General features: G+C 59.9%; 48 protein-coding genes and 2 pseudogenes (1 of these 50 only partly in view). 19 read left to right on the top strand and 31 right to left on the bottom strand.

What is annotated here, in order from left to right:
• Both nikB and nikA read right to left on the bottom strand, forming a co-directional pair.
• Positions 1-860: the 5' portion of a nickel ABC transporter permease subunit NikB gene (gene nikB, locus EHO01S_RS00715; protein ID WP_024522154.1), read on the bottom strand. Its footprint begins 85 nt before the window's first position; only the first 860 of its 945 coding nucleotides appear in the window; its start codon is at positions 858-860; its stop codon lies off the left edge, out of view.
• Positions 860-2,443, bottom strand: coding sequence for a nickel ABC transporter substrate-binding protein (gene nikA / locus EHO01S_RS00710; RefSeq protein WP_115314484.1), 1,584 nt, complete (start codon positions 2,441-2,443; stop codon positions 860-862). Before nikA ends, nikB begins: the two co-directional genes overlap by 1 nt.
• A gap of 70 nt (positions 2,444-2,513) precedes the next feature.
• On the opposite strand from nikA, the gene EHO01S_RS18780 reads away from it, so the two are divergent.
• The 6 genes from EHO01S_RS18780 (at position 2,514) to nanQ (ending at position 7,834) form a co-directional block, all read left to right on the top strand.
• A complete protein-coding gene (locus EHO01S_RS18780) occupies positions 2,514-2,762 on the top strand; it encodes a hypothetical protein (protein WP_148707550.1) in 249 nt (82 codons plus the stop codon).
• 36 nt (positions 2,763-2,798) lie between these two features.
• Positions 2,799-3,593, top strand: coding sequence for a transcriptional regulator NanR (nanR, locus tag EHO01S_RS00705; RefSeq protein WP_024522152.1), 795 nt, complete (start codon positions 2,799-2,801; stop codon positions 3,591-3,593).
• Positions 3,594-3,725: 132 nt separating this feature from the next.
• Positions 3,726-4,622: an N-acetylneuraminate lyase gene (gene nanA, locus EHO01S_RS00700; protein ID WP_024522151.1), complete on the top strand. Its 897-nt coding sequence runs from the start codon at positions 3,726-3,728 to the stop codon at positions 4,620-4,622.
• A 122-nt stretch (positions 4,623-4,744) separates the two neighbouring features.
• Positions 4,745-6,235 (top strand): MFS transporter, encoded by a 1,491-nt coding sequence (locus tag EHO01S_RS00695; RefSeq protein WP_024522150.1) that lies wholly within the window; start codon positions 4,745-4,747, stop codon positions 6,233-6,235.
• 259 nt (positions 6,236-6,494) lie between these two features.
• A complete protein-coding gene (gene nanK, locus EHO01S_RS00690; RefSeq protein WP_024522149.1) occupies positions 6,495-7,367 on the top strand; it encodes an N-acetylmannosamine kinase in 873 nt (290 codons plus the stop codon).
• Complete coding sequence (gene nanQ / locus EHO01S_RS00685; protein ID WP_024522148.1) at positions 7,367-7,834, top strand: N-acetylneuraminate anomerase; 468 nt, start codon at positions 7,367-7,369, stop codon at positions 7,832-7,834. Before nanK ends, nanQ begins: the two co-directional genes overlap by 1 nt.
• Positions 7,835-8,173: 339 nt before the next feature.
• Here nanQ and phnX read toward each other — a convergent pair whose 3' ends face one another.
• Both phnX and phnW read right to left on the bottom strand, forming a co-directional pair.
• Entirely contained in the window at positions 8,174-8,983 is an 810-nt protein-coding gene (gene phnX, locus EHO01S_RS00680) for a phosphonoacetaldehyde hydrolase (RefSeq protein WP_024522147.1), read from the bottom strand.
• Positions 8,984-8,992: 9 nt separating this feature from the next.
• On the bottom strand, positions 8,993-10,096 hold the full coding sequence (gene phnW, locus EHO01S_RS00675) for a 2-aminoethylphosphonate--pyruvate transaminase (protein ID WP_024522146.1): 1,104 nt from the start codon (positions 10,094-10,096) through the stop codon (positions 8,993-8,995).
• A 141-nt stretch (positions 10,097-10,237) separates the two neighbouring features.
• Between phnW and phnR the strand changes: the two genes are divergently transcribed.
• The 5 genes from phnR to phnV all read left to right on the top strand — a co-directional run bounded on the left by phnR (position 10,238) and on the right by phnV (position 14,875).
• Entirely contained in the window at positions 10,238-10,957 is a 720-nt protein-coding gene (gene phnR / locus EHO01S_RS00670) for a phosphonate utilization transcriptional regulator PhnR (protein ID WP_024522145.1), read from the top strand.
• A gap of 128 nt (positions 10,958-11,085) precedes the next feature.
• Positions 11,086-12,096 carry a 2-aminoethylphosphonate ABC transporter substrate-binding protein gene (gene phnS / locus EHO01S_RS00665; protein WP_024522144.1) on the top strand — a complete coding sequence of 337 codons (1,011 nt, stop codon included), beginning with the start codon at positions 11,086-11,088 and terminating at the stop codon, positions 12,094-12,096.
• A gap of 6 nt (positions 12,097-12,102) precedes the next feature.
• On the top strand, positions 12,103-13,215 hold the full coding sequence (phnT, locus tag EHO01S_RS00660) for a 2-aminoethylphosphonate ABC transport system ATP-binding subunit PhnT (RefSeq protein ID WP_024522143.1): 1,113 nt from the start codon (positions 12,103-12,105) through the stop codon (positions 13,213-13,215).
• A complete protein-coding gene (gene phnU / locus EHO01S_RS00655; protein ID WP_024522142.1) occupies positions 13,215-14,078 on the top strand; it encodes a 2-aminoethylphosphonate ABC transporter permease subunit in 864 nt (287 codons plus the stop codon). The genes phnT and phnU overlap by 1 nt, the downstream gene beginning before the upstream one ends.
• Positions 14,078-14,875 (top strand): 2-aminoethylphosphonate ABC transport system, membrane component PhnV, encoded by a 798-nt coding sequence (gene phnV / locus EHO01S_RS00650; RefSeq protein WP_024522141.1) that lies wholly within the window; start codon positions 14,078-14,080, stop codon positions 14,873-14,875. The genes phnU and phnV overlap by 1 nt, the downstream gene beginning before the upstream one ends.
• Before the next feature lie 65 nt (positions 14,876-14,940).
• Here the strand turns inward: phnV and EHO01S_RS00645 are convergent, their stop codons facing one another.
• The 4 genes from EHO01S_RS00645 to EHO01S_RS00630 form a co-directional block, all read right to left on the bottom strand.
• Positions 14,941-15,396 (bottom strand): GNAT family N-acetyltransferase, encoded by a 456-nt coding sequence (locus tag EHO01S_RS00645; RefSeq protein WP_024522140.1) that lies wholly within the window; start codon positions 15,394-15,396, stop codon positions 14,941-14,943.
• A 441-nt stretch (positions 15,397-15,837) separates the two neighbouring features.
• The gene (locus EHO01S_RS00640) at positions 15,838-17,349 is read right to left on the bottom strand and encodes a glucosyltransferase domain-containing protein (RefSeq protein WP_024522139.1); all 1,512 of its coding nucleotides are present in this window, start codon (positions 17,347-17,349) and stop codon (positions 15,838-15,840) included.
• Positions 17,346-18,272 (bottom strand): glycosyltransferase family 2 protein, encoded by a 927-nt coding sequence (locus EHO01S_RS00635; protein ID WP_024522138.1) that lies wholly within the window; start codon positions 18,270-18,272, stop codon positions 17,346-17,348. Before EHO01S_RS00635 ends, EHO01S_RS00640 begins: the two co-directional genes overlap by 4 nt.
• Positions 18,269-18,625: a GtrA family protein gene (locus tag EHO01S_RS00630; protein ID WP_035370142.1), complete on the bottom strand. Its 357-nt coding sequence runs from the start codon at positions 18,623-18,625 to the stop codon at positions 18,269-18,271. The genes EHO01S_RS00635 and EHO01S_RS00630 overlap by 4 nt, the downstream gene beginning before the upstream one ends.
• 255 nt (positions 18,626-18,880) lie before the next feature.
• Between EHO01S_RS00630 and EHO01S_RS00625 the strand changes: the two genes are divergently transcribed.
• The gene (locus EHO01S_RS00625; protein ID WP_024522136.1) at positions 18,881-19,771 is read left to right on the top strand and encodes a hypothetical protein; all 891 of its coding nucleotides are present in this window, start codon (positions 18,881-18,883) and stop codon (positions 19,769-19,771) included.
• Positions 19,772-19,926: 155 nt separating this feature from the next.
• Here the strand turns inward: EHO01S_RS00625 and EHO01S_RS00620 are convergent, their stop codons facing one another.
• The 5 genes from EHO01S_RS00620 to EHO01S_RS00600 are packed head-to-tail and all read right to left on the bottom strand — an operon-like array spanning position 19,927 to position 28,294.
• Entirely contained in the window at positions 19,927-22,116 is a 2,190-nt protein-coding gene (locus EHO01S_RS00620) for a glycoside hydrolase family 2 protein (protein WP_024522135.1), read from the bottom strand.
• A 20-nt stretch (positions 22,117-22,136) separates the two neighbouring features.
• On the bottom strand, positions 22,137-23,519 hold the full coding sequence (locus tag EHO01S_RS17305; RefSeq protein WP_035370150.1) for a DUF3131 domain-containing protein: 1,383 nt from the start codon (positions 23,517-23,519) through the stop codon (positions 22,137-22,139).
• Positions 23,504-25,081 carry a DUF3131 domain-containing protein gene (locus EHO01S_RS00610; RefSeq protein ID WP_024522134.1) on the bottom strand — a complete coding sequence of 526 codons (1,578 nt, stop codon included), beginning with the start codon at positions 25,079-25,081 and terminating at the stop codon, positions 23,504-23,506. Before EHO01S_RS00610 ends, EHO01S_RS17305 begins: the two co-directional genes overlap by 16 nt.
• A gap of 17 nt (positions 25,082-25,098) precedes the next feature.
• Positions 25,099-26,454, bottom strand: a complete 1,356-nt coding sequence (locus tag EHO01S_RS00605) for a DUF3131 domain-containing protein (protein ID WP_024522133.1) — start codon at positions 26,452-26,454, stop codon at positions 25,099-25,101.
• A 1-nt stretch (position 26,455) separates the two neighbouring features.
• The gene (locus EHO01S_RS00600) at positions 26,456-28,294 is read right to left on the bottom strand and encodes a glycosyltransferase (RefSeq protein ID WP_024522132.1); all 1,839 of its coding nucleotides are present in this window, start codon (positions 28,292-28,294) and stop codon (positions 26,456-26,458) included.
• 228 nt (positions 28,295-28,522) lie between these two features.
• Here EHO01S_RS00600 and opgC point away from each other — a divergent pair, with 228 nt between their 5' ends.
• Both opgC and EHO01S_RS00590 read left to right on the top strand, forming a co-directional pair.
• Positions 28,523-29,737, top strand: coding sequence for an OpgC domain-containing protein (opgC, locus tag EHO01S_RS00595; RefSeq protein WP_051355182.1), 1,215 nt, complete (start codon positions 28,523-28,525; stop codon positions 29,735-29,737).
• 138 nt (positions 29,738-29,875) lie between these two features.
• Positions 29,876-30,601, top strand: a pseudogene (locus EHO01S_RS00590) (substrate-binding domain-containing protein); the annotation flags it as partial.
• Here EHO01S_RS00590 and EHO01S_RS18030 read toward each other — a convergent pair.
• The 5 genes and pseudogenes from EHO01S_RS18030 to EHO01S_RS00565 form a co-directional block, all read right to left on the bottom strand.
• Positions 30,549-31,352 (bottom strand): ABC transporter ATP-binding protein, encoded by an 804-nt coding sequence (locus EHO01S_RS18030; protein WP_024522129.1) that lies wholly within the window; start codon positions 31,350-31,352, stop codon positions 30,549-30,551. The pseudogene EHO01S_RS00590 and the gene EHO01S_RS18030 sit on opposite strands and share 53 nt — an antisense overlap.
• Positions 31,337-32,356 carry a FecCD family ABC transporter permease gene (locus EHO01S_RS00580; protein WP_024522128.1) on the bottom strand — a complete coding sequence of 340 codons (1,020 nt, stop codon included), beginning with the start codon at positions 32,354-32,356 and terminating at the stop codon, positions 31,337-31,339. The genes EHO01S_RS18030 and EHO01S_RS00580 overlap by 16 nt, the downstream gene beginning before the upstream one ends.
• Positions 32,346-33,398 (bottom strand): ABC transporter substrate-binding protein, encoded by a 1,053-nt coding sequence (locus EHO01S_RS00575; RefSeq protein WP_024522127.1) that lies wholly within the window; start codon positions 33,396-33,398, stop codon positions 32,346-32,348. The genes EHO01S_RS00580 and EHO01S_RS00575 overlap by 11 nt, the downstream gene beginning before the upstream one ends.
• 172 nt (positions 33,399-33,570) lie before the next feature.
• The gene (locus EHO01S_RS00570; protein WP_024522126.1) at positions 33,571-34,713 is read right to left on the bottom strand and encodes a trans-sulfuration enzyme family protein; all 1,143 of its coding nucleotides are present in this window, start codon (positions 34,711-34,713) and stop codon (positions 33,571-33,573) included.
• A gap of 23 nt (positions 34,714-34,736) precedes the next feature.
• A pseudogene (locus tag EHO01S_RS00565) lies at positions 34,737-35,696 on the bottom strand (PLP-dependent cysteine synthase family protein); the annotation flags it as partial.
• 211 nt (positions 35,697-35,907) lie between these two features.
• On the opposite strand from EHO01S_RS00565, the gene copM reads away from it, so the two are divergent.
• Entirely contained in the window at positions 35,908-36,291 is a 384-nt protein-coding gene (gene copM / locus EHO01S_RS00560) for a CopM family metallochaperone (protein ID WP_024522124.1), read from the top strand.
• Positions 36,292-36,402: 111 nt separating this feature from the next.
• Here the strand turns inward: copM and rcnR are convergent, their stop codons facing one another.
• On the bottom strand, positions 36,403-36,675 hold the full coding sequence (rcnR, locus tag EHO01S_RS00555) for a Ni(II)/Co(II)-binding transcriptional repressor RcnR (protein WP_024522123.1): 273 nt from the start codon (positions 36,673-36,675) through the stop codon (positions 36,403-36,405).
• A gap of 120 nt (positions 36,676-36,795) precedes the next feature.
• Between rcnR and EHO01S_RS00550 the strand changes: the two genes are divergently transcribed.
• Positions 36,796-37,893 (top strand): nickel/cobalt efflux transporter, encoded by a 1,098-nt coding sequence (locus EHO01S_RS00550; protein ID WP_024522122.1) that lies wholly within the window; start codon positions 36,796-36,798, stop codon positions 37,891-37,893.
• Between the two features lie 53 nt (positions 37,894-37,946).
• On the opposite strand, the gene EHO01S_RS00545 is transcribed toward EHO01S_RS00550, so the two are convergent.
• The 5 genes from EHO01S_RS00545 to ltnD form a co-directional block, all read right to left on the bottom strand.
• Entirely contained in the window at positions 37,947-39,317 is a 1,371-nt protein-coding gene (locus EHO01S_RS00545; protein ID WP_024522121.1) for a GntP family transporter, read from the bottom strand.
• Positions 39,318-39,390: 73 nt separating this feature from the next.
• Positions 39,391-40,167 (bottom strand): HPr family phosphocarrier protein, encoded by a 777-nt coding sequence (locus EHO01S_RS00540; RefSeq protein ID WP_024522120.1) that lies wholly within the window; start codon positions 40,165-40,167, stop codon positions 39,391-39,393.
• A gap of 2 nt (positions 40,168-40,169) precedes the next feature.
• Positions 40,170-40,808, bottom strand: coding sequence for a 3-oxo-tetronate 4-phosphate decarboxylase (otnC, locus tag EHO01S_RS00535; protein ID WP_024522119.1), 639 nt, complete (start codon positions 40,806-40,808; stop codon positions 40,170-40,172).
• A complete protein-coding gene (otnK, locus tag EHO01S_RS00530; protein ID WP_024522118.1) occupies positions 40,805-42,064 on the bottom strand; it encodes a 3-oxo-tetronate kinase in 1,260 nt (419 codons plus the stop codon). The genes otnC and otnK overlap by 4 nt, the downstream gene beginning before the upstream one ends.
• Positions 42,061-42,981: an L-threonate dehydrogenase gene (gene ltnD / locus EHO01S_RS00525; RefSeq protein WP_024522117.1), complete on the bottom strand. Its 921-nt coding sequence runs from the start codon at positions 42,979-42,981 to the stop codon at positions 42,061-42,063. Before ltnD ends, otnK begins: the two co-directional genes overlap by 4 nt.
• 203 nt (positions 42,982-43,184) lie before the next feature.
• Between ltnD and ygbI the strand changes: the two genes are divergently transcribed.
• Positions 43,185-43,964 (top strand): DNA-binding transcriptional repressor YgbI, encoded by a 780-nt coding sequence (ygbI, locus tag EHO01S_RS00520; protein WP_024522116.1) that lies wholly within the window; start codon positions 43,185-43,187, stop codon positions 43,962-43,964.
• Between the two features lie 31 nt (positions 43,965-43,995).
• On the opposite strand, the gene EHO01S_RS00515 is transcribed toward ygbI, so the two are convergent.
• The 3 genes from EHO01S_RS00515 to melR form a co-directional block, all read right to left on the bottom strand.
• The gene (locus tag EHO01S_RS00515) at positions 43,996-44,940 is read right to left on the bottom strand and encodes a transferrin-binding protein-like solute binding protein (protein ID WP_024522115.1); all 945 of its coding nucleotides are present in this window, start codon (positions 44,938-44,940) and stop codon (positions 43,996-43,998) included.
• Positions 44,941-44,954: 14 nt separating this feature from the next.
• The gene (locus tag EHO01S_RS00510) at positions 44,955-46,325 is read right to left on the bottom strand and encodes a surface lipoprotein assembly modifier (RefSeq protein WP_024522114.1); all 1,371 of its coding nucleotides are present in this window, start codon (positions 46,323-46,325) and stop codon (positions 44,955-44,957) included.
• A gap of 256 nt (positions 46,326-46,581) precedes the next feature.
• Complete coding sequence (gene melR, locus EHO01S_RS00505) at positions 46,582-47,511, bottom strand: transcriptional regulator MelR (RefSeq protein WP_035370141.1); 930 nt, start codon at positions 47,509-47,511, stop codon at positions 46,582-46,584.
• A 246-nt stretch (positions 47,512-47,757) separates the two neighbouring features.
• Between melR and EHO01S_RS00500 the strand changes: the two genes are divergently transcribed.
• Together EHO01S_RS00500 and EHO01S_RS00495 are read left to right on the top strand one after the other, a co-directional pair.
• Positions 47,758-49,113, top strand: a complete 1,356-nt coding sequence (locus tag EHO01S_RS00500; RefSeq protein ID WP_024522112.1) for an alpha-glucosidase/alpha-galactosidase — start codon at positions 47,758-47,760, stop codon at positions 49,111-49,113.
• 145 nt (positions 49,114-49,258) lie between these two features.
• Positions 49,259-49,828, top strand: a complete 570-nt coding sequence (locus EHO01S_RS00495; RefSeq protein WP_024522111.1) for a beta/gamma crystallin-related protein — start codon at positions 49,259-49,261, stop codon at positions 49,826-49,828.
• Between the two features lie 42 nt (positions 49,829-49,870).
• Here EHO01S_RS00495 and EHO01S_RS00490 read toward each other — a convergent pair whose 3' ends face one another.
• The 4 genes from EHO01S_RS00490 to EHO01S_RS18775 form a co-directional block, all read right to left on the bottom strand.
• Positions 49,871-51,160 carry an MFS transporter gene (locus tag EHO01S_RS00490; RefSeq protein WP_024522110.1) on the bottom strand — a complete coding sequence of 430 codons (1,290 nt, stop codon included), beginning with the start codon at positions 51,158-51,160 and terminating at the stop codon, positions 49,871-49,873.
• Between the two features lie 325 nt (positions 51,161-51,485).
• Positions 51,486-52,445, bottom strand: a complete 960-nt coding sequence (locus EHO01S_RS00485; RefSeq protein WP_024522109.1) for a diguanylate cyclase domain-containing protein — start codon at positions 52,443-52,445, stop codon at positions 51,486-51,488.
• On the bottom strand, positions 52,438-56,985 hold the full coding sequence (locus tag EHO01S_RS00480; RefSeq protein ID WP_024522108.1) for a CHASE domain-containing protein: 4,548 nt from the start codon (positions 56,983-56,985) through the stop codon (positions 52,438-52,440). Before EHO01S_RS00480 ends, EHO01S_RS00485 begins: the two co-directional genes overlap by 8 nt.
• 260 nt (positions 56,986-57,245) lie before the next feature.
• A partial coding sequence (locus EHO01S_RS18775; protein ID WP_035370139.1) for a hypothetical protein occupies positions 57,246-57,525 on the bottom strand: 280 nt, incomplete at its 5' end.

Raw genomic sequence — 57,525 nt, 5'->3', positions numbered from 1 at the left:
ACCACCACCATGATCAGGGTGAAGCACTGGATCACCGGATAGTCGCGGTTGAAGATGGCCGACACGGCATAGCGACCGACACCGGGCCAGGCAAAGATGTTTTCGATGATCATCGTACCGCCGATCAGTTCGCCGATGTGCATGCCGACGGCGGTGACGATGGGCAGCGCGGCATTGCGTAGGATGTGACGCCGCTCGGTCTGGCGGCGATCCAGTCCGCGTAGCCGCGCCCACGTGACGTGGCGCTGGCCGGCGGCCTCTAGCATGCTGGCGCGCAGTAGACGGGCATTAATCGCCAGCGACATGAAGGCGATCGACACGGCAGGGAGGATCAGATGACGCCAGCCGCCGTAGCCCATCGCCGGTAGCCATTGTAGATAGACCGCGAAGAGCATCACCAGCAGGAAGGCCAGCCAGAAGTTCGGCATTGAGACACCGAGGAAGGCGATCAACCGGACGATGAGGTCTGGTAGGCGGTCGCGATGGCGCGCCGCCCAGATCCCCAGCGGAATCGAGATGAGTAGGATCAGCAACAGCGCCGCCCCCGCCAGCAGCAGCGTGGCAGGTAAGAAACTCAGTACGTCATCCAGCACCGGACGTTGGGTGGCATAGGAGAGGCCGAAGTCGAGCTGTAGCGCCCGTCCTAGCCAGTGGGCGTACTGCATCCATAGCGGCTGATCCAACCCGAGCATGGTGCGGGTGGTGGCGACCATCTCAGGCGTTGGTGGCAGATTGGAGAGGCGCAGGTAGTCGAGCGCCGGATCGCCGGTCCCCAGGCGCAGCATCAGGAAGATGAGTAGCGAGGCGGCGAAGATCATCGGGATTAACAGCAGCAGGCGCCGCGCAACGTAACGCCACATTAGGGAGCCTCCGGGGTGATCTGTTCAAAAGGGATCTCCGAGGCGACGGCCGCATACGGGATAGGGCCGAGCGCTGGCTTGGCGACCACCATCGTCGAGACGTAGCTGATGGGCAGATAGACCGCCTGGCGATGCAGGCGAGTTAGGATGTCTCGGTACAGGGTTCGACGCTGTTGCTCATCACTGGTAGTGAGAACCTCGCCGATCAGCCGATCGATCTGCGCCTTATCGGGTAGGCCGCGTTGCGCCTGGAAATCGGCGTGCGACGGTACGCGCATTGAGCTCATGAAGGCGTGCGGGTCGTAGGGAGCGCCCCAGGTGCGGTTGAAAATCATGCCGAAGCGACCGTCACGCTGGCGGGCGAAGATACTGCTCTCTTCCTCCGCGACGAGCGTGATGTCAACGCCGATCTGGCGCATATCCCCTTGAATGATTTCGGCCATCGACTTACTCAGGGCATCGGTGCCGACGAAGGCCAGTTCGATGCGTAACGGCTTGCCCTGTTTTTCACGGATCGTCTTGCCGGCGGGTAGCTGCCAACCTGCTTGTTCTAGCCGCGTACGGGCTTGCTGAGGGTCATAGCGCCGCGGCGTGAGTCCAATGTCGGCATAGGGAACACTGGGGGCGAACAGGGTATCGGCCACCTGTTGGGTGCCGTATAAGGTGTGCGCGATCAGCGCGGGTTTATTGACGGCGTGATTCAGCGCCTCACGTACCGCTAGCTCGTCGGTCGGCGCCTGGGCAGAGTTGAGCGCCAGCACGACCGTCTCGACGGGGGCGGAGAGTTGTGTGCGGTAGCCAGGGGTCTGGCTAAAGCGAGCGAAGGTGTCGAGGGGCAGCAGTCCCTCATTGCCATACAGCAGATCGATTTCACCGGTCTCAACAGCCACGGCGCGCGTGGTGGCGTCGGGGATCACCTTGACGGTGATCTGACGCAAGGCCGGTTTGCGCCCCCAGTAGTGTTCGTTACGCACCAATACATCGTATTGATTGAGCTTGGTGCTTTTCAGAACCCAAGGGCCGGTGCCGATCGGTTGCTGGATGCCGAGATGGCTGCCCTGGGCCTTGAACTGTGAGGGGGCGATGAAACGGAAAGGGCGCGGTAGAGCCAACTCTTGTAAGAAGGGGTAATAGGCGCTTTTGAGGGTGATCTGCAATGTCTGCGGAGCGATCGCCTGAACGTCGACGATCTGATTAGCCAGCTCCAGCCAGGCGTGACGCTGGCGATTCGCCAGCACCGCGTGGAAGTTGGCGGCGGCGGCCTCGGCATTGAATGGCTCGCCGTTGGAGAAGGTCACCCCCGGTCGCAGGACAAAGGTCCAGACTTTGCCATCAGCGGAGTGGTGCCAACGCTCGGCCAGCCAGGGGATTACTGACCCATCCGCCTGATACTTGACCAGCGGCTCATACACCATGCTCTGGGCGAACATCTGATTAGGGGCATACAGGTGTGGGTTCAGCGGCCCGACATTAGTCGGCCAGGCGGTGGTGATTTGCTCTACGGCGGCGTGGGCGAACAGGGTGGCGCAGCTGAGTAGCGCGCAGAGAGTACGGCGTAGTCGAGACAAAACAGTGACCTCCAGTTAGGCGTGAATAATAGGTATGAAGATTTTATGAAATCTTCATACAATTAATGTGTGATGGATCAATGAAATGACAATGTGTAAAAATATGTTGCAGCGTGACTGGCGTGACTGGCGTGACTGGCGTGACTGGCGTGACTGGCGTGACTGGCGTGACTGGGCGCGTTGGCTTTCTTCGCCCTCTCTGGTGGTAAACCGGTGTGGAAGCGGTGATAACGAGGGGAGTGGGTGGGCAGGGAGCGTTGTGCGCTGGCTGTGTCATGGCCGACCTTGGGGAGCGGCATGGCGAGGTTTCCCCCTGTTTTCGATCCTGTGTTAGGATGAACGGGTTTACCGTGACTGACTGCTGACTTGAATGGACGCTATGAACGACTTCGATCCCACCACGAACGCCTCGCCCACCACCATCGGCCATAATTTGCGGCGCCGCCCGCTGGTACGCAAGAAGCTTTCGGAGATGGTTGAGGAGGAGCTGGAGCAAATGATCCGCCGCCGCGAGTTTGGCGAGGGGGAGCAACTGCCTTCGGAGCGTGAACTGATGGCGTTCTTCAACGTGGGCCGGCCATCGGTGCGTGAGGCGCTGGCGGCCTTGAAGCGCAAGGGGTTGGTGCAGATCAACAACGGCGAGCGCGCTCGCGTCTCGCGTCCCTCCGCTGACACCATCATCGGCGAGCTGTCCGGGATGGCGAAAGATTTTCTCTCGCATCCGGGGGGCATCGCCCACTTCGAACAGCTGCGTCTGTTCTTCGAGTCTAGCTTGGTGCGTTATGCCGCCGAGCACGCCACGGATGCGCAGATTGCGTTGCTGGAGCAGGCGTTGATCATCAATAGCCAATCGCTGGATGATAACGCGTTATTTATCCGCTCCGATGTCGATTTTCACCGCGTGCTGGCAGGGATCCCCGGCAACCCGATCTTCATGGCGATCCATGTCGCCCTGCTGGATTGGTTGCTGGCGGCGCGACCTACCGTCGCCGACGCCGACTTGCATGAACACAATAACGTTAGTTATCAACAACATATAGAAATTCTCACCGCAATCCGCCGTCATGATCCCGACCAGGCCGATCGCGCCTTACAGACGCATCTCAACAGTGTGTTCGCCAGTTGGCAAAGCCTAAGCGCAACATCGTCCTCTGACGAGTCGTAACGACCTCAACGATTATTTAGTGAACTCGATCGCACAATAGATGTGCGCCAGTGGGCTGTCGATTATTTGGTCTGGTATAACAGGTATACAGGCATGTAGTTAGACAATATTAAATCATCGACAGAGGTCATCATGGCAAGAGAGTTAAGAGGCGTAATGCCCGCATTGTTAACACCGTTCGACCAACAACAACGACTGGACGGCGAGAGTTTGCGCCGCCTGGTGCGGTTTAACATTGCGCAGGGCATCGATGGGCTGTATGTCGGTGGCTCCACCGGAGAAGCCTTCATGCAAAGTCGAGAAGAGCGTGAACAAGTGCTGGAGATCGTCGCCGAAGAGGCGCAAGGAAAAGTAACGCTGATCGCGCATGTCGGCGCGATCAGTACGGCAGAGAGCCAACAGCTAGCCCAAGCGGCGCAGCGTTACGGTTTTGACGCTGTCTCGGCAGTCACCCCGTTCTACTACCCCTTTAGTTTCGCCGAACATTGCGACCACTACCGCGCCATCATCGACGCGGCCGATGGCTTGCCGATGGTGGTGTACAACATCCCGGCGTTGAGTGGCGTGAAGTTGACACTCGATCAGATCAACACCTTGGTCACCCTACCGGGCGTCGGGGCGTTGAAGCAAACCTCCGGCGATCTGTATCAGATGGAGCAGATCCGCCGCGCTCATCCCGATCTGGTGCTGTACAACGGCTATGATGAAATCTTCGCCAGCGGTCTGTTGGCCGGGGCCGATGGCGGTATCGGCAGCACCTATAACATCATGGGATGGCGCTATCAGGCGATCGCTCAGGCGTTGCGTACCGGCGATGTGCAGACGGCGCGTTCGTTGCAGAGTGCCTGTAACCAGGTGATCGACCTGTTGATCAAGGTTGGGGTATTCCGTGGCTTGAAGACAGTGCTGCACTATATGGATGTCCTCTCCGTACCGCTATGCCGCAAGCCGTTCCAGCCGGTTGAGGCAGGCTATCTGCCTGAGCTGAAGGCCTTGGCCGAACAACTGATGGCTGAGCGGGCGCACTAATGGCCTAACCTCCATGCGGGAGGCGTGACGTTGTGCCGGTCACACAACCTAGGAACCCAGGCCGGCTGTCTGCGCCTCCCTGCGCATAACAACAATGAAAAACAGAGCGTCGGGAGAGTGATATGAGTACTACAACCCAGAACATCCCGTGGTATCGCCATCTCGATCGGGCGCAGTGGAAAGCCTTTTCCGCGGCCTGGTTGGGGTACCTGCTTGATGGTTTTGACTTTGTTTTAATCGCCCTGGTGTTGACCGATGTCCAGGCAGAATTCGGACTGACGACGGTACAGGCGGCCAGCCTGATCTCCGCCGCTTTCATTTCCCGCTGGTTCGGCGGGCTGATGCTGGGCGCTATGGGCGACCGTTATGGCCGTCGCCTGGCGATGGTATCCAGTATTCTTCTCTTCTCCGTCGGGACGCTGGCCTGCGGCCTGGCGCCGGGATACACCACCATGTTTATCGCCCGCCTGGTGATCGGCATGGGGATGGCGGGAGAGTATGGCTCCAGCGCCACCTATGTCATCGAGAGTTGGCCGAAGCACTTGCGTAACAAGGCCAGCGGCTTCCTGATCTCTGGCTTCTCCGTCGGCGCGGTAGTGGCTGCCCAGATCTACAGCCTGGTGGTGCCGACCTGGGGCTGGCGTGCGCTGTTCTTCATCGGCATCCTGCCGATCATCTTTGCCCTCTGGCTACGGAAAAATATTCCCGAGGCCCATGATTGGAAAGAGAAGCATTCTGGTAAGGTGCCGGTCCGCACCATGGTGGATGTCCTTTATCGCGGTGAACATCGCGTGATGAATATGCTGATGACGGCCGTCGCCGCCGTCGCCCTGTGGTTCTGCTTCGCCGGTAACCTGCAAAACGCCGCTATTGTGGCCGTATTGGGACTGTTATGCGCCGCCATCTTCATCAGCTTCATGGTGCAGAGCAATGGCAAACGCTGGCCTACCGGGGTGATGTTGATGGTGGTGGTGTTGTTCGCCTTCCTCTACTCCTGGCCGATCCAGGCCTTGCTGCCGACCTATCTAAAAACCGAACTGGACTATACCCCGGCCATCGTGGCGCAAGTTCTCTTCTTCAGCGGCTTCGGCGCGGCGGTCGGTTGCTGCGTTGGCGGTTTCCTGGGGGATTGGCTGGGGAGCCGCAAGGCGTATGCCTACAGTCTGCTGGCTTCGCAGTTGCTGATTATCCCGGTATTCGCCATCGGTGGGACGCATGTATGGGTGCTGGGTATCCTGTTGTTCTTCCAACAGATGTTAGGTCAAGGTATCTCCGGGATCTTACCGAAGCTGATCGGTGGCTATTTCGATACCGATCAACGGGCAGCCGGCTTGGGCTTCACCTACAACGTTGGGGCATTGGGCGGGGCATTGGCACCGATCCTCGGCGCGCTGATCGCCCAGCGTCTGGATCTCGGTAGCGCCTTGTGCTCCCTCTCTTTCAGCCTGACTTTCGTGGTGATCCTGCTGATCGGGCTAGACATGCCCTCCCGCGTACAGCGTTGGTTGCACCCTGAGGCATTGCGTACCCACGATGCGATCGACGGTAAGCCCTTCAGCGGCGCCGTTCCTTTCGGTGGCTACAAAGGCAATGTCGTAAAGAGTAAAGGGTAATCCTGGTTCGCGGCCCGCTCCACGCCGGGCCGTCGGTAATTTATCGAGTAAGGTCATTGGGTATGTTACTTCTTGAACGCGCGGCGCGTTGCGCTAGCACGCATGGGGGAGCACATGTCTCCCGTTCCACGTTGACAGGTGCTGCGTTGGATTGCCTAGCGCCAGCACGGCATCTTGGCGTGTTGGTCATCGCGGCGGCCATGGCACGCCTGACGCCGCGCGTCATCGGAAATTACGCGCTATGCCGCGGAGGATCACGATGAGTACATTGGCTATCGATATCGGAGGGACGAGGCTGGCCGCGGCGTTGGTGGGGGCGGATCGACAGATCCGTGAGCGACGAGAGCTGCCGACACCAGCCAGTCAGACACCGGAGGCATTGCGCACCGCCCTCCAGGCCTTGGTCGCGCCGTTGCAGTCACAGGCGTCGCGTGTCGCCATCGCCTCCACCGGCATCATTCATCAGGGGATGTTGCAGTCGATCAATCCCAGCAATTTGGGCGGCTTGCTGCGCTTTCCCTTGGTAGCGACCGTGAGCGCATTGACCGGGCTGCCGACGCTGGCGTTGAACGATGCCCAAGCCGCGGCTTGGGCAGAGTATTATCCCCTGGCGGCGCAGGTACGCGACATGGTGTTCATTACCGTCTCCACCGGCGTCGGCGGCGGTATAGTGCGTGCTGGGCGTCTAGTGCAGGGACAGGGCGGGTTAGCGGGTCACATCGGTCATACTCTGGCCGATCCCCAGGGGCCTCGCTGCGGCTGTGGCCGAGTGGGCTGTGTCGAGGCGATCGCTTCTGGCCGCGGGATCGCGGCGGCGGCAAGCGGGGCATTGGCCGGTTGCGACGCCAAGGCGATCTTTGCCCAGGCGGCAGCGGGGGAGGCGCAGGCGTGTCAATTGGTCGCGCGCTCGGCGCGCTGTCTGGCGCGCTTGATCGCCGACGTCAAGGCGGTGACGGATTGTCAGTGCGTGGTGATCGGCGGCAGTGTCGGGTTAGCGCCAGGCTATCGGCAACAGGTCGCGCAGTTTTTAGCGCAAGAACCGGCGCCATATCAAGTGGCGCTACGGGCGGCGTATTATCGCCACGATGCGGGATTATTGGGCGCGGCATGGCTGGCGCAAGGAGAGAAATGATGATGTTGGGCGATGTGCAGGGGCTGAATGAGGCCGGACTGCATCCACAGTTACACGCGGCGTTGTGCCGTGCCTTGGCGGCGTCGCCTGCGGAGAAGGCACCGGGACGTTATGCGTTGGATGGCGACGATATCTTTATGAATGTGATGCAGTTGACCACGCAGTCTCCGCAGGCGAAGGCGGCGGAGTTGCATGCGGACTATATCGACATTCAACTGCTGTTGCGCGGCGAGGAGCGTATCCTCTACGGGTGTGCCGGTACGGCGCGCGCCTGTGAAGCTTGGCATGAGGCGGAGGATTACCAGCTCTGTCAGCAAATTGCCAACCAACAGTGTGTCACGTTGCAGCCGGGGATGTTCGCCATCTTCATGCCGGGCGAGCCGCATAAACCGGGCTGTTGGCTGGGGGAGGCGCAGGATATCAGCAAGGTGGTGATCAAGGTGCGCGCCAGTCTGCTGGCCGCATAACGGGGAGCCGCCGTGCGGCGGCCACCGAGTGACGGCGAGCGCACTACGCTGAGCGAAACTGGCCGATATGTACCGCCGTTTCGCCCACCGTTCGCCGAAACGGCCGATCTGCGCGCGTCAGTTACGCCAAGCGTCCACGGCTATTGAGCGCCGGTGCGGTATACCCGATAGCCTACCCGCCGGGCTGCTTTAATGACCCGGTCTACTTTACCCGTTTCTTCCATCGCCTGGCGGGCTGTCCGCCCAGCGCTCGCCAACTCGCCGACAGTCGCGGCGCAGGAGCCAGACTGAGCGAGGGGGCAAGATAGCCGGCAGCAAGACCCGCCGGGGAGGCACGCGTTAGGGACGTTCGCCGCGCGCCAGGCGCCGATCGATCTGGGCAATTACCGCCGGCAGATCTGCCAGGGTGTCGACCACATAGTGCGCGCCAGCGGCGTACAGCCTCTCGGCAGCCTGGGCGCGGCGGCGGGTCTTCTCATCGTCTGTCATGGCATGGTACTCCGTCCAACTGGCGGCGAATTCGTTGCCGGAGATGGCTAAGCCAACGCTCCACATGCCGGCATTAAGCCCCTCCTGGACCCCCGGTACGGCGTCGTCGACCTTAACACAATGCGCCACGGCGTCGATCCCCAAGGTGATAACGTTATGCAACGCCATCCAAGGGCCGGGGCGGCCACCGGCGGCGAGATCGTCGGTTGCTACCCAGCAGTCCGGCGCATAGCCTTGAGCGGCCGCTGCCGGTGCCAGACGCGCCATCACCGCGCGCGGGTAACCGGAGCAGGAGCCGATCTTGATCCCGGCGGCGCGCAGATCCGCAATGGTGTCGACCACTCCGGCGATCGGTGTGGCGAAGTCGACGACCTTGGCTATCTGTAATGGCATGAATGCGTTGTAGATAGCCTCGATATCGGCGCTATTCATCGCCCGGCCAAACTTAGCCCGCCAGCGGGCATCGACACTGGGTAGTTTTCCCAGCGCTTCGATGTGTTGCCACTTGCCCAGTCCCATCGGCGCTCGGGCCTCGGCCAGCGTCAGTTCGATAGCGAATGCCTGGTGGAATGCCTCGACGAAGATTTGGGTGGGGGCGAAGGAGCCAAAGTCGACAGTCGTGCCGGCCCAATCGAGAATAACGGCCTGAATACGGTGCATGCTGTGTCCTTACTGTTGCCAATACATGGCCTGGTGAATGGCGCCGAGTAGGGCGTCGATGTCGGCGGGATAGACCTCACCGATGTTGCCGATACGGAAGCAGTCGCTCTGCGATACTTTGCCGGGATAGATGATGAAGCCCTGCTGTTTGAGGCGCGAGTAAAAGTCGGCGAAGCGGTAGTGTGGGCTGGTGGGTGAATAAAACGCGCTAATGATCGGCGAGTGTAACTCGTCGTCTAGCAGAGTCTGAAAGCCGAGGCGCCGCATGCCGGCGACCAGGCGGCGCTGATTCGCCTGGTAGCGGCGATGGCGTGCCGCGACACCGCCCTCCGCCTCCAGCTCCCGCAGCGCCTGGGCGAAAGCCAGCACGCAATGCGTGGGGGAGGTGAAGCGCCACTTGCCGTGGTGCTCCTCCATGCAGCGCCATTGGGCGTAGAGATCCAGCGCCAGCGAACGTGAGCGGCCGGCGCAGGCTGCCAGGCGTTCACCGCGGGCGATGACGAAGGCGAAGCCGGGCACCCCCTGGAGACATTTATTGGCCGAGCTGATCAGAAAGTCGATGCCTAATTCGGCCATATCCAGCGGGATGCCGCCGAAGCTGCTCATCGCATCGACCAGATAGATTTTGCCATAGCGGCGCGCCAGTTCGCCCACCTCGCGGATCGGGTTAAGCATCCCGGTGGTCGTCTCACAGTGCACCAGTGCGATGTGACTGATGGTCGGGTCGGCCTGTAAGTATGCCGCCAGATCGGCCAGATCGGGGCGGGCGAGCTCGCCGCAGTCGTAGACCTGGTGGGCGATGCCCATCCGAGCCGTCATCTCGGCCATGCGCGCACCGTAGGCCCCGTTATTGATGATCAACACCTTACCCTGTTGACCGACGGCGCTACCGAGGACCGCCTCAACGGCGTAGCTGCCGCTGCCTTGCAAGAGAACGGAGCTGTAGCCGGCAGCCGTGGTAGCCAGGGCGGTGAGGCGGCGGCGGATTGGCTCGACCACCCCGCGGTTGTAGTCGTCGTCCCAGGTACAGCTATCGCGGAGCATCGCCGTCTTGACGCTGGGCGAGGTGGTTAGCGGGCCGGGGGTGAGTAGCAGGGCATTACGTGCAGTCATCATTATCACCATTGGTCTATACCAGATTGTCGAGCATCATGGCGATATCGCCCCGGGGGGGTCAAAGGAAAAATAGGCTTGCAACAAAAAATTCATCAATCCCTGTATAATAGGGCCAGACCTCAGCGACGGTGAATGAGCATGAAAGCGAGCCCGGGTGATATCCCGCAATACCTGTCCATTAAGGCGCAACTCCAGGCGCACATCGAGAGCGGCGCGCTGAAATGTGGCGATAAGTTACCCTCTGAGCGTGAGCTCTGTGGCCGCTTCAACACCACACGTATCACTGTCCGTGAGAGCTTGGCGCAGTTGGAGGCCAGCGGCCTGATTTATCGCGCCGATCGTCGCGGTTGGTTTGTGACACCACAACGCCTGTGGCTCGATCCGACGCAGAACACCAACTTTCATCAACTGTGTCATGAACAGGGGCGAGTGCCGCGAACCCGTCTATTGAGCGGTGCGTTGCACACGGTACCGCTGGAGGTGATGGCATCGTTGCAGTTGCAACCGTCCGACCAGATCTATCTGCTCAAGCGTCTACGTTACGCCGATGAGCGCGCGATTTGCTATTGCGAAAACTATTGCTTGCCGGCGCGGGTACCGGAGCTACTACGCCATGATTTGAATGGTAGTCTGACGGAGGTGTATCAGCGCCATTACCACCTGTGTTATGCCAGCATGCACCTGTCGTTCTACCCCAGCGCGATGCCGCGTCCAGCCGCGCAGGCGCTGGGGGTGATGGAGGGGCGGCCGACGCTGTTGCTGCGCCGTCTCAACTACGACCAGTATGGGCGCGTGCTCGATCTCGACATCGAATATTGGCGTCACGATAGCCTGCGTATCGAGGTCGATACGCATTGAGTCGTGGGAAGGGGCAGGGGCATGCCGGCAGCGGGCATGGATTCATCGTCTTGTCATAAAAGCCGTTTAGCGTAATGGGCAAAACTGGTATAGGCCAGAAACCACAACGTCCCCATGAGGCTACTATGATGAAACTTTCCACATCTGTTCTCCTGTCCGCCGCCTTGAGCAGCGTTCCGGTCTGGGCCGCCCCGCTCGTCACCGTTTACTCGATCGATGGGCTACATGATGGCAACAACAGCTGGTATCAGGCGCAATTCGCCGCCTTTACTCAGGCGACCGGTATCTCGGTGCGTTATGTCGAGGGCGGTGGCGGCGTGGTGGTCGAACGTTTGGCCAAGGAGCGTACCAACCCCCAGGCTGACGTGTTGGTGACCGCGCCACCGTTTATCCAACGCGCCGCGCGTGAAAAACTGCTGGCCGCCTTCCGTCCCGCCGCTGCTGAGCAGATCCCTGGCAGCAGCGATTACTATACCCCGCTGGTGAAGAACTACCTGAGCTTTATCTATAACGCCAAACTGCTGAAAACGGCGCCGACCAGTTGGCAGGATCTGCTGGATGCGCGCTTTAAGAATAAGCTGCAATACTCTACGCCGGGCCAGGCCGCTGATGGGACGGCGATGATGCTGCAAGCCTTCCATAGCTTCGGCAGTAAAGAGGCGGGTTACGCCTATCTGGCGCAGCTGCAAGCCAACAATGTCGGCCCTTCGGCCTCGACAGGTAAGCTGACCGCGCTGGTGAATAAGGGCGAACTGTATGTGGCTAACGGTGACTTACAGATGAACCTGGCACAGATGACGCGTAATCCTAATGTACGCATCTTCTGGCCGGCCGATGCCCAGGGCGAGCGCAGCGCATTGGCGCTCCCTTATGTGATCGGTTTGGTGCAGGGGGCTCCGCAGCCTGAGAATGGTAAGAAGCTGATTGAGTTCTTGCTGAGTCAGGAGGCGCAACAGAGTGTCAGTGCGCTCGCTTGGGGAATGCCGGTACGCGACGACGTGACGCCGCAGGATGCCAATTACCAGACCGCCCAAACCACTCTGGCCGGGGTGAAAAGCTGGCAGCCGGATTGGGATGAGGTCGCCCTCTCACTGTCGGCGGATATCGCCCGCTGGCACCGCGTTACCGATAGCGAGTAAGCCGCCATGTTAATGAAATCGACGGCCCCGCCTCAGACGTCGGTGCCGGGATCTTCTCGTATTGAGTTCGCCGATGTATGCGTGGCCTATCATGGCAACGTGGTCTTAAAGCCGTTCTCGCTGACCATCGCGCCGGGCGAGGTACTGGCGCTGATCGGCCCATCTGGATCGGGGAAGACGACCGTGTTGCGTGCGCTGGCTGGCTTTGTGCAGCCGGTCAGTGGCCGTATTCTCATTGGTGGTAGCGAAGTGACGTCTTTACCGCCTTATCAGCGTGGCTTGGCGATGGTGGTACAGAATTATGCCCTGTTTCCGCACCTGCGGGTGGGCGATAATGTCGCCTTCGGCCTGCGCGCCCAGAAGCAAGCCAACGCCTTGATTGCGGCGCGTGTTGCGGCGGCACTGAAGATCGTCGGCATGAGCGACTATGTCAACCGCTATCCACACCAACTCTCCGGTGGTCAGCAGCAACGGGTGGCCATCGCCCGCGCCATCGCCGTGCGCCCCCGGGTCTTGTTACTGGATGAGCCGCTCTCGGCATTGGATGCGCAGATCCGTCACAACATGGTAGAGGAGATAGCCCGCCTGCACCGTGAGCTGCCCGAGTTGACCATCCTGTATGTCACGCACGATCAGAGCGAGGCGCTCACCCTGGCGGATAAGATCGGCATCATGAAGGAGGGGAGCCTGATCGCCCATGGGGAGACTCGCGCGCTGTATCATCATCCTACCAATCGTTTTGCCGCTGAATTCCTTGGCCGCGCCAATCTATTGAGGGCGACCGCATTGGGCGGAAGCAATGCCCCCGGCTGGCAGAATGTGAGTTGTGGCGGGACGGTAGTCAGCGCCTTCAGTCGTGGTGGATTGCATGGCCGGCATTCGCTGCTGTGCCTTCGCCCACAGCATATTGGCCTGACGCCCCGGAGTGCGCAGAGTCATCGTCTGAATGCAACCTTGCGTTCATTACATTGGCAGGGGGATCTCACGCATCTGTTGTGCGAGGTGGCGGGCGAGCCGGTGCGGGTGGTGGTGACGCAATTGGATGCGGCGCTCCGTCCGGGCGATCCTGTAGCGCTGTGGTTTGAACCCAATGATGCGGTACTGATCGAGGAGTCGTAATGTTGTTAACGATGGGGTTGACGCAAGCGGTGTTAGGGCGGTGCCGCGGGTTATGGCTGCTGCCGCCGCTCTTGGTACTGGGGACGCTGTTCTTCTATCCGTTATTGTTGATCGGCGAACAGGCGCTGCGCGACGGCGCTGGAGGCGTCTCGCTGGAGACTTTGCGGCAAGTGATACAGTCGAGGCGTTTCGTCGCGGCCTTATTTAACACGTTATTTATCGCTCTATGCGCCACGCTGGGATGCCTGCTGCTTGGCAGCGTGTTGGCGCTGATCCTGGTATTCATTCCCTTTCCCGCGAGCGGCGTGATTAGCCGTGTGGTAGATATTTTTATCGCCTTGCCGACATTCTTGATTACCCTGGCTTTCACCTTTATCTATGGCTCGGCGGGGTTGTTCAACGGTCTGCTGATGCAATGGTTCGACCTGGCGCTACCGCCGTTGGATTTTCTCTATTCCATTCATGGGGTGATTTTGGCGGAGGTCACCGTGTTTACGCCGCTGGTGATGCGGCCATTGCTCGCCGCGCTGCGCCAGATCGATCACAGTCAGTTGGAGGCCGCCAGTATCCTTGGTGCCCATCCGGCGCGGGTGGTGACGCAGGTGATCCTGCCGGCGGCGAAGCCTGCGCTGTTGGCGGGCGGCAGTCTGTGTCTGCTGTTGACCACCAACGAGTTCGGGATCGTGTTATTCATTGGCGCCAAGGGGGTGAACACGCTGCCGATGCTGGTCTATAGCAAAGCGATCTTGGAGTCCGACTATGCCGTTGCCTGTATGATCGCCTTAATTAACATTGCATTATCTCTAGGGCTGTTCGCCCTGTATCGCCTGGCGACGGCCAGCAACGGTCTAAGGGGGGAGTGATGCTGATTTGGTCGCGTAAAGGGCGTGGCGTAGCCGGAACATTGGCGACGGTGCTGTTCGTCGTCCTGTTCCTGCTGCCGTTAGCGGTGATCCTGATGGCCAGCCTTAGTCAACAGTGGAATGGCATCTTACCCAGTGGATTCACGTTGCGCCATTATGTGAATGCCCTGAGCGGCGCGGCTTGGCAGGCATTGCTCGCCAGCCTGACGGTCGGTTTTTGCGCCAGCCTGTTCGCCCTGCTGTGCGGCGTTTGGGCGGCGCTGGCGCTGCGGCGTTATGGTGCTAAGACTCAGCGCTGGCTGAGCCTGGCTTTTTATTTGCCGAGCGCGATTCCCTCCGTCTCGGTGGGGCTGGGAATACTGGTCGCCTTTAGTCAGGGGCCGTTGCAGATGAACGGTACGCTATGGATCGTCTTAGCGACGCACTTCGTGTTGATCTCCGCCTTCACCTTCAGTAACGTCGCAACGGGATTGGCGCGCCTGTCGCCCGACCTAGAGCAGGTGGCCTCTAGCCTGGGTGCCAGCCCCGGTTACTGCTTACGCCATGTCATCTTGCCGTTATTGGCACCCTGGATGCTCTCTGCGCTGGCGTTGAGTTTATCGCTCTCGATGGGAGAACTGGGGGCGACGATGATGATCTATCCGCCGGGATGGACCACGCTGCCGGTGGCGATCTTTAGCCTGACCGATCGCGGGAATATCGCCGATGGTGCCGCATTAACTATCGTACTGGTGGTGCTCACCTTACTTCTGATGGTGAAGTTGGAGCGGTTGGCGCGGCGATTGAGCGCGCGTTGAGTCGGGCGCGCGGCTAGGCGGGATGCGTGGGGCGGCGGATGGGGCCGCCCCACCGTGAGGGCGCGTTAGGATGGCGCTGACAGATTCAACTGATAGTGGTAGAAGGCGGTATCACGGCAATAGCCCTGCGCCTGGTATAACGCCTGCGCGGCGTGGTTATCCGTCGCGGTATCCAGACCGATGAAGGCCGCACCGCTCTCGCGGGCAAAGGTTTCGGCGCGCTGCATCAACAACCCGGCGACGCCGTGACGACGCGCCTGCGCATCGACGAACAGATCGTACAGGAGCCAGGTGCGCTTCATTTCCAGGGAGCAGAATAGGGGATAGAGTTGGCAGAAGCCGACACACTGACCCTGTTGGTCTTCGGCGTAGAAGATCACCGACTCGCCGTTACGCAGGCGTTGCTGTAAGTAGAACAGTGTCTGCGCCGCATCGGAGGGGGTGTGGTAGAACTGGCGATAGGCGATAAACAGGGGATTGATGCGTTCGGCATCGCTAACCTGGGCTTGACGGATCAACATGCGATCTCCTTGGCGCCGCTGTTGGCGGACGCGCTATGCTGTGTGAAATCATCGGATTGCGCGGCGAGATGTAGCAGGGCGCAATCCGTGGTATGCCGTATTGCATATTGCGATTAGACGCGATTATCGGCGTGTCGAGTGTCACGTCTGTCGGTCGAAAACGGTAATACTTTTATGTAACCAAGTTTATGCCATCGCGCCGAGGCTGACGCGTCGTCGTGCCGTCCACGCTCTGGCATCTCATGCTAACCGGTGTCCCGTTCCATTGTCCGTGCAGCGTCGCGTTCAGGTGTCTCTCCGCGCGTGACGTGCTTGCAGCTGGCCTGTGCGTTCGCGTCTTGTGGTTGTAGCGCGGGCGATCTTCGCGCCGCACTCAGGTGTCGGCCTGTGTTCGTTTGTTTCCTTATGGCGACGCTTATCCTGCCGTGGGCGCGTATGTCCCTATCCGTGGGACTTGCCGCAGACGGAAAAATACTTGTTCTTCAGCCAGACTAGCGTGTCGTTATGCAAGGAATAGATGGCGTAGAACTTATTGTCGCGCAGCGGGGCGCTGCCGGCGCCACAGATCGCATCCAGCTTGTCCCGGTAGTCCGGCCCCCAGCCGGTATCGATATTATTGATGCCGTAAGAGGCGATGATCCGACGGGCGGTCCAGTTATAGGCCGGACTGAACATCATGTCGATCAGCGCCTGATGTTCGACGATTTTCTGCGTCACCGGTGCCGTGTCGGGGTAGTTGTTCAACAGGATCTTGCCATGGGCGGTAGCGTTGAGCGCCAGCAGATCATAGATTAGCCAGCTAAAGATACGCGCCTCGTAGTCACGCTGGTTTTTGACCGCATTGCCATACTGGAAGCTAAAGGCCAGGAAGTAGCACAGCGGCAGGAGGCAGAGCCAACTCCAGTGGGGACGGTAGCGCATCACGAATTGATAGAGCGCGTGGGCGAACAGAAACAGGGTGGCGGAGAAGCCACACAACACGCGGACGTCGGTTACCCCCTCTTTCAGCAGAAATAATGGGCCGAGCAGGGCGAAAAACAGCACCAGTGGTGAACAGAGGGTGATCAGCCAGGAAAGCAGCCCGCTCAGGCCATGCACCCGGTCGCGCCACATCTGGTGGAGGCGTAGGAGGTAGACCCAGAGTACGCACAGCAGGGCGGGGTAAAACAGGAACTTCAGTTCGCGGCTGAGGACGAAGGTCAGCAGCTTCTTCAGCATCAGCCAATCTTGCGTCAGCCAGTAGACCGCGTCCTGTAAGCCTATCATATTGCCACGATTACCGCCGCCTAGCGCCAGCAGATGGTCGATGATCAAGACATAGAGCGAATTGGTCACCAACAGCACCACACCGGCCCACAGCGTCTCCCGCCAGGGGCTATTGCCGTTGCTAAAGAAGTTAATCATCAGGTTGGCGCCATACAGCCCGATAAAGATATTGGCGCAGGGCTGATAGAGCGTCAGGGCGATGAACAGCAACAGGGTTGGTAGCAGGTAACTGAGTAACCCGCGATCGCGGGGATAAAAGAAGGCCAGCGTCGAGAGCGCCAGGGCGACGATCATCGGGAAACTGTCATACTTATAAGAGAGGTTCTGTAAGAAGAACGGGTTGAAAAATAGCAGAATATAGGGCGATAGCGCGGCGATGTTGAGCGCGGGCTCGGCGCGGCGCGCGACCACGGTCAACGTCCAGGCGAAGAACAGCACGCCGAGGATCAGGGTCAGCGGCGCGCTGTCGGTCAGTTCATACAGGTTAAAGGTAAACAGACGCATCAACAGATCGGCGCCGGGTCGGCCGAGGGTATACCAGGGCGCCGCCGGGTTGAGGATACGCTCGACATCGTCACGGTAGTAGACGTTAGCCAGGATGAGTGGCAGCACGTAGAACAGCAGGATGGCGGCGATCAACAGAAAGGCATCCCGGTTAGTGAGCGGGCGTCTTAACAGGCTGTTCATTTTTTTCCCTTGATTTCTTTGACGATAAAACGGGGACGTTGCTTGGTTTCGACATAGATGCGGCCGATATACTCGCCGAGTACGCCGATCCCGATGAGTTGAATGCCGCCGAGGAACAAGATTACGGCCATGATGGAGGGGTAACCGGGCACCGGGTTATCGAAGATCAGCGTCTTGATGATCACATATAACGCATAACACAGCGCGAAGCCGGCGATCGAGGTACCGATGTAAGTCCACAGGCGTAGCGGCAGGGTACTGAAGGAGGTGATCCCCTCCAGCGCCAGGTTCCACAGCTTCCAGAAGTTGAATTTGCTGCGACCGGCCACCCGTTCGTGGCGGGTGTAGGTCACGATGGCGGGTTTGAAACCGACCCAACTGAGTAACCCTTTCATGAACAGGTTACGTTCATGCAGCATCAGTACCGCGTCCACCACTTGGCGGCTCATCAGTCGGTAGTCACCGACGTTCATCTCGATTGGCGTCGCGGCGATTTGGTTATGAACCCGGTAGAACAGGCTGGCGGTCAGGCGTTTCATCAGGGTGTCAGAGCGACGATCGATGCGTTTGGCCAGTACCACGTCCGCGCCGTTACGCCAGCGGGCGATCAGTTGTGGGATCAGTTCGATGGGGTCTTGGAGATCGACATCGATCGGGATCACGGCGTCGCCGCTGGCATACTTCAGTCCGGCGAATAACGCCGCCTCTTTGCCGAAGTTACGCGAAAAGTTGACCATCACCAGCAGAGGGTCATCGTCGATCAGGCGTGAGATGATCGCCTCGCTGTGATCATTGCTGCCGTCGTTCACGAAGACGATCTCGATGCGATAGGGGGCGAGGTCATCGCATTGGCGCACCGCCTGATGAAACAGCGGGATCGCGCTCTCTTCATTGAATACCGGAACCACCAGGGAAATTTTCATTGCGCCTTACTCCGGAACACGATGTATTTAGAGTAGAAGAAACCCATGATCAGGCTAATGAGTGAAAAGCCGACGACGGTAGCCAGGGGGGGTAACGCCAAGCGATCGCCGCCATATCCGGTTAGCCAACTGAGGGCGCCCATAAAACCGGTAAACAGCAGATAACGCCGCAGTGTGGGACGATCTCGAAAAGTAAAGTGAGCATTACAGAAAAAGGAGAAGGTGACCGCGACGGCAAAGGCATACAGATTGCTGAACGATTGCGACAATTGCCCCAGCAGGTGCAGAATAAAAAAGACCAGCCAATGGATGGCGGTATTGAGTATGCCGATAATAAAGTATTTTATAAACATAATCTGTCCGCCATCGGCGCTTCGTGAGCGCGTTTCTTTGAGTATAGGAAAGATTAATCACTCTGCATGGTGTCGCAGTGTTAACCAAAAAGACCTCGCCATGGGATTATCTTGCGCCGATTGTTAGCCGTGGATGTTGCTAGGTTAAGGTGATGATGAGAGGGTAATTTTATTGTTGCTAGAGTGGTGAGCAGCCAAAATGTTATCTATCCTTAGTGCAAGGATCGCGACGGCGCATCGATGTCGGATAACACCATGGATAAGCAAGTTTATTGCAGCGTAACTGCACTATTGTTATTAGTCGCTAGCCCCTTACCGCTGCGGGGAGAAACGGCAGACGCGGCGCAACCCCCGGTCAAGATTTTTACTACCCCTTGGGCGCGTCTCTTCTCTGGTAGCGAGGCGCGTTTTTCTACTGCCTTGACCTATAGTACTCCGCTTGCTCATCAATGGCTCAATCTGCCGCTGAATAGTGAGCAGAGCGAGATGCGCAATATCGTCAATCAGCGCATGTTGGCCAGCTTTCAGTATTCACCGTTAAGTTATTTCTTCGCTAATATGACGGTGCGCGTACCGCTACAGCATCTTAACCGCTATCGACCGGATTTTGTTTATAGCGTCGGTTATGATGACTGGCATCCCGGCACCTTTAGTTTGGTCTACAGTAACTACGGTGATAATAATCATTTTTATCCTCAACAGGGACAACGTCGCACCAATATCGAACAAGGTACCATTACCGCGGCCTATAAATTTTCTCTCCCAGACAGCTGGAATCAACATCTACTGATCTTTCCACAAGATAGCCTGACTTGTCAGCTGGGATATAGTTATGGTCCGCGCTACTACTCCCTTCAGGATAACCAGATGAAGCGGGGAAAAAGCGCCTTATTGGGCAGCTGTGGCTATACCTTAAAACAGCATTTTTTCTTCCGCCTCTCCGCCTTTTATTATCCGGACAGTGCCCAACAGCAGCCGTGGGACTCCGATTACAACTACAGCTTTGGCTATGTTTCCGGCTATCAACCAGGGGATCTCTCCATCTCCTATGGTAACTACAGCGGGACGCGTTATCCCTGGCGCAGCGATCGCAACGCCAACTTCCGCCAAGGCACCATCAACCTGAGTTGGACGCTTCCGTTCTAAGATGAGCGCCTACCGTGGCGTTTGCCTCAGGACGCCACGGTGTCGCCGCGTGCCTATGCGGGCACGCTAGCCTGCGTCCGGTGCGATGTGTCCCGGTGCGCCAGCGCGCGCCATCCGGCCCTGGCTAGGCGGAGCGCCGTCTAGCCAGGGCTGCCTTAGGGGGCCGCCACCTCGAAGCGATAGCTGTTTTCGCCCAGAGTCTTGCCATGCGCATCATACAGGGTGGCGTATAGCCACAGATCCTGACGGTCGCGCGGCGTCGCCTGGATCTGGCGTAGCTTTTGCCCACTGTCGGCCGGCAGGTCGAAGGTCAGCTCGCCTTGTTGTAGGCTGACGCCTCCCTGACGCAGTTGCCAGACCAAGCGGCTGCCGGGATGGGCTCGCCAGGTATCGTTGATCGCCCACAGGGCAACGTGTCCCGGTTGAGCGACGCGCCAGGTGAGGGTGAGCGGTTCGATGGACGGCAGGATCGGCTGGAAGGCGCGCTGTAGGGCGAAGTAACCCGGTTTCGGTTGGCGGCTATAGTCCACCACGGCCCAGTTGATGGAGGGCCAGCTCTCGCTGAACATGAACTGCATCAGGGTTGTAACCGGGCGGAAACGCTGCCGGCGATAGCTTTCGCCGGCCAGTTGGATGATGCGTGCCTGATTCTGCTGTGTGTTAACGATAAAACTCGCCAGATCCTTTCCCCGGCGGAGTCCGGCCAGGCCGAAGGCATTACTTGGTTGGAAGTTGTGATACATCCAGACGCGCCAGGCGGGATCGCGGGGATCGGTGCTGGCCGGCCAACGCTCGGCGGGCGGGATGATGGTCATCAGGGTCGGCAGCGCGGGTAGCGCCTGGGCGCCGAATTCGGTGATGATCGGGCGATAGGCGGGCTTTAAGACGTCGCTGATCTTGCCGAAGTACCAGCCTTGCCAGAAGTGCTCGTCGACCCGCGACCAGGGGTGTAGGCCGCGGGAAGTATCTTGCCCCAACGCCGCGGCGACCCGCTGGGCGAGCTGGCGGTTGAGGTTAGGCTGCCAGTCGGCGAACAGCTCCTTCATCCAGGGGGCGTTGAACGGCGGCTCATTCTGTCCCACCCAGACGATGATGGCGGGATGGGAGCCGAACTGACGCACCAGCGCCGTGGCCTGGCGGGCGGCCTCATTCGCGAACGCCGTCGAGTCGTCATAGCCCCATTGTAGCGGCATGTCCTGCCACAGCATCATGCCCAGCTCGTCGGCCTGGCGGTAGAGGGCTTGGCCTGCTACATGGGCGTGGATGCGTACCGTGTTGATATGGGCACGTTTCATCATGAGTAGGTCACGGCGATAGTCGGCGGCCGTGACCTGACCGAGCCAGGGGGAGGCGATGTAGTTGGTACCGCGCAGGAAGATACGTTTGCCGTTGATATACCAGGCTTGGCTCGCCGCATCTTGCCGGAGTTGACGGATGCCCGTGACCTGTTGCGCGCTGTCCATTTCGCCGTGCTCGTCGTTGAGGGCGACACGCACCTGATATAACGCTGGGTAGCCATGGCCGTCCGGCCACCAGCGGGTGACGCGCGGCAATGCCATCTCTGTCTCGATGACGCCGTCGCGTTTCAGGGTCAGCGGGAGCGTCAGGCGGTAGTGCCGACCGACGAAGTTATAGGGGATCATGCGCAGCGTGAGGGTGGCGGGCATGCGCGTCTGGGCACGATAGTCCAGGCGCAGATTGAGCTTAGCGTGACGACCATCGGATGAGAAGCGCGGGGTTAGGAGGAGATTGTCGATGGCGGCACGCCGGCTGATCTTCAGGCGTACGGGTTGCCAGATCCCGCCCGAGTTGGCGTCTTGCCCCTGCGGCGACCAGGCGCCGCCGGGACGGGTGTCATGCTGGTTTAACACCCCCTTGATGAGTTGTTTGTGTAACGGCCAGACTTTGCCGAAGGGCTCGAAGGGACTGTCGACGCGAACCAGCAGGCGGTTATGGCGCTGTAGTGCCTCGCCCGTGTCCAAGGCGAAGCGCTGAAAGTAGCCCTGATGGGCGCCGAGATAACGGCGGTTGAGCCAGACATCGGCGCGGTAATCAACGCCGTTAAAGATCAGGGTGACCATGCGATCGGCGGCCAAGGCAGGCAGGGTGAATTCGCGTTGATACCAGAGTGCGCCCTGGTGATCCAGTCCCTGGCTATACCAGTTGGCAGGCACCCGTAGGCGTCGCCAGGCGCTATCCGGCGGGGGGAGACGCGCGAGGCTGTCGAAGGGCGGATTAGCGTCGTGTACCCGCCACGTTCCATCCAGACTCAAGGTTTGTGCACCGCCGGTCAGTGGGGCGAGGGCGAGCAGCAGTAGATACGGGTAGCGCAGGCAACGCGGCATGGCGACTCCTTGGCGTAACGTTAGCGCCCTTCCTGGGGCAGGCAATGGCGTGGCCAGTTCACCGGCTCACGCAGCAGAATATCCAGATACCCCGTAGTCACCGCGAGGCGGGGGATCAGCGGGCCATTGTTGGCCTTATACAACAGCGCCTCCAGCACCATGGCATTGGTGGTGAGGGTTAACGCCGGATTGTATTGCGCGTTATGCTCGAAACGGCCCTCATACCAACCGCGTTGCGCGTCGTAAGGGAAGCGGCCCAACTGCATGAGCGCATCGGTATAGGGACTGTCCCACAGTACCCACAGGCCGAATACCGCGCGGGTGGCGATCAGCGCCAGCTCGGGGCGATATTGCCCCTCTTCGCTGACAACGTTCCAGGGATAGCCGTTAGCGAAGAGACTGTTATCGATACGCCATGGCGCCTGGTTGAGTACATAGTTGGCGCGCGCAGTAAGAACGCCCTGGCTCTGCCAGCGCCAGGCTTGGGCCTGGTATACCGCCTGGGCGCGTTGGCGCAAATCGCTCAGCGAGAGGGCGGCCTTACCCGGCGGTGTCCAGTTGAACTCTAGCCCGGCCAGCAGGTAGGGGGTGCTATCGACGCTTAGGTTACCGCCGCCCAGGCGCGGGTCGCGTGTACCGACGTCGATCTGAGTAGGGCCGATGATGATGCGCTTATAGGGGGGCGCCGCGCTGCGCCTGGCGTCGAAGCCCCAGAGTCCCAGGACGGCGGCGGCGTACTGGCTCTGCGCCACGTCGCTGATGGGGTGCGTCTGCCAGCGCCCGTCGCGCCGTTCACCGTCCAACACCTGTCCCTGGGGATCGAGCAGGGGGCAGAAGTTCCAGCCGAGGAGTAGGCGATCGATAAACTCACCGTACTGCGGGGCCGCGAGGCCGACCAAGCGCAGGCCAAGCAACAGACGTGCGATGCCGGTGGCCGACCAGCCGTCGGCGGCGGGCTGGCGTGCCGCGTTGACCGGCGTGAGTCGCTGCGTGTCATAGTAGCGGTTAGGCAGTCCCGGCTCGGTGAGCGGCAGACGGCTGAGTGTGGCGAGCAGGGGAGAGAGGCGCCGGTCAAACTCCGCCTCATTTATCAATGCTAGACGCCGGGCGGCGACCAGTGCTACCAGGGTATCGCCGATCTGACCGCTGCTGATCACCGGGTAGTTGTCCTGACCATTAACCAGCGCGCTGGCGGCTTGGCTATTATTCTGGAAATAACGCCAAGCGATGGCGGCCCAGCGTTGCTCCTCGCTGCTGAGGGCGCCTAAACGTCCGGCATGGTGCCAGCCGCCTTGGCGCAAGTAGCGCCAGGCGTTATCCAGTTGGCCTAAGCCGCCCGGCCACAGCCCGACGGCCAGTGCCAGTACGCTGATGATGGCGAGAGCGATTAGGGTTTTAAGCATGAGGCGCTGACCGGCGGCAGAGAGATCGGGGCGTCCAGGGTGCATCGGGCACACTGGCTATTCGGACAGGCCGGCGCATGGCGCAGGGCGATCCCTTGCTGTTTACACCAGCTGGTTTGCTTGGGCGTGGCGGCGAGGAAGGGGCGGTTGCGCGCGCTGTTGCTCTCGTCAAAGGCATTCAGCAGGGTTTTCTCCCACAGTGATGGCGGCGGGGTGTTGGCGTCGCCCCCGCCCGCCGCGCGCGGCGGCAACAGGTTACCTTGTTGCTTAAACAGGAGTGCCTCCAACATGATCCCGTTGTTATTGGCGGTGAACTCCTTGATTGGGCCACTGCCGTTCTCGTATAACCCTTCGTAAAAGCCTTTGTTGCCGTCGTTGGCGTTTTCCAGGCTGTTGAACAGCAGATCGGTGTAAGGCGACTGCCATAACGCCCACATCCCCAGCGCCGCCTTTAGCGAAACGGCGGCGTCTTCGGGGGTATAGACGCCTTTATCGGTGAGGGTGTTCCAGGCATAGCCATCGGAGAAGACCGTGTCATAGACGAAATAGGGCGCTCGGTCCAATTGGTGTTCGGTGCGGGCGGTCACGATGCCGGCGACTTGGTAACGGTTCTCCTGCGCCTGATAGACCCGGTTGGCGAAGTCATGCATCCACGGGTGGGTTTCTGCGCCGTCACCTGTCGCTGGGACACTGGCCTTATTCCAGCCTAACTCCATGCCATACAATACGTAAGGCTCGCTGGTGACATAGTTATGCTGCTGCGTCGGGCGCGGATCGCGTGCGTCGTAGGGCACCAGGACGCAATAGATATCGGCCAGTTGATAGGGTTCGGGGCGGGAGGCCTGGCAGGTATTGAAGCCCCACAGTTGGAAGCCGGCGGCGGCGTACTCCTCATACCCCAGACGCCCCTCCTGCACGTACATCGGTTGGTTTTTGCCGTCTAATAGGGCGCCGTACAGCGTGCCGCAGGGATCGACGATATGGCTGAAGTCCCAGCGCAACACCAGGTTATCGATGTCATTGGCGTACTCCGGGTAGCGCTCTTTGACGATCTTCAGCCAGATCAGTAGGCGCCCCAGATCCAGGGCGGAGAAGCCGATCTCGCCTGGCTGGTTGATATAGTTCACCTTCTGCGCGGTGATGGTGTTGTAGGCCTTGTTCGGCGCCTGATTCTGGAACAGCGCCAGGTTATTCAGTGTCGCCAGCAGTTTGATCATCCGTTGATCGAATTCGCTTTTATTCACCAGACCCAACTCGCGGGCCGCAACCAGCGCCGCGAGGTAAGAGGCGGTATCCCACATGGTGGTGGAGGGGTAAGCGTTCGCCGCGTTCACTAGGCCGGTGGTCGGCTGGTAGTTAGTGACGAAGTACGCCCAGGCTTTTTGCGCTACCGCCTTCTCCTGTGGTGTTAATGCGCCGTGGCGCGCCGGGTAGCCGGCGGCTGGCAACTCGCTCAGGCTGGCGGCCTGAGCGTTGGGCGCCAGAAGCGCCAGCAGTAGTGCCAGCCACAGCCCGCCGAGTAGGCGTAAGGGAGAGGCGGCGTTTGAGGTTGGCAGTGACATAGGCATTCCTTATCGCATCATGGCGTCGGCTCGCCCGTCGGGCGGTTAGCACGCGTTGCATCGGGGGACTGGCAGTAGGCGCACAACAGTGGCCCCTGTATCTGGTATAGCAGACTTTCTAAGATCAGTGCGTTACTCGTGGCACTGATGATCGGGCTGGCGCTACCGTCGAGACGCACGCCGTCACGCCAACCTCGTCCGGGAACGAACAGTGTCTGAGCCTGTTGGCGTAAGGTCGCGCTCCATGGCAAAGCCAATAGCGCGTCCCAAGCGAACGCGGTTTGGGTTGAGAGTTGCAGCACTGCCCCCTGCGGGCCAGGGGCGCCGCTGAGCGGCGAGGGCGCGCTCCCTTCGCGGGCGTCGAATATAAAATGTTTACCCGTATCGGGGTTATAACGGCTCTGTTGCGCCTGGAAGATGCGCCAGGTCACCGCCGCATTGTCCAGGCTAAAGCCGTACTCCAACGCCGCCAACAGGTAGGGCGCCATCACGATCAGCGGATGGCGGGTTGCGCGCAGTGTGATCACCTCATCATATGGGAGCGCCAGCGTATCATTTTGTTCATCCTCGGTGAGGATGACCCCATTGACATCAATGGTACGTTGCCCACGCAGCGGTTGTTGCAGGATGATGCCCGCGCTGGGGGTGAGGCCGCTCAAGGCCGATTGCAGATACAGACGATAGCCTAGCCCCTCCTCGCCCGGGCGACTGATCAGTTGCCAACGCGGGGTTGCGCGCAAGGCATAGGGGGCATAAGGGCGCTGCTGAAATAACGCGCTCAGCTGCCAAGCGGAGAGCAGGCGGGTGATCGCTGCGCCGTGTTCGGGGTAGTGGTTACGGCAGGCCTGTAATGCGCTGAGCAGGCGGCCGATATCGGCCGCAGACCAGGTGATGCCAGCCTCATCCTGTTGCGGATAGGGCGCGAGGGTGGTGCTGTGATAGTACTGCCAAGGTAGGCGTCGTGGCGCGAGGGGCAAGGCGTGTAATGCTTGTAGCGTCGCAGTAAGACGGCGATCCAACTCGGCGCGGCCGATGATCCCCAATCGCTCGGCGGCCAGGGTCGCCATCAGTTGATCGCCGATGCTCCACAGGCTGACATAGGGCTGCCGATCCAGGGCGTTGACCAGGCCACTCTGTTGGGTGTTATTGACAAAGTACTGCCAGGCGATACGTGCGTCGATCGCCTGCTGAAAGCTGAGTGCGCGTGCCGCAGGCAGTGCGGGGAAATCCGTGCCGAGGTTTTGGGGCGTGAGCGGAATGACAGGGGGCGGCTGATGGCGCTCGACATAGAGTACGATGCCCAATGCCAATAGGAAGCCGCACAGGGTGGCGATGTAGCTTCTGGCTCGGAGTAAATTGGTCGATAGTGCCATCTCAGCACTCCCTGCTGTCAGCAGCGTCGGCTTCGCTATCATGGGCCGGCGGTTGCCAGAGCGCGGCGAGGATCATCGGCATCATTGCCAGGATGTTCATCACGCACCAGAAGATATTGATAATATAGCCTGAAGGATCGGTGATATTACCCCAGGCCAGTTGCAGGGCGCCCCAGCCCAAGGCGATCAACGTCAAGATGACGATGGCCAGCTGCGGTTTGACCAACATCAAGAAGTTACCCTGTTGACGCTCCTTCGGGGTGACGCGAAAACGGATCGTCTCTCCACGTAGGACATTATCCAGCGCGCGCAGGTTCATGGAGAACAGCGCCAGATAAGAGGCCTTGCCGCTCCAGGCCGAGATCCCCCAGGTGCCGAACATGAACGCCAGTTCACTGAGTACGATGTAGGGGACGAAGTGCAGGTAGAACGACGTGGAATAGGTGGACAACGGCGGAATGCCGCTAAACAGGTAGATCAACGGGGCAATGAGGAAGAGCAGGTTCCAGGTGCAGGCCAGATAAGACCAGAAGGTGGTGCCATACAGGAGCTTCTGTGCCCAGGAGAGGCGCAGTTGACGACTGAATAAGACCTCGTCGTGCAGCAAGATGTCCAGCGAGCCGGCGGCATACTTGAAGCGCTGGATCATCCAGGTCTGTAGATCTTGCGGCGACAGCATCTTGGACTCGATCTGCGGGTGCATCACTGAGCGCCAAGGATGTTCAATGTCACCGTGCAACATGATGGAGGTGTAGATATCCTCGGAGACATGGAAGCGATAGGGCATCAACTCCATGTCATAGGCGACGTGTGGCAGCATGGCTTGTTGCAGATCTTGTCGTAGCTGCGGGTTGGCGATGTCGTCGGTGTAGCGGGCGATCTCGCTCTCGATGTCCAAGGCGTATTGGCGCAGCGCGGTCTGCATGATGGCCTCGCGCCGGTGGATCGAGGCGGCGCCGCAACAAAAGGAGGCATAGGCGCGGTTACGCCGCCGTTGAATGATGTCGTAGAACATCTGCGGATCGTTGAGAAAGGGATCTTCGCCGACCTGGATCGGCCCGACCAGACACTCGATGGCGCGTCCCAGCCATTGGCCCAGCCGTCCGCCCCGTCGCGCCAGCCAGCGGGGCAGCGGGGTTCCTTGCGCCAGATCGTAGAACCACTGTGGCGTCTGTACCCAGGCGACCTTGGGATCGCGGAAGTAGCCCAAGGTGTGGCTTAACAGGGTGGGAAACACCCGGGTGTCGGCGTCGCAGATGACGATAAAGTCGCCGTCGGTCTGCTCGATGCCGTTGCGCAGATTGCCGGCCTTGAAGCCGATATTGGTGTCGCGCGTCAGGTAGTTCACGCCTTCTTGGACGGCGACCTGGCGCATCGTCTCGCGCCGGCCATCGTCCAGCACGTGGATTCGGTAATCGAGGGGATGGGGGTAGACCATCTGTTTCGCGTCCTGAATGGAGAGGCGCACCAGCTCAGGATCTTCGGAGTAGGTGGCGATGAACAGATCGACCTTGAGGGGGCGTGGCAGCAAGCCGTCCGTCTGGCCCAGGCATTGGCGAATGTCGTCAGGCGCGGGCTGTGGCTCGGGGTCACGGGGTTGCCAGAGGTTGAAGGTAAACAGGCAGGTGCCGATATAGGCCAGGGTTTCGGCCAGTGCCAGCGGGACGGCGTACCACAGCGCCTCATAATTGAGCGAGTCCATCCAGCGCCAGCGAATGTAGTTCGCACCGAGCAGTAAGGCGGCGATGATCAGCATCTGCCAGAGAAAGACGATTGCCGGATGATGATCGAGGGGGGCGGGAGGACGCCGTTTCTCAAATGGAGAAAAATAAAAATACATGGCAGTCTCCCTGGCTCCACGTGACGGCGATCTCACTGATAGTAATCAGTGTAGCGCAGGCGCGTAAGGCGGCAAGAAAACGGCATCAATCTGGCTTTAAGCCAAGATTCAATGGATTACCCTCTCTCTCCGCCGGCGAGGATTTGGCGTTTTAGCCTGACTGTTTCTACACTGCAAGAGGAGTGGCCGACGGGGCCTCGGCGTAGAATGGGCGGTAGGATGAGGCGGATGGCGTGGTGGCGCGGACGCAAACGGGAGGGGGCCGATCGGCTGCGGCGTTGGCGCTATGTGGCGCAGGGGCCGCGCGATCTACGCATCGACTTTATGCGGGGGATCGCCCTGTTGCTGATGATCGTCACCCACGTGGAAATCATCTCCGGTTTTAACCTGGTTACCTCGGAGCGTTTTGGCTTTACCACCGGCGCCGAGATTTTCGTCATCTTATCCGGTTTTGTCCTCGGCCAGACCAAACGGCGCCAGTTACAACATCAGGATATGGTAACCGTCGCCTATTCGCTGCTGCGCCGCGCCGCCACCCTGTATGGGGTCAATCTGACGATCATTGTCTCGATACTTGCGCTGAGCCAACTGCCTTGGTTGAATACTTTCGAGGTGACCCATTTCGTCCAGCGCCACGACGAGATCCCCTATGCCCTGTATCCCATCGCCGCGCAGACGCGCGAGGCGTGGCTCAATCAGATCCTGTTCCTCCAGATTGGGCCGCAACAGACGCAGATCCTCGGGCTCTATTTCTATCTGCTGCTGCTGACGCCGCTGGTGGTCTGGTTACTGCATCGGCGTCAGGTCGGCCTCCTGTTTGTCATCTCGCTGGAGATTTACATTGCTTATCAGTTGCATCCTCTCGACCTCACCAGCGCGCAGTTTGAGTATGCTTTTCCGCTTCTGGCTTGGCAGTTTATTTATGTGTTGGGCATGATGTGTGGTTGGTATAAGAGCGAACTGCAATCGCTGGCCAAGACCCCGCTTGGACAACGCGTCATCAGGCTGATGGTCTCCATCGCACTCTTGCTGATGTTCGTGGTGCAAAACAATACCAATCCCTTTATTCCGGCCCGCTTCTTTTTACACCTGATCCCCGACTACCGTTTCGATTACATCAACAACGTGTGGGCGGCGAAAAATACCTTAGGTCTACTGCGCGTGATCAACGACGCCTGTTTGTTGCTCACGCTGTATCTGCTGCTCGGCGCGTTGTGGCGTCCGCTGAATGAACTGTGCGGCTGGTTTTTTATCCGCCTGGGGCAGAACTCGCTCTATGTCTTTATCTTGCATCTGTATGTGGTGCTGGCGATCAGCCAGTGGGTCAGATTCGGGCTGTGGCAGCACGCTTGGCTGAGTCATACCTTGATCCATGCGCTGGCGCTGTTGATCCTATGGCTGCTGGCGCGCTTTGGTATTCTGCGGCGCATCGTACCGAACTAAGGCTGCCCGGGGGCGCGGTGTGCTTCTTTACGTGACGTTGTCACCTGATGGCGACGTGCAGGTAAGAGGTCGTTTGCCTCGCCTCACGCGTCGAGCGGCGTAGAATGGCGGCATGACGTGTATGATGAAGAAGGGACAATGATGGAACCGAGGATCACCGTATTGGCGGCCGGTAGTCTGCGCGCCGCCTTTACACCGTTAATCGCGGCATTTACCCGCCAAACGGGCCTAGCGGTCGCGCTGCATTATGGCCCGGCCGGGCTATTGCGCGAACGTATCCTGGCCGGCGAACCGTGCAGCCTGTTTGCCTCGGCAGATCGCCGCAATGCTCAGTGGTTGATCGAGGCTGGAGTGGCCCAAGCGTGTTTCCCTCTGGCCGCGAATCGACTGATGCTGAGCGCCCGCGCTACGCTGTGCGCACCGGGCGATGACTGGCTGACGCTGTTGCGTCAACCGACGCTGCGCGTGGCGACCTCGACACCATACTGTGATCCCGCAGGTGACTATGCCTGGCAGTTTTTTGCGCGTCTGGAACAGGGCGAGCCGGGCTTGGGGGCGGCGTTACGGCAACGGGCGCAGCCTTTGGTCGGTGGCCGTACCGGGGTGACGATTCCGCCCGGTGAGTGCGCCGCCGCCTGGCTGATTCGCCAAGGCGTGGCCGATCTGTTCATCGGCTATGCCCATTATGCCCGACAACTGGTGCAGGCCACGGATTTGCGACTGTTGCCGATACCCGAACCTTGGAATGTGGCGTGCGACTACCAACTGGCGCGGCTGGCGAGCGATAGCGCCAGCCAGCGACTGTCCCGCTTTATACTGGGCGAGACGGGGCAGATGTATCTGCGGCGGGCGGGCTTTCTGCCGCCACGCGGCGAAGCGCAAACTGGGGGGCCAGCAGCGGCGTGTCAAACTCCGCGAGATGGATCTTGCGCACCGTGATGCCATAGGCGCGCCGTAGCGGCGCCTCCTGCAAGATAGATTCAGTCGTACCGGCCAGCCACTGCCTATCGGGGAGTAGCAGCAGCACATGGCTGGCGACCTGCTGCACATGCAGCGGGTCATGGCTGCTAAAGAGGAGGGTGTGGCCTTGACGTTGCGCCAGATCGGTGAGGAGTTGCAGTACGCGCTGCTGGTTGGCGAGATCTAAGGCGGAGCAGGGCTCATCTAACAGAATATTTTGCCCGGCGCTGGCCAGCGCGCGGGCGATCATCACCAACTGTTGCTGACCGCCGGAGAGCGTTGGAAAAGGTCGTTCAGCCAGATCGGCGATCCCGAGTTGTGTCAGCGCCGCCATCACTCGGCGTCGATCGTCGGCACTCGGTTGGGCGAATAGGGCGACATGACGCGCGCGTCCCATTAAGACAATATCGGCGACCCGCCAGGCGAAGGCGGGGCGGAAGTGCTGCGGCACCAGGCTGATGCCCTGCGCGATATGCATGGCACCGCCTAAGGGAGAAAGGAGACCGCTCAGGGTAGCGAGTAGTGCGCTCTTGCCGCGTCCATTAGCGCCGAGAATAGCCCAGATTTCACCGGGGGCGCACTGTAGGGTCAACGGGCGAAACAGCGGATGACGGTAACCGAATTCGAGTGCCTCAAGGCTCAGAGAAGGTGGCATGCAGACCTCCGGGGCCGACTATGACGGATCAGTAATAGGGTAAACAGGGGGGCGCCCAATAGGGCGGTGAGGATGCCGATGGGTAACTCCGCCACGGTCAGGGTGCGCGCCAGATCGTCCACGATGATCATAAATCCGCCGCCTAGCCAGAAGGCACAGGGGAGGAGATGGCGATGGTCGGGCCCGACCAGTAGGCGCGCCAGATGGGGAATAACCAGGCCGACCCAGGCGATGCTGCCGCTGACGGCGACCTGTGCCGCGACCAACAAGGCACAACACGCCAGAATGGCGCGCCGTAGCGGGACCACGGCCACGCCCAGCGCCTGGGCATCCTTTTCGTCTAGCGCTAACAGATTGACGCGCCAGCGCAGCTTGAACAGAACTAACGCAGCGCCACAGACGGGAAGCGCGAGCAGCGTCACCTTGTGCCAATTGGCGGTGGCGAAGCTCCCCAGCAGCCAGAAGATGATGTTGGGTAATATCTCATCGCTATCGGCGAGGTACTGGATCAGGCTGACCAGGGCGGCGAAAAAACCACTGAGGATGATGCCGGAGAGGATCAATACCAGCGTATTCTCCCGCCCTTGGAGCGCGGCGATGCCGTAGATCAGCATCAGCGCCAGTAGGCCGCAGCCGAAGGTCGATGCCATCATCGCCAGTGGCGAGATGCCCAGCAGGATCGCCAGGGCACCGCCGAAGGCCGAGCCCGAGGTGACGCCGATGATGTGAGGATCGACCAGGAGATTATGGAACACGCCCTGGAGCGTGGCACCGGCCAAACCAAGGGCACCGCCCGCCAGCAGCGCCATCACCAGACGGGGAAGTCTAACCGACCAGACGATCTGCTGGGCGATGGGATGCATTTCTCCACCGTCGCCCAACAGCGCCACGATCTGCGATGGGGTGAGCGGATAGCGTCCGATCCCCAGGGAGAACAGGAGCAACAGCAATGTCAGTAGCATCAGGGCAGCTAGCCAGGCGCGGCAACGACGTTCACTGTGCATCGGGCTGCCAGTCGGTGCGGTAGAAGCGCTGATAATAACGTTGCGCCTCGGCGTTCACGTCGACGTGGGGGTAACGCTGTGGGTAGAGCTGGTGGGCGATCCACAACTCCCCGACGGCCAGTGCCTCCGGCATCGGGTAGCCCCAGGCCTTGGCATACTCCGGCATCAGCCAGACGCGTTGGTGTTTGACCGCGTCGATGGACTGCCACTGCGGATCGTGCAGGATTTGCCGCACCACCTGTGGGAAGCGTGACTGCACCAGGATCACCTGGGGATCCCACGCCAGCACCTGCTCCAGGGTCACTTGCCGCGCGCCCTTGATGCTGGCGGCGGCGACATTCAATGCCCCGGCATGATGCAGCATTAGCCCCGTATATTTACCTGCGCCGTAGGTGTAGAGATCCGGATTGGCGATGTATACCCGTACGCGTTGCGTCGCGGGAATGTCGGCGACGGCGGCGTTAAACTTCTCTCGCTGACGAAAGGTGTAATCGATCAGGGCCTCGGCCCGTGTCTGATGACCCGTGATCTCGCCGATAAGACGAATGCCTTGTTTCAGTCCCTGGTTGTAACTTTGCTCCTCATCGCGCAGGGTTGGGTTCATCTTGTTCCGTTCGCTCTGGGCATCCGCACGCAAGGAGATCGCCACCACCGGGATTCCAGCCTGTTCGATCTGCTGGATCATGGCGGCCGGCGCATAGTTGGCGACGAAGACCACCTGTGGGCGTAGCGCCAGCAGGCTCTCGATGTTGACCTGGGTCAGGTCGCCCGGGGTTGGAAGCCGCTCGATGCCGGGCATCAGTCGGGCGAAGCCGGGGCCGAGTTGTTTCTGCCAACTGGCGAGCACGCCAACGATCTGCGGCGCGGCGTCGAGTTGTAGCAGCAGGTTGAGGGTCTGATGCTGTAGCACGACGATGCGTTGAATGTGGTCGGGCAAGGTGACCTGGCGGCCGAGTTGATCGGTCACGCTACGTGCGGCTTGGGCAAGGGGAAGAACGAGTAAACAGAGGGATAGTAGGAATAGACGTCGTAGCGTCGCCATAGGATCTCCATCTCGCAAGCGTAGCGGTATTATCGTTGTGTATCTGAATATACAGCGACTCGCGATTTAACGGTAGTGAAATCTGGAGCGACGGGTGCCAGGACGCCGCCCCCAGCGATGCCAAGGCGCGGCGTCCTGGCGGGGAGCGGCGACGGGCGATTTACGGCGGCGCTCAGTCGAGCGCGTGTGCCAGATCCGCTTGCAGATCGTCGACATCTTCGATGCCGACGGAAAGACGTAGCAGTTGCGGCACGATGCCGCGCGCCAGGCGCTGTTCCAACGGCAGTGAGGCATGAGTCATGCTGAAGGGTTGGCAGATCAGGCTTTCGATTCCACCCAGACTCTCCGCCAGGGTAAACAGGCGTAAGCGGGCGAGCCGTGCGCCGATCTGCGACGCCTCCTCCCGCAGCAGGCAGCTGATGATCCCGCCGGGGAGCGCCATCTGGCGTTGGGCCAATGCATAGTGAGGGTGGCTTGCCAGTCCAGGATAATAGACCCGTTCGATGCGAGGGTGACGTTCTAGCCAGTGCGCCAGTTGGCTGGCGTTAGCGCTGTGACGCTCCATGCGCAGCGCCAGGGTGCGAATACCGCGTAGTGTCAGGAAACTCGCGAAGGGGTCGAGCACCGCCCCGAGCGCGTTTTGCAGGTAGGCCAGACGTTCGGCCAACGCCGCATTCTCGCCGACCACCGCCGCGCCGGCCAGCACGTCGGAGTGACCGTTGAGGTATTTGGTGGCGGAGTGGACGACGATGTCGAAGCCTGCCGCTAACGGGCGTTGTAGCGCCGGCGAGGCGAAGGTGTTATCGGCGACGCTGAGCAGGCCGTGGCGGCGAGCCAGAGCGGCGATGGCTGACAGATCGGCCAGTTTCAATAACGGATTGGTTGGCGTCTCGACCCAGATCATCCGTGTCTGCGGCCGTATGGCGGCCGCGATCCCCGCCAGATCGTCGGGACTCACCCAACTGACCTGTAGTCCGGCGCTGCGCTGGCGCACGCCTTCCAGCAGACGCCAGGTTCCACCGTAGACATCGTCCAGGGCGATGATGTGGCTGCCGCAGTTCAGCAACTCCAGCACCGTGGCGATGGCCGCCAGCCCGGAGGCGAAGGCATAGCCCTGGCGCCCTCCCTCCAACTCGGCGAGCGCCCGTTCTAGCGCCTGGCGCGTGGGGTTGCCGCTGCGGGTATATTCGAAGCCGCGGTGCTCCCCCGGGGCGCGTTGGGCGAAGGTCGAGGTGGCGTAGATCGGCGGCATCACGGCGCCGAAGTTATCATCATGGCTGCCGCTGTGTACGCTCTGGGTGGCGAATCGGTTCATGGCGTCTCCTTAACAAATCATGCCAGTTGATGCTGGCTAAGCCACGGGTCGTTGAACATCGTCGAGAGATACTTGTTGCCGCTGTCGCAGGCGAACGTTACCACGCGCTGTGGCGTCGTTTGGGCGCGGCAGTAACGTAACGCGGCGGCCAGCAGGGTACCGGTGGAGGAGCCGGCTAGGACGCCTTCGTGCGTCAATAGGGCGCGCGCGCAGGCGATCGCCTCGCTATCGGGGATGCGGTAGACCTGACTGATGGTCGCGCGCTTCATCAACGGCGGAACGAAGTCCTCGCCGATCCCTTCGACCAGCCAGCTGCCTGCCTGTGCATGCTGCCCAAACTGCACCGCGTCCGCCAGGATCGAGCCGCAGGGATCGGCCAGGATAAAGCGGGTCTGCGGCGCGTGACGGGCGAAGAATTGCTGTAGGCCGTTGAGAGTGCCGCCGGAGCCGACGCCGACCACGATAGCGTCGATCTGGCCGTCGCATTGGCGCCACAGTTCGAGCGCGGTGGTCTGCGCATGGGCCGCCGGGTTGGCCGGGTTGTTGAACTGATCGATGTAGAAGCTACCCGGGAGGTTTTCAGCCAGGCGTCGGGCGTAATCTTGGTAATACTCGGGATGTCCCTTGCCGACATCCGAGCGTGTCAGGCGGACATCGACCTGCAAAGCGCGTAGATGAGTGATCTTTTCTTGGCTCATCTTGTCCGGTACCACGAGGATTAAGGCGTATCCGCGCTGTATGGCGATGAGCGCCAGTCCCAGGCCGGTATTGCCGGCGCTGGCCTCGATGATGGTACCGCCCGGGCGGAGTTCGCCGCGGCGTTCGGCCTCGTTGATCATCGAGAGCGCCACGCGGTCCTTGATCGAGCCGCCGGGGTTGTGGTTTTCCAACTTGAGTAACAGCTCGCAGCGCCCACTATCCAGGCGTTGCAGGCGCAACAGCGGCGTATTGCCGATGAGGTCGAGCAGGGAATGGGTGATCATCGTCGCACTCCGGTCATCAGGAATGAGCGGATGGTAGTCCTGCCTGAACTGGATATAAAAGAATAAAAAGTAAACTAATAGAATAAAAAAGAATATGACGCTCTCACCGAGATGCTTGACCCTCCCCTTAGGGGAAGCTGTAGAGTCACAAGTCCAGCTTATGCAGTAAGTGGTTCTCAGTAAAATGGTTCTCAATCAAGAGGAGTCGGGTATGAAGAAACTCACCGTAGTTGGCGCACTGGTATTGGCTGCTTGCGCAACGTCGGCTGTCGCCGCCACGCTGCCTGCCGCCCAAGCCGAGACGATGCATCAAGAGCTGAATAGCGCGATGAACGGAATGCATGAGTCGATGATGAAGGGAATGATGAGCAACGATGCCGATGTGGCTTTCGCCGCCGGGATGATCCCCCACCATATTGGCGCCGTCGAGATGGCGAAAATCGAACTGAAATATGGCACCGATCCGCAGATGCGCAAACTGGCTAAAGACATTATCGCAGCACAAGATAAAGAGATTAAAGAGATGAAGGCCTGGCTGGCCGCGCACCCGGATCAGGGCGCGCAGACTGGTGAGAACGCACACAATATGCATTGATGCGCGGCGTGCCATGCACGCTCGTGCCGTGTCGCAGGCGTATTCACGGATACGCCTGCTCGCTTTAGCGGAGCGGTTTCGCCTGCGGCAGCAGCTCAGGCCGCAGTCGATTCACTTAATATATGAATCCAGCACGTTGAGCACTACCGCCAGATCCTGTTCGCGCTTCTCCTCATCGCACTGATGCACAATATGCTCGGTAAGATGCCCCTTGATCACCTCACGCATCAGCCCATTGACCGCCCCGCGAATCGCGGCGATCTGCTGTAACACCGCTGCACACTCATGTGGCTGATCCAGCATGTTTTTTAATCCATTGAGTTGTCCTTGGATCTTATTGACACGTGTCTGTAGGCTCTTTTTATCGCGGGTAGTGTGTGACATAAGCGTCCTCCGATAACCCCAGTGAAGCCGGACTATAACACCCCCACATACTCGGGGGTAGTATTCGATACTGGGGGGGAGTAGAATGCGGCCACCGTTTGATAAGTAAGAATCATTAGCATGGACACCTTTACCTCTCTGTTACACCAGGGTAATGCCTGGTGGTTTATCCCCAGCGCGATCCTGTTGGGGATCCTCCACGGCTTGGAGCCAGGCCATTCCAAGACGATGATGGCGGCCTTTATCATTGCGATTAAGGGCACGGTACGTCAGGCCGTGATGCTGGGGTTGGCGGCGACACTGTCGCATACCGCCGTGGTCTGGCTGATCGCCTTAGGCGGCATCTTCCTGAGCCAACGTTTTACTGCGCAGTCGGTCGAGCCCTGGTTGCAGCTGATCTCGGCCGGGGTGATCCTGGCGACGGCGTGTTGGATGTTTTTACGTACCTGGCGAGGGGAGCGTGGTTGGTTCGCACAACACCATCACCATGCACATGATCATCAGCAGTATCACTCTCTCGCCAGCGATACCGGCCGCTTACGCCTGGCTATCCGGGATGAGGCGCGGGGAGCCTACTTCCAGCTTCGCGCCGAGACGGGGACGTTACGGCCCGTCGATGAGATCCGCTTGCTGGTCACACGCGAGGCGGGGCAGGACGAATCGTATAGCTTCCGCGCCTGTGCGGACGGCTACCAATCCGTCGAGGCGATCCCGGAGCCGCATAGCTTTGATGTCCGTTTGCTGCTGGGGCCCTGCGGGGCGCAGCAGAGCCTGTCCTGTGCCTTTCATGAAGCGGAGGAGCACCATCACCATCATGACGTGGGCGGTGAGGCTTACCAGGATGCGCACGCCAAGGCGCATGCGGATGCGATCCAGCGGCGTTTCGCCGGTCAGCGCTCGGTGAGTAACGGGCAAATCATCCTGTTTGGGCTGACTGGTGGCTTGATCCCCTGTCCGGCGGCGATCACCATTCTGTTGATCTGCATTCAGCTTAAGGCGATCGCCCTGGGGGCGACGATGGTGCTCTGTTTCAGCCTCGGGCTGGCCATCACCCTGGTGGCGGTCGGTGTCGCTGCCGCCGTGAGTATCCGCCAGGCGAGCCGGCGTTGGCCAGGCTTCGAGACGCTGGCGGCGAAGGCGCCTTACGCCTCTAGCGTGCTGATCGGCGTAGTAGGGATTTACATGGGGCTACAGGGTTATTGGGGACTGGTGGGCTAAGCGTCGGCTCTCCAAGCCGCTTCCCCGCCGTAGTGACCGCCCACAGCGGCGCATCACATGCCGATAGCCAGCCCGATCCCGTAGATGATGATAAACCCGCTGAAGCCGAGTAGGGTGGTCAGCAGCGTCCAGCTTTTCAGACCGTCGGCCACCGACAGTCCAAGATAGCGGGTGACGATCCAGAACCCCGAGTCGTTGATGTGCGATGCGCCCAGTCCGCCGAAGCAGGCGGCCAGGGTGAGTAGCACACGCGGTAGTGGATCGAGCCCGGCGGCGGCCTCCGCCAACAGGCCGGCGGTGGTCAGGATGGCGACGGTCGCCGACCCCTGCGAGGCGCGCAGCACCAGTGAAATGATGAAGGCAGCGGGCAGCAGCGGCAGTGCCATGGCGTGTAGCGTAGTGGCCAGGGCACCGCCGACGCCGGACTCGACGAGCACCCGGCCAAAGACGCCGCCGGCGCCGGTCACTAGGATCACGACCGCCGCCGTCGGCAGCGCGCTGCCCATGACGTCGCCGGTATGCGGCAGACTCCAGCCGCGGCGTAGCGCCAGCAGCCAAAAGGCCAGCAGCAGAGCTATCATCAGCGCTGTGGCCGGGGCGCCCAGCAGCTGTAGCGTCCCGTGCAGGGGGTGATCGACCGCCATCAGCGTCGCCGAGACGGTGCCGATCATGATTAACCCGATGGGCACCACGATGAGCCCGACGATCAGTGTGGCGCTCGGTGGATTGATACGCTCGGACTGCGCTGGGGCGCCGCCTGCGGCGGCGGGGGTGAGCTGCATCTGCTCCAGCACCTCGATGGAGAGCGCGTAGCGGCGCCGGCTGATCCGCTTGGCCGCGTAGTAGCCGATGACGCCCAACGGCATGGACACCGCCAGACCGATAAGCGTCAGCCAGCCGACGTCCGCCGCCAGCAACCCGGCGGCGGCGACCGGCCCAGGATGGGGTGGTAGCGCCACGTGTACCGTTAGCATCACCGCAGCCACCGGCAGGCCGAAGGTGAGCGGCGATGTCCGGGCGACCTTGGCAAAGCCGTAGATGATGGGGGCCAGGATGATAAAGCCGACGTCAAAGAATACCGGGATCCCGAGGAAAAAGGTCGCCAGCGTCAGGGCGGCGACGGTGCGGCTCGGCCCCAGACGGCGACTGAAGCCGTTGGCCAGCGACTCTGCGCCGCCGGAGCGCTCGACCATTTTGCCCAGCATGGCGCCCAGGCCGATGATCATGGTGACCGAGCCGAGGACACCTCCCATGCCGGCGATCATCACCTTGGTGACCTCGCCGGGCGGGATACCGCTGGCTAGCGCGACGAGCAAGCTGACCAGCAGCAGGGCGACAAAGGGCTGTACCCGCAGACGGATGACCAGCCACAGTAACAGGAGCACCCCGAGCAGGGCGATGGAGAGTAGCGCGATAGTTGGCATGCTGTCGGCCTCCAGTGGTGATGGCCGCGCGGCGACGGCCGGTGGGCGGGGATCGATACCCCGCGGGGCGCGGTTAGCGCAGGGCGTTGAGCCAGCTCAGCCCGGAGAGCGTCTCGGCGCGCGGGGTATATTCACAGCCGACCCAGCCCGTGTAACCCACCTGATCTAGCAGGTTAAAAAGCCACGGGTAGCTAATCTCTCCCTCGTCCGGCTCGTGGCGATCGGGCACCGAGGCGATCTGGACGTGACCATAGCGTCCGGCATAGTCCCGGATCAGTTGGGTTAAGTTGCCGTCGACCCGCTGGGCGTGGAAGAGATCCAGTTGAATGGCGAGGTTGGGGCGATCCACCTCATCGACGATCGCCAGTGCCTGGTACTGACTGGAAAACAGATAGCCGGGTTTGACGCTGGGACTGAGGGCTTCCACCAGGATCTGTTTGCCGTGCTCGGCGAAGCGGTCGGCGGCATAGCGCAGGTTGCGAATAAACACCCGTCGGCAGTCGGCTGGGCGCTCACCCGGCGGAATGACGCCCGCCATGACATGGACTCGCTGACACGCCAGCGCCTGTGCATAGCTCAGCGCGAGATCGATGTCGGCGCGGGCGGCGGCCTCGGCCCCTGGCAGCGCGCTCCGCCCCCACTGCCCCGCGTTCGTGTCGCCCGGTGGGGTATTGAACAGCGCCAGGGTCAGACGGTGGTCGTCCAGCAGGCGACGGAGATCGGCCGCCGGATACCCGTAGGGGAACAGGAACTCCACGGCGTGAAACCCCGCCTGAGCGGCGGCGGCAAAGCGTGTTGTAAAAGGGTATTCACAGAACATCGTTGATAGATTGGCGGCAAAACGCGGCATGATCAGCTCCTCAGCTGGGCGATGTGCTCAGCGCTCAGATAGCGGATGGGGTGACGGGCCAGAATGAAAACCAGCCTGGCTGTCGCTTCAAGCTCTTCGGCGTTGTTAACGGCCTCCTGCAAGCTGTCGCCATAGGTCACGACGCCATGGTTAGCCAGCAGAAAGGCGCGGTGGCCGGAGGCCAGCGCGGCCAGCGCATCGGCCAGTCGGGCGTCACCGGGGCGGTGGTAAGGCACCACGGGGACATCCCCCACCCGCATTACCAGGTAAGGGGTAATGGGGCGGATGGCGTTGCGTGGATCCAAGCCCTCCAGGCAGGAGAGGGCGGTACACCAGGGGCTGTGCAGGTGGACGACGGCCTGGCAGCGCGGGCTGTTCCGGTATAGGGCCAAATGGAAAGGCAGCTCCTTGGTGGGCTTGTCGCCGTCGAGCCATACGCCGTCGGCGCGTAGGTGCGACAGACGCTGCGCTGACAGCTGCCCCAGCGAGGCGCCGGTGGGCGTCGCGAGCAGGCTGCCGTCTGCCAGGCGCAGCGACAAGTTGCCGGCGGCACCGGTGGCGTAGCCGCGCTGAAACAGCGAGGCGGCGAGCTGAACCATCTCAGTGCGCTGGGTCTGCATGGCGTCTGTGCTCTGTGTCATACGGGAAACGCCGACTGAGCATGGCTAAAGAACGCCTCGGTGCCGAAGTTGCCGGACTTCAGCGCCAGCGAAAGGGGTTTATTCAGCGCGTTGACCCATGGCACGCCGGGGGCGATGCTGGGCCCGATGTAAAAACCGCTAACGCCGAGCGCCTGGGAGACCGCCCCGGCGGTCTCCCCCCCTGCGACGATGAAGCGCACGATCCCGCCGGCGGCGAGGCGTTCGCTCAACGCGGAGAACAGCGCCTCTACCGCCTGGCTGGCGCGTGGCCCGTACTGGGCGTGGATCTGCGTTAGCTGCGGTACGGGTACTGTGGCGCTGATCAGCGGCGCTGCGTCGGCGGCGGGCTGCGCCAGTGCCCACTCGCTTAGCTCATCGGCGTAGCGCTGGCGCGCCGCCAGCGTCAGGCAGCGGTCGACCTCGATCTGTCGCCAGGGGGCGCGAGTGGCGTAGTGCGCTACCTGGCGCTGGGTCATAGCGGAGCAGGAGCCGGAGAGCACGATGGCCCGTCCGTTGCGTGGATAGCCGGCGCTGTGTGGCGCGGCCGTGCGGTGAGCCCAGCGGCGCGCCAGCCCGATAGCCAGCCCAGATGCGCCGGTGAGTAGCGCCAGATCCGCCACCGCCTCGCCCTGAATATGCAGGTGGTGCTCCTCGGTGGCGTCCAGCACCGCATAGCGGTAACCCTCTTGGCGCAGGGCCGCCAGAGCCTGACGTGTTGCGTCGGCGCCGCGCGCCAGCGTCTGTAGCGGGATCACGGCGCAGCGCCCGCTGGCCTGGGCCTCCATCAGCCGGGGCAGGTAGCTGTCACGCATCGGATTCAGCGGGTGGTGGCGCATGCTGGACTCCGCCAGTAGCCTATCCATCACAAAGAGATAGCCCTGGTAGACGGTGCGCCCGTTGATCGGCAGCGCCGGAGAGAGGACGGTGAAGGGAAGCCGTAGGGCTTGCATCAGCGCGTCGGTGACCGGGCCAATATTGCCCTGCGCGCTGCTGTCGAAGGTGGAGCAGTATTTATAGTAGAACTGATGGCAACCCTGGCGCTGTAGCCACGCCAGCGCCCGTAGCGCCTGGGCGATCGCCTGGTGGGGCGGGCAGGCGCGGATCTTCAGGCTGATGACCAGCGCCCGGCACATCGGCGGTGCCTCCTGCGACGGTACGCCGTTAAACTGTACCGTGGCGACGCCGTTTTCCACCAGAAAGCTGGCGATATCCGTGGCGCCGGTGAAATCGTCGGCGATGACGCCCAGATGGATCATGGGGCCTCCTTGACGTCTACGCCCGGCAGGGGAATACCCGCGAAGATCTTGATCACCGCGCTGTCGTCCTCTCGCCCAAATCCGGCGTTGCTGGCGGCGGTAAACATGGTCAGGGCGGTCGAGGCCAGCGGCAGCGGAAAGCGCAGGGCGCTGGCCGTTTCGGCGACCAGGGTGAGATCCTTGACGAAGATATCGACCGCCGAGCGCGGCCGGTAATCGCCCGCCACAACGTGGCACATGCGGTTTTCAAACATCCAGGAGTTGCCCGCCGCATGGGTGACGATTTGGTACATCTGTTCCAGCGGTATCCCGGCGCGCGCCGCCAGCGCCATGGCCTCCGCGGCGGCGGCAATGTGTACGCCAGCCAGCAACTGGTGGATGATCTTGACCGTGGCGCCCAGGCCGATGTCGTCGCCCAGGGAATAGACCGTGGAGGCGATGGCGTCCAGCAGCGGCTGAAGGCGGGAGAAGGCCTGCTCGCTGCCGGCGGCCATCACGGTCAGCTCACCGGCTTGGGCCTTGAGCGCGCCGCCGGAGACCGGGGCATCCAGCGTCTCCAGATCATAGGCCGCTAGGGCGGTGGCGATCTCGCGGGCATCGGCGGCGGAAAGGGTGGTGGAGAGCATCACCGCCGTGCCGGGACGCAGGTGACGCGCGAGGCCATTCTGTCCCAGCAGTACCGCTTTGGCCTGCGCAGCGTTGACGACCAGGATCAGCGCCGCGTCCAGCTGCGCAGCAAAGTCGACGGCGCTGGCCGCGACATCGCGCCCGCCATACCGCAGCAGCGCCTGGCGGGCGTCGGGATCGATATCAGCGCCATAGGTGATCAGTCCGGCGTCGATACAGGCGCGCGCGGCGCCCATTCCCATCGCGCCGAGCCCCACTACGCCAACCCGGTAGGCTGTCGTCGTTGCCATGGTGTCCTCCACGTTACTTAAAGTTAGTTTATGTTATTTTGTGTGAATAATAGGCATGATTTCGCGCAATGACCGTGCCTATTCTCACAAATATTCACATTCTCGTGATTATTTGTGAGAGCGTGCGCTAGCGATGCCAGCCCGGCTACACTGCGGTAAGATAATTGGCGTAAAATCGGCACAAACAGACTAAGGAGGTAGCGGTGATCCCGGCAGAACGGCGACAGATGATCCTCAGCATCGTGGCGGAGAAAGGGGTAGTAAGCATCGCGGAGTTGACCCGTCGTATGCAGGTTTCGCATATGACCGTGCGGCGGGATGTGCAGAAGCTGGAGGCACAGGGGGCGGTGGTGGCGGTATCCGGCGGGGTTCAGTCGCCGACACGCCTGGCCCAGGAGCCCTCACATCAGGCCAAGACGGCTATGGCGGAGCGGCAGAAGCAGGCCATTGGTCAGTTGGCGGCTGGCCGGGTCGCCGCGGGCAGCTGTATCTATCTGGATGCGGGTACCACGACGCTGAGCATCGCCCGACAGCTGACGGCGGTAGCCGATCTGACGGTGGTGACCAATGACTTCGTGATCGCCGATTTTCTGATGGATCACGGCAGTTGCACAATTATTCACACCGGCGGCGCGGTGTGCCGGGAGAACCGCTCCTGCACTGGCGAGGCGGCGGCGGCAATGCTACGTAATGTGATTATCGATCAGGCCTTTATTTCGGCCTCCTCCTGGAGCCTGCGCGGCATTACCACCCCCGATGAGGCGAAGGTGTGTGTGAAGCGCGCGGTGGCGCAGGCCAGCCGTCAGCGGGTATTGGTGTGTGACTCGACGAAATATGGCCAGATAGCGACCTGGTTGGCCCTACCTCTGGCACAGTTTGAGCTGATCATCAGTGACGATGGGCTGCCGGAGGCGGCGGTAAGGGCGATGGCTCGGGCGGAGATCCCCCTGGAACTGGCGCGTGTCGCCGATGGGGAGGCATAGGGCATGACGGTGTCGCCATGCCCAGGCCGGATCAGTTGCGCTTGACCCGCTGTGCGCCGAAGACGCCGCCGCGCTCTACGCTATAGTCATCGATAAATTTGACCTCGCCAGCGGCGACCTCGCCCTCTTTGCCATAGAAGCCGCCGATCAGGTGGCCGTTAACCGCGTTACGCTGCGCGTCGACATGGCGCAGTCTGGCGCCGAAGGTTCCCTCTTCGCTCACGGTATTGTCACCATCGTCCCGGATAACGTAGTCGATATCGCGGGCTAGACCGGTGCCCTTGATATCGCCGGTGATCTTATTGTCCTGATAGTGCAGGCGGATAGCGGCCTCACGCGGGATATCGAAGTGGTTATAAAACAGGGTGCCCACATAGTCCGCTTGAGTTTCAGGACGGTGCCTTTCGCTGGCATTGACCGCGTAGACCAGGCTGGTGGTTGTTTGATCCTGCTCGCTTTCATCCTGCGCCGTCTCGCGGTGGGTATAGGTGTGCACATGGCCATAGTAACCCGCCAGGTTGCCATCGGCATCGCGCAGCGTCAGGACTTTCTGATCGTTAATGACGCGGCTATCTTTTTCATGGTGCTGGGTGATGGGCGTGACGTCGATAGCGATATCGGTTCCTTCCACCTTAACGGTGAACTCACTGTCGGGGCTGAGTGCGTTAAAACCGTATATATTGATGGCGTCGTGGCGGCCGATCTCCCGCAGTTGCGCCTGGTATACTGTGCCTTGCTCACCGAAGGCGGCGGCCGGGGGGGCGGCAGGGGGCGTCGCGGGTGGAACGCCGGGTGCCGTCGGCGCGGGTGCGAGAGGCTGGGCGGCGGGAGCCGTCGCTGCGAGCGGTTGGGGGACAGGTGCCGCCGGCGCGATGGCCTGCGCTGACGCGGCATCGCCACCAGCGCCACCGCCGCCGCAGGCGGTCAACAGCGTAGAAGATAAGAGTAAGAAGAGTGCGCTATAGCGAGGTTGCATAGTTATCCCTATCGTTAAAAAAACTTACTAAAGGTTAGAAAGACCATTTTTTTATCGTATTCGTAAAATGGATGATTGCTGTCACTTTTAAAATATGACAGGTTGATCTTTGGCGTGATACCAAAGTAATAAATGTCACGGTGCCAGAGCGTTATCAGGGCGCCGTACTCTTTATTTCTTTGCTGAATTCCGAAGAAGTCAGCGCTATCGTAAAACTTATTGGCGTAGTTTATCTGCATGATGCTGGATATGCCGCCCGGCCACTCATTTCCCCAGCCGCCCCGCCACTTTATTTTCTGAAAAGCTAAACTCTTGCGTGCAACGTTTTCACGTTGGTAGTCACCGCCCAAAAACCAAAATTGTTCGGGGCTGGGGAAATAATAGAGCGTCGCTGACAGTAGATGGTTTTTACTGTCACGCTGGGTGCGGCGTTTATTTGTAGTGTGACTTTTCTCAGCCTCAACGTCGATTTTCCAGCGTGGGCTTAGACGGTATTTTGATTCAATTCGTAGCCCCGGCGAGGTTCCCTCGCTAGCAAGGGAGGGCGCCTGATTATCCGATGCCCATTCGCGCTCTATAAAGGGCAGCAGCAGCAGGGAGGCGTCGATGTCGCGTAGGCCCAAACCTAGGCTCAGGCGGGCCGTCGCCTGATCGTAGCGATGATTGTTGGTGAAATACTTCCCGTAGGTCAGCGTACGGATCTCGCTGAACACCCCCTCCGGTAATGACCAGGTCTTACTGCCGCTAAGATAGTAAGAGAAACCCTGTCCGCTTTGCCGTTTTTCCGCCTGCCACTGACCAATTTTTACCTTATCTCCCGGCGCATTATTAATGTTACTTTCATTAATATAGTTAACCCCTACGTTGAATGACCAACTGTCTTTCTGCTGTATCGCCTTGATATAGCTATCCACTATCTCATTGACTCTTTCGCCGTTGCTATTGGCCCGCAGTTTATTGAATTGCAGTAGCGCAGAGGCGCGGTCTTTATTTTGAAACAGTGCGATAGCCAGCTGTAGTCGGGCAATATTTAGCTGTGGCTCTTTGGCGATGACGCGGCGGTAATAACGAATGGCATCGCGATAGTTACCGTCCTCTTTGGCTAAAATAGCCTTACCCCAGGTGGCCAGGGTTGGATCGTACCCTGCCTGCGCCTGATAAAGCGGCAGCAAGATCTTGACAGCGGCGGCGTCTGATTTCATCACCGCCTGGATCATACCTTGGAAAATAATCTGAGGGTGTGCTGTTAATTCTGCTGGAGAAAGGATGACAGTATTTTTTACCGATTGAGAAGTGCTAGCGGCATCCGCTGTGCTTATCATTAATACGCTTAAAATAATAGCTGAGCCTAGCTGTGAAAGGGGGGATTCTATTTTAATCAGCATCTCATGAATGGCTTATAATACACGCTGGTAAAATCAGCGCTTACCGTTGGTAATAAATTATTACATACATATTTATTTTGAAATTAAACCGATGTTAAACGGCATGAGGCGTGTCAGCCAGTTCGGTTGATTATGTGTGATGAATGACCTTTGTTTAGTGGATTTTTTCGAAACTACTGTGATTTTTTAGTGTTTATAGCTATTAAAAAATTAAAAATTAGTATTTATACCTGCAAACAAGTGAGGTGGCGATAAATCAATCTGTTGACGAGCGCGGCGCCGTGCCCGTGCGTGCCAGCCGACGGTACTGTTGCGGCGACATGCCGGTGTATTTACTGAAGGTGCTATAGAAGCGGCTGCTGGAGCGAAAGCCGGCGGTCAGGGCGATGTCGAGGATGGTGCGGTCGGTGTCGCTCAGTAGCACGCGTACATGGTTGATACGCATCGAGGTGATGTATTGCTTCAGGGTCATCTTCATCACGCGCTGAAACAGCGTCATCGCATAGTGAGGGTTGAGATGCACATGCTGCGCTATCTGCTCGAGCGTCAGCGTCCGATCGTAGTGGCCGGCGATATAGCTCAGCATCTGGCTGACGTAAAACAGGGCGTGGCGCGATAAGGCCTGCTCGCCGCCCGGTGTTTGTGCCGTTTGCCCGGCCTGCAACGACTGCCAGCCGCATAGGCTGAAGCGCTTTAACATCAAATGGATCTCCTCGCTGGCCAATTGGTGTCTAGCCAGGTTGGTGCTGGCTAGATCCTGTTGCCAGCGGTACACCTCCTGGCTCGTCAGAGATAACGCCTGTTGCGATATCACCACTCGGCCATGGGTGACATGATTGATCAACTGACGATCCAGCGGCCAGGAGAGGAAGAGCGGCATCGGCAGGCTAAACAGCGCCATCTGTCGGCATTGGCCGGGGTCAACCAGTCGATGGGGCGTGCAGGCCCAGAAGAGGGCCATATGGCCCTGCGGGATGGTGAGCAGGCGATCGTCGATCTGGTAGTGGAGATCGTCATCGAAGGGCAGGTTGATCTCCAACTGACCGTGCCAATGGTTGCTTGCCATGACGTGCGGCGTACAGAGGGTCACCTCGAGGCGCTGTGCTGCCGAATAGAGCATCAGCGGGCTGTGTGGCTGCGGATCGGTGCTATTACACATCGGTGCGGCATGTGAGGTGTCCGGCATGGGCTCTCCCTGAATCTGTCTGTCGGCGCCGTTGGGGGCGGCTTTTCCGCTGCGTGTTGCTGGCTACCTTACGCCGATCCTGGCGTGGCGCGCCTCTGCATTATTCGGCAATGATTCCCAAAAAATCAGATTTAGTGGTTTATAGCACGTAATCTAACAAAACGGGAGTTCCTTTCAGGGAATGCGGACGCCTGTGCTCCCCGTGTACTGGCACGATAGCGCCATTGATAGCCTGAGTGGAGAACAGTGATGTCTACAGTCAAGATTGCCTTTATCGGTGCCGGTTCTACTATTTTCGTCAAGAATATTCTCGGCGATGTGTTTCAGCGTCCAGCCTTACGCGGGGCCGAGATCGCCTTGATGGATATCGATGCGCAGCGCCTGGCGGAGTCACAGATTGTGGTGCGTAAGTTGATGGACTCCAGCGGTGCTGGCGGGCGTATTGACTGCTATAGCGAGTTACGGCCAGCATTGCGTGACGCCGATTTCGTGGTGGTAGCCTTTCAGATCGGTGGCTATACCCCTTGCACGGTGACCGATTTCGAGGTGTGTAACCGTCACGGCTTACGGCAAACCATCGGTGATACCCTCGGCCCCGCCGGGATCATGCGCGCCCTGCGCACCATTCCCCACCTGTGGCAGATCTGCGAGGTGATGAGTGAAGTTTGCCCGCAGGCGACGATGCTCAACTATGTCAACCCGATGGCGATGAATACCTGGGCGATGTATGCGCGTTATCCGCATATTAAGCAAGTCGGCCTGTGCCATTCGGTGCAAGGGACGGCGCAGGAGTTGGCGCGCGATTTGGCTATCGATCCGGCGACCTTGCGCTACCGTTGTGCCGGTATCAACCATATGGCGTTTTTCTTGTCGTTGGAGCAGAAGGGGGTAGATGGCCGCTATCACGATCTCTATCCTCAGTTGTTGCAGGCCTATCGTCAGGGGCGTGTGCCGCTGCCGAATATTCATGGTAATCTGCGTTGTCCGAATATCGTGCGTTATGAACTTTTGCAAAAACTCGGTTATTTCGTCACCGAGTCTTCCGAGCATTTCGCCGAGTACACGCCCTGGTTTATTAAGCCGGGGCGCGAGGATCTGATCGCGCGCTACCAGATCCCGCTGGATGAGTACCCACGCCGTTGTGTGGAGCAGTTGGCGAACTGGCAACGTGAACTGGCGGCTTATCAGGCGGCGGAGCGTATCGAGGTGCGTCCTTCGCGCGAGTATGCCAGTAGCATCATGAATGCTATCTGGACTGGCGAGCCGAGCGTGATTTACGGCAATGTGCGTAACGATGGCCTGATCGATAATCTACCGGCAGGCTGTTGTGTCGAGGTGCCGTGTCTGGTGGATGCCAACGGGATCCAGCCGACGCATGTCGGCGCCTTACCGTCACACTTGGCGGCGTTGATGCAGACCAATGTCAATGTGCAGACGCTGCTGATCGAGGCGGTGCTGACGGAGGATCGCGCACGGGTATATCACGCCGCGTTGCTTGACCCGCATACGGCAGCGGTGCTGAGTCTTGATGAAATCTATGCCTTGATGGACGACCTTATCGCTGCGCATGGCGATTGGCTGCCCGCCTGGTTGCATGGCTGACCTCCCGTTCCTGCGCTTGCGCGGGAGCGGCAGAAAATCAGACGATGCCGCAATGGCCTGGATGACATTATCGGCTACTATGGCGGCTCCTCGGGCGCGCTGCGCCTAGGGGGCACGGATAATAACACGTTTTAGCGGATAGGGTATGATGGCAGCGAGTTTTAAAGCGTTATGTGCGGCATCATTGTTGGCCTTGGGAGGCTGTGCCGATGCCTCTCTCGTTATCAATCATGTCGATAATTTTTCTGGTTACCGCGGGGAGAGCCGCGCCGGCGGACAGATCTATATCTGCACGCTGACACCGTTTAACAATGTTTACGCTGATGCCGGGTGGAGCGAGCAGATCGCCCGTTACAAAGTGGGACAGCGTTGCGAACGCGGCCAAGGGGAAGGCAGTCTGTTCTGCCGGACTAAGGAGGCGGTCTGCACCACTACCCGTTTAGAGGGCCCGGCGAGTGAGGGCGCGGCGCAATTGGTGGTATATGAAGACACCTGGCAGCGTGGTGCCTCGTTGCGCATCGATCGGGACATTCCCGATCTGGCGGACTATGGCTTCGCCGATCGTATCTCCTCCTTCTCCATTCCGCGCGGATGGACGGTGCGTTTCTACGAGGGTCGTGACTACAGTGGCGGTTACTACACCCGTCATGGTGGGGAGCAGGACGCGACCGGATTTAACGATCGGATCCGTTCTATTCGGATCCTGAGCCGTTAAGCCCGGATGCGCAGGGCGGCAGCGAGCCGGCCCTGCGGGATTTTAGCGTGATTCAGCCAGTGTGATGTCGCCGCCATCAGGTTGCGGTTGGCGGTCGATGATCAGCAGCCAGAGCGCCAGGGCACCGATCAGATCGAATACGGCCAGGGCGATAAAGAAGGGGCCGAAGCCGATGATGCTGACGAAGGCACCGATAAACAGGTTGAAGATGAGCTGACCGGACCAGGCACAGGCACCGGCCATTCCTACGGCCGTCGCTACCTCGTTCTTCTTAAACAAATCCGCCCCCAGCGTCGCGGCGACCGTCGACAACAGCTGGTGGGCGAAGCCGCCGATGCTAATCAGTAGCACCGCGATATAGGGATTCTCCACAATACTGACCAGGCCGATAGTGGTCATCAGCAGCGCGCCCAGCGTAAAGGTGATGCGGCGTGCGTTGATCAGCGAGACGCCTCGGTCATTGAAAAACTTGGCCACAAAGCCGCTGGCCAGGCAACCGAGATCGGCCATCAGAAAAGGGAGCCAGACAAACATGGCGATCTCTTTTAGGCTGAAGTGCAGGGTCTCCACAAAAAAGATCGGCACCCAGAAGTTAATGGTTCCCCAGGCCGGATCGGCCAAGAAACGGGCGATGCCGATCCCCCAGAAGTTGCGCTGCGTGATGATATGGCGAACCGACGTTTTCTCTTGGCTGGCGGACTGTAGAAACGCCTCTTGCCCGGCCTCGATATAACGACGCTCCTCCGCGGAGAGGCGCTTGGCTTCCTTGGGATCTTTATAACAGGCATACCAGATGAAGGCGGCGACGATAGCCAGGCTACCGGAGACAATAAACGCGAATTGCCAACTGTGGAACAGAATACACCAGGCAATCAGCGGCGGTGCCAGCATGGCGCCAAATGAGGTACCCATATTGAAGACCCCGGTGGCAATACCGCGCTCTTTGGCTGGAAACCATGTCGATGCCGTTTTGACGCCGGAAGGAATGGCGGAGGCTTCGCTGAACCCCATGAGGCCGCGCATAAAGGCTAATCCTTGCCAGGTCCCTGTCAATGCATGGCCCATCGTCGCTAGCCCCCAAACGATGGCGCAGATGAAGAAACCGAGCTTCAGGCCGATGGTATCAATAAAAAATCCCATGATTGGTTGACCAATTGTATAGGCCAACTGAAAGGCGCTGACCACCCAGGAGTACTGCTCTTTACTGATCCCGGTGTCCGCCATAATCGTGGGCGCCGCGATGCCGAGCGCGGTTCTGTCGAGGTAGTTAATGATGGTGATGAAGCAGACCAGCAAGATCATATACCACCGAAAATTCTTGATCTTTTTCATAGTAATCTCTTTGTTATGTCATTGTTGGTTTGGTGATGTCTAGGGTAGGGCTATGGCCTTGCCAAAGGGCAATCAGGCGGGTCTCCACATCGTCAGCGATGCGGCGATAGTGCATAAAAAATAAACATTAAGATGTGATATTAATCATGAATGTAATATTGGTATGCCAAATTAATCATTCTAGCGTGATTTGGTTAACCAATATCGACGCGATGCCATCGCGGATGACCTGCGGGGACGCGGACTGTCAGGGGCGTACCGCGACGCGCATCCTCGCCGTTGACGTGGAGGGGCGTGAAAAAAGGGGGCGCGTGGCATCCCATACTTAAGCCTGCGCAGGGAACGACGCCGCGCAACAGCGGTTACGCCCCTGCTGCTTTGCCTGATACAGCAGGCGATCCGTCTGTTGCAGAAAGTCCGCGGCTTGCGCCTGGCCGGCCAGGGTGACACAGCATACGCCAGCGCTGACGGTAAGGAACGGCAGCGGCGCGCCGCCGGCATGCGCGATACTAAGGGCCAGGATGTCGTTGCGCATTCGTTCTGCGCAGGCCTGCGCATCGCTCAGGGCGGTGGCGGGTAACAGGCAGATGAACTCCTCGCCGCCATAACGCGCCACCAGATCGCCGGGGTGGGTCAAGGCACCGCGCAGGGCGGCCGCGACCTGACGTAGGGCATCGTCGCCGCGCAGGTGGCCGTAGCGATCGTTATAGTCCTTGAAGTGATCGACATCGAACAGGATCAGGCTCAGCGGTTTCGGGGCGTGTTGGATATTATGCCACTCTTGGCTGAACTGGGTGTCAAAATAACGCCGGTTATAGACCCCGGTCAGACCATCTAGGTAGGCAAGCTGACGCAGTAGATCCGACTGCATTTTTAGCAACATATGGGTGTTGACCCGCGCCCGCACGATGTTGTGATTGATCGGTTTGCTGATGAAGTCGACCGCGCCTGCGCGCAGGCCGGCGGTTTCACTGTTCTCGTCGATATGGGCGGTGATGAAGATCACCGGAATGTCTTGGGTCTGCGGCGTCGCCTTGAGTCGTCGACAAACCTCTAACCCATTCATGTCCGGCATTTCGATATCTAATAGCACCAGATCGGGGTGTTGATTGAGACAGATGTTGAGGGCTTGCTGACCGTTAGTGGCCATAAACACGGTGTGATCGTCGGCGAACAGCTGATAGAGAAGCTGAATGTTGAGCGGCTCGTCGTCGACGATTAATAGACGAGGACGTTCACGGCCAGGCAGGTTAAAGGCACTATAGGGGGTCAGCATATCAGTCACACTCCTTTTCGGCACGCTGCGCATTGGCCAGATAGTCACGACATAGGCTTTGGGCACGCGTAAAGTCGAGGCGGTTGATGGCGGCCTCCAGCGCCGTTAGGGTTTCGCCTAGCGTCCCCCCAGCGGGATTGGTCGCCAGTTGGCGCATCTGTTCCAGCGCCGCCATATCGCTGTTTTCCAGCAGGATCAGCAGTTGTTGCACCTGCTCGTGCAGTGGAGGAAGCGCCGCAGCGGGGATGGCTGTAGACGCTTCAGGGGGCAGTTGGTCGGCGAGGTGCTGGCTGAAGGCGCGTAACTGGGGCTCCAGGCGGCGGCAGAGCGCGTTGATGTCGGCGACGCACTCCCGTATGGCCGGCGTCAGGTTGCCTGCGTCGACCTGCCGTAGACGGGACTCGCCGTCGCGTGCCTGAGTAAAGAGCGCGTCGTGGCCGAGTTGGGCGGCCAATCCTTTCAGCGAGTGCAACGCCCGGGTCGCTGCGGCGAGATCGTTGTCGGCCATGTGGCGCTCCAGCATCGCCGGGAAGTCGTGTAACTCATCCAGGAATAGGCGCAACAGGTGATGATAGAGCGTCAAATCCCCCTCTAAGCGCGCGAGTGCGCCGCGTAGGGCGATGCCATGGCGTTGGGCAAGTTGCTCTAAGGGGGCGGATAACGGTGACGGTGTGCTCGGCACCATCGCCGGTGGCAGCGCGGGCGGAGGCGTGAGCAGATGTTTCTGGATGGTCTGAATCAGCTCACGCAGATTAAAGGGTTTACCGATGTGATCGTTCATGCCGGCCGCGAGGCAGGCCTGGCGATCGGAGACCATGGCGTTAGCCGTCATGGCGATGATCGGTAGGGTATGCAGCGCGAGATGGCCGCGAATATATTGGGTGGCATTGATGCCATCCATCACCGGCATCTGGAGATCCATCAACACCAGATCGAAGCCTTGTGGCGTGGCTTTCAGGCGATCGACAGCCTCCTGTCCATGTGACGCCACGCTGACGATGGCGCCCTCATCCTCCAGTAGCTCACGGGCGATCTGTTGGTTATTCAGGTTGTCCTCGACCACCAGGATGCGCACCGCATGCAGCAGCTTACCGCTGTGCGGGACGGCGGGCGGCGGTGCGCGCTGTGTCAGACTCTGCCGTTCATGCAGCGCGCCGGCGACACTGTCCAGTAGCATCAAGGGGGTGACGGGTTTCAACAGGAAGCCGTCGAGCAGCCCTTGCTCCTCACTGCTGCGTTGCAGCAGGCACTCGCGATCGTTGGCGGTGACCATCACCAAGAGTGGCAACTGTTTTTCGTGTAGCGCGGCGCGGAGTCGTTGGATCGTCTGCCAGCCGTCGAGTCCCGGCATCAGCCAGTCGATAAATACCGCCGCATAGGGAGCGCCGATCTCCTGTTGTTGGGCGATCCGTGCCAGCGCTTGTTCGCCATCCTCCACGCTGTCGACCCGCCAGCCCAGACTCTGGGCCATTTGATGCAGCAGGCTGCGCGCGGTGGGATTGTCATCCACCATCAGCACATGCAGGCCTAACAAGGCCTGGCGGCGTTGTTCGTCCTCGCTGTGTTGCTCGGCAGCCAGCGGCAGGGTCAGCGTGAAGTGAAACAGGCTGCCTTTGCCCGGCTCACTCTCGAGTTGCAGCGTGCCGCCCATCATGGCGACGAAGCGCTGGCTGATGGACAAGCCTAGACCGGTGCCGCCGAAACGGCGAGTGATGGAGGCCTCGGCCTGCGAGAAGCCGCTGAAGATCAGGCGCTGTTTCTCCGGCGCGATGCCGATACCGGTGTCGCGTACGCCGAAGTGCAGCGTGGCGCGCTGGCCATCTTGCGCGATTTGGCGAATGAACAGCACCACTTCGCCCTGCTCGGTAAACTTGAGGGCATTGCCACCGAGGTTGATCAACACCTGTTGCAGACGCAGGCTGTCGCCGATCAGCCAGCGCGGGAGCCGCGGATCGATATCGAACAATACCTCGACGGGTTTGTTGTGCGAGTTGCTGGCGAGGATGACGGCGAGATCTTGCAGCAGGGCGTAGAGATTGAAGGGGGCGGCCTCCAGCTCCATTTTGCCGGCCTCGATTTTGGAGTAGTCCAGAATGTCGTTTAGCAGGTGTAACAGTGCTCGCGCCGCCGCCTCGCTCTTAGTGGCGTAGTCTGCCTGGCGGTGGGTCAGACCCGACTTGAGCAGGAGGGTCAACATCCCCAGAATGGCGTTGAGTGGGGTGCGCAGTTCATGGCTCATATTTGCCAGGAAGGCCGACTTGGCATGGTTGGCATTCTCCGCCGCGAGCTTGGCAGCCTGGAGCGTGGCTTCGGCCTGACGTTGACGGGTGATGTCACGGTTGATACCAACGAGCATCAAGGTGTCACCGATGCCTTGGTATTCGACGACGGCGGCGGATTCGATGATGCGCTCCTGGCCGTTGACGTGGATACGGAAGACTTGACGGCATACCTGTCCCTGGCCGGCCCGTAGCGTGGCCTGGAGGGTACGATCGACTTCGGCGACATCATCGGGATGGATCAGGGTGTGCCAATAGCCATATAGCCGCTGGGGATCTTGCATCGCCGGCGGGATGGCGTAGATGGCGTTCATGGTGTCATCGAAAGTCAGGCTGCCGTCGGCCATGCTCCAGCTCCAGACGCCAAGTTCGGCCACTTCGGTGGCACGTTGCAACTGGTTACGCGCAATACTCAGGTTGATCTGGAGCGTTTTCGCTTGGGTAATATCGAACTGAATGGCGATATATTTCTCGATCCGCCCCTCGGCGTCCTTGAAAGGAGCGATGGTGGTATCGACCCAATACAGCCGTCCATCCCGGGCGCGGTTGCAGATCTCGCCGCGCCAGGCTTCTTCTTGGCGTAAGGTATCCCACAGTTGGCGCCAGAAAGCCGGCGGATGAATGCCGGAGTTGACGATCGAGGGAGATTCGCCCAGTAGCGCCGCGCGGCTATAGCCGGTGATCTGGCAATAGGCATCGTTGACGTCGATCAGGCGGCGGTGGCCATCGGTGATGGCGATGATGCCATGAACGTTCAGGGTGCTGAGTAGGGCGTCGTTATCGCGTAGGGCCGTCTCAAGACGATGCTGGGTATTCTTGCGTTCGGTAATATCCGATTCGACGGCCATATAGCCGATCAGAGCATGATTGGCGTCGTAGCGTGGCTGGATTTCCATTTCAATCCAATAGTCGACACCGTCTTTCGTGCGATTCAGTAGTTCCCCTTTGAAGGCCCTTTGCTGATTTAATGCCTGGCGGATGGCGAGCACCGTTGCCGGATCGGTGCGCTCACACTGCAACAGTTGGCCGGGCGACTTGCCTAATACGTCGTCGTGACGGTACCCGGTGATGCGCTCGAAACCGTCGTTGACCCAGGTGATATGCCGCTGAGTATCCGTCAGGATCACCGCATTGGCGGTATTGCGCGCCACCAAGGCTAGCCGCTCCAGATCGGCGGTCATGTTGAGCGCCAACCGTTCAGCCCGGTAACGTCCGAGGATCTGTTGGCGTAACAACGTGGTGAATAGTACGCTCAACAGGATGCCAAAAGTGAACAGCAGCCAGGGCGAGTAGTGGTTGATCGAGGCTTCGAAGTGCGAGGTACTGCTGACACGTAGTAACATGGTGTGTCCCGCCAGCGTCAGCGGGATCGTCCGAATAAATACGCGCGCGTCGACATCCTGCGGGTTGTGTGCGTTAGCGGCATTGCTATCCAGTAACTTACTGCCGTCAGCGTCGAAGATCAGGTTGTTATAGCGCAAGGTGTGCGAGTCGTCATAGAGTTCGATGTCTACACGCCCAGAGGTGTATTCGGGAATATTATGCAGTAACTCGGCGATCACCAGGGGCGAGTAGATGATGCCGATCAGCGCGGCCCGGCGTTGCTCCGCTGTCTGTAACAGCGAGGTCTCCATGGTGTAGACCGGTAAGTACAGTAACGCGCCCGGCTGCCGCGTTTTATCCTGTACCAAGTGGATGGCGCCAGTCAGGGTCGGCAGACCGCTGTCGATGGCTTGTTGCAATGCGGCCCAGCGTACCGGCTCGGAGCGCACATCGAGTCCCTGAGCGCCCTGATTGGGGGCGAATGGCTGAATATATTTGATCAAATAGAGTTCCGCAGCGTTATTCGCTTGCAGCTGGTGCGGCGTAAAGCCAGGGTTATTGTCGTCACGGGTGGCCTGAATAAAACGTGGCAAGTCATTGCGTGGAACGCGTTGAATAAAGCCAATGCCGCGTACTCCCGGATAGTGGCGTGGGAGATCTAATGCCCGGATATAGTCGCTGAATTGGTTGGCGCTGACCTGGTGATACGTCTCATACAGTCCCTTGGCGGCGTTCAGGCCATACAGGGGCAGGGCGAAGCGGCGTGTGACCTCGCCCGCGACACGCTCGACGTTACGGGCGAATTCTGCCTCGGTATTCTCTTTGATCTGGTTATAGAGCCAGTGCGCGCTGAGGGCGGATAACAGAATACCCAGGACCAATACCGCCAAAGAGAGGCGATAGGCCGAGGCCGGGGGCTTCACTGCCTGTGCGGTATAGGCTGTCATGGCTGTCGCGATCCTAATCTCGTTCACCTTTCTCCAAGGCTAGTCTACTTTTACCGACCGTGAGAAACCGACCGGTGGCAATCTTGCTCCGCCTGCGGCCCGCGAACGAAAGAAGATGAGGAACGCTTACATTACGCGTTTTTTGGTAACATTTGATGCCGGATGACAACATCGCCACCCCAGGTGAGACGCGGCTTGTGCCCGGATTAGTCATAAAACTATTTTTGAATGATTAAAAAAAAGTTTGGCTTTAGTGTTGATTAATGCCCCGGATGCGCTAATATCACAAATGAAATAGCGATATAGCTCACACTTTTATGGAGTTTATGATGAAAAATGTTAAATCCTTTATGCATGACTTGAACTCTGTTTTGTTGAAACTGACGGCTCAGACCTACTACTGAGCGTAGCGGCACGCACGCGGCCGGGTTATAGGCTGCGTGCCCGTTTGCTTCCTTTGCTTCCTTTGCTTCCTTTGCTTCCTTTGCTTCCTTTGCTTCCTTTGCTTCCTTTGCTTCCTTTGCTTCCTTTGCTTCCTTT

It is taken from the genome of Edwardsiella hoshinae NBRC 105699 = ATCC 33379 (assembly GCF_000474215.1).
Lineage (GTDB): Bacteria > Pseudomonadota > Gammaproteobacteria > Enterobacterales > Enterobacteriaceae > Edwardsiella > Edwardsiella hoshinae.
This window is presented reverse-complemented; position numbering and strand designations above follow the sequence as displayed.

Bases quoted from the DNA above. Each gene is read 5' to 3' on its own strand.
- nanA (WP_024522151.1), top strand. From the start codon at position 3,726: ATGGCAAGAGAGTTAAGAGGCGTAATGCCCGCATTGTTAACACCGTTC.
- EHO01S_RS00625 (WP_024522136.1), top strand. From the start codon at position 18,881: ATGGATAAGCAAGTTTATTGCAGCGTAACTGCACTATTGTTATTAGTC.
- EHO01S_RS00550 (WP_024522122.1), top strand. From the start codon at position 36,796: ATGGACACCTTTACCTCTCTGTTACACCAGGGTAATGCCTGGTGGTTT.
- EHO01S_RS18780 (WP_148707550.1), top strand. From the start codon at position 2,514: ATGACAATGTGTAAAAATATGTTGCAGCGTGACTGGCGTGACTGGCGT.
- phnX (WP_024522147.1), bottom strand. From the start codon at position 8,983: ATGCACCGTATTCAGGCCGTTATTCTCGATTGGGCCGGCACGACTGTC.
- EHO01S_RS00630 (WP_035370142.1), bottom strand. From the start codon at position 18,625: ATGTTTATAAAATACTTTATTATCGGCATACTCAATACCGCCATCCAT.
- EHO01S_RS00610 (WP_024522134.1), bottom strand. From the start codon at position 25,081: ATGTCACTGCCAACCTCAAACGCCGCCTCTCCCTTACGCCTACTCGGC.
- EHO01S_RS00540 (WP_024522120.1), bottom strand. From the start codon at position 40,167: ATGCCGCGTTTTGCCGCCAATCTATCAACGATGTTCTGTGAATACCCT.
- phnR (WP_024522145.1), top strand. From the start codon at position 10,238: ATGAAAGCGAGCCCGGGTGATATCCCGCAATACCTGTCCATTAAGGCG.
- phnT (WP_024522143.1), top strand. From the start codon at position 12,103: ATGTTAATGAAATCGACGGCCCCGCCTCAGACGTCGGTGCCGGGATCT.
- EHO01S_RS00495 (WP_024522111.1), top strand. From the start codon at position 49,259: ATGATGGCAGCGAGTTTTAAAGCGTTATGTGCGGCATCATTGTTGGCC.
- opgC (WP_051355182.1), top strand. From the start codon at position 28,523: ATGGCGTGGTGGCGCGGACGCAAACGGGAGGGGGCCGATCGGCTGCGG.
- EHO01S_RS00480 (WP_024522108.1), bottom strand. From the start codon at position 56,985: ATGACAGCCTATACCGCACAGGCAGTGAAGCCCCCGGCCTCGGCCTAT.
- EHO01S_RS00490 (WP_024522110.1), bottom strand. From the start codon at position 51,160: ATGAAAAAGATCAAGAATTTTCGGTGGTATATGATCTTGCTGGTCTGC.
- otnK (WP_024522118.1), bottom strand. From the start codon at position 42,064: ATGATCCATCTGGGCGTCATCGCCGACGATTTCACCGGCGCCACGGAT.
- nanK (WP_024522149.1), top strand. From the start codon at position 6,495: ATGAGTACATTGGCTATCGATATCGGAGGGACGAGGCTGGCCGCGGCG.
- EHO01S_RS00620 (WP_024522135.1), bottom strand. From the start codon at position 22,116: ATGCCGCGTTGCCTGCGCTACCCGTATCTACTGCTGCTCGCCCTCGCC.
- phnW (WP_024522146.1), bottom strand. From the start codon at position 10,096: ATGACTGCACGTAATGCCCTGCTACTCACCCCCGGCCCGCTAACCACC.
- EHO01S_RS00580 (WP_024522128.1), bottom strand. From the start codon at position 32,356: ATGCACAGTGAACGTCGTTGCCGCGCCTGGCTAGCTGCCCTGATGCTA.
- ltnD (WP_024522117.1), bottom strand. From the start codon at position 42,981: ATGGCAACGACGACAGCCTACCGGGTTGGCGTAGTGGGGCTCGGCGCG.
- EHO01S_RS18030 (WP_024522129.1), bottom strand. From the start codon at position 31,352: ATGCCACCTTCTCTGAGCCTTGAGGCACTCGAATTCGGTTACCGTCAT.
- EHO01S_RS00570 (WP_024522126.1), bottom strand. From the start codon at position 34,713: ATGAACCGATTCGCCACCCAGAGCGTACACAGCGGCAGCCATGATGAT.
- EHO01S_RS00545 (WP_024522121.1), bottom strand. From the start codon at position 39,317: ATGCCAACTATCGCGCTACTCTCCATCGCCCTGCTCGGGGTGCTCCTG.
- EHO01S_RS00635 (WP_024522138.1), bottom strand. From the start codon at position 18,272: ATGAAAATTTCCCTGGTGGTTCCGGTATTCAATGAAGAGAGCGCGATC.
- EHO01S_RS00515 (WP_024522115.1), bottom strand. From the start codon at position 44,940: ATGCAACCTCGCTATAGCGCACTCTTCTTACTCTTATCTTCTACGCTG.
- phnU (WP_024522142.1), top strand. From the start codon at position 13,215: ATGTTGTTAACGATGGGGTTGACGCAAGCGGTGTTAGGGCGGTGCCGC.
- phnS (WP_024522144.1), top strand. From the start codon at position 11,086: ATGAAACTTTCCACATCTGTTCTCCTGTCCGCCGCCTTGAGCAGCGTT.
- EHO01S_RS00645 (WP_024522140.1), bottom strand. From the start codon at position 15,396: ATGTTGATCCGTCAAGCCCAGGTTAGCGATGCCGAACGCATCAATCCC.
- EHO01S_RS17305 (WP_035370150.1), bottom strand. From the start codon at position 23,519: ATGCTTAAAACCCTAATCGCTCTCGCCATCATCAGCGTACTGGCACTG.
- nanQ (WP_024522148.1), top strand. From the start codon at position 7,367: ATGATGTTGGGCGATGTGCAGGGGCTGAATGAGGCCGGACTGCATCCA.
- EHO01S_RS00605 (WP_024522133.1), bottom strand. From the start codon at position 26,454: ATGGCACTATCGACCAATTTACTCCGAGCCAGAAGCTACATCGCCACC.
- EHO01S_RS00575 (WP_024522127.1), bottom strand. From the start codon at position 33,398: ATGGCGACGCTACGACGTCTATTCCTACTATCCCTCTGTTTACTCGTT.
- rcnR (WP_024522123.1), bottom strand. From the start codon at position 36,675: ATGTCACACACTACCCGCGATAAAAAGAGCCTACAGACACGTGTCAAT.
- EHO01S_RS00640 (WP_024522139.1), bottom strand. From the start codon at position 17,349: ATGAACAGCCTGTTAAGACGCCCGCTCACTAACCGGGATGCCTTTCTG.
- melR (WP_035370141.1), bottom strand. From the start codon at position 47,511: ATGCCGGACACCTCACATGCCGCACCGATGTGTAATAGCACCGATCCG.
- EHO01S_RS00510 (WP_024522114.1), bottom strand. From the start codon at position 46,325: ATGCTGATTAAAATAGAATCCCCCCTTTCACAGCTAGGCTCAGCTATT.
- nanR (WP_024522152.1), top strand. From the start codon at position 2,799: ATGGACGCTATGAACGACTTCGATCCCACCACGAACGCCTCGCCCACC.
- EHO01S_RS00600 (WP_024522132.1), bottom strand. From the start codon at position 28,294: ATGTATTTTTATTTTTCTCCATTTGAGAAACGGCGTCCTCCCGCCCCC.
- otnC (WP_024522119.1), bottom strand. From the start codon at position 40,808: ATGACACAGAGCACAGACGCCATGCAGACCCAGCGCACTGAGATGGTT.
- copM (WP_024522124.1), top strand. From the start codon at position 35,908: ATGAAGAAACTCACCGTAGTTGGCGCACTGGTATTGGCTGCTTGCGCA.
- EHO01S_RS00695 (WP_024522150.1), top strand. From the start codon at position 4,745: ATGAGTACTACAACCCAGAACATCCCGTGGTATCGCCATCTCGATCGG.
- phnV (WP_024522141.1), top strand. From the start codon at position 14,078: ATGCTGATTTGGTCGCGTAAAGGGCGTGGCGTAGCCGGAACATTGGCG.